Here is a 54,449-nt window from a genome sequence, read left to right as displayed (position 1 = left end):
GCTGACCGGGTTGAAGATGCGGAAATAGGGCTGGGCATCGCAGCCGCTGGAGGCCGCCCATTGCCAGCCACCGTTGTTGGCGGCGAGGTCGAAGTCAAGCAGCAGCTGCGCGAAATAGCGCTCGCCCCAGCGCCAGTCCAGCCCCAAGTCCTTGATCAGAAAGCTCGCCGCCACCATGCGCAGGCGGTTGTGCATATAGCCGGTCTGCCTGAGCTGCAGCATCGCCGCATCGACGATGGGATAGCCGGTGCGGCCCTCGCACCAGGCGGTGAACAGGGCCTCGGCGGCCGCGCCCCGCTCCCATTCGATCAGTTCGTACTCGGGCCGGAAGGCGCGCTCCACCACCTGCGGGTGGTGGTGCATCAGCTGGTGGTAGAAGTCGCGCCAGATCAGCTCGGAGAGCCAGACCTCGGCGCCATGGTCGCCGCCCTGCATGCGCGCATGGGCCGTGCGCGCCAGCCGGCGTATCGAGATGGTGCCGAAGCGCAGATGGGCGCTGAGGTAGCTGGGGCCCTTGAGGGCGGGAAAGTCGCGCGTGCGGTCGTACCGGTCCATGCGCGCCAGGAATTCATCGAACAGCCGCGCCGCGCCACGGCTGCCGCCGCGCAGCTGCTCCGGCAGGCCGGCCGGCACAAAACCGATCTCGTGCAGGCCGGGCACCCCGCGCGTGCAAGGCGCCAATGCGCCGGCGTGAGGCGCCACCGGGTGGCTGCGCAGCTGGGCATCGTCCAGGCGGCGCAGCCAGGCGTTTTTGTAGGGTGTGAACACAGCGTAGGGCTTGCCCGCGCCGGTGAGGATCTCGCTGCGCTCGAAGATCACATGGTCCTTGTGGCTGAAGAAGGCCACGCCCTGGGCCAGCAGGGCCTGCTTGACGGCGGCGTCGCGGGCCAGGGCCTGGGGTTCGTCGTCGTGGTTGCAGAACACCGCGTCCACGCCCAGCTCGGCCGCCAGCCTGGGCAGCTCCGCGCGCGCCACGGCGTGGCGCACGATCAGGCCCGCGCCCGGCCGCAGCGCGGCCAGCTGCTCGTCCAGCGCCGTCAGCGCGTCGAGGATGAACTCGACGCGGCGGTCGGCGCGCGGCAGGGCGTCGAGGATTTCGCGGTCCAGCACGAAGGCGCACAGCACCTCCTGGCTGCTGCGCAGGGCGTGGCAGAGCGCGGCATGGTCGTCGGCGCGCAGATCGCGGCGGAACCAGACCAGCGCACGTCGATGGATCTTTTCCATGGGCGCGAGTGTCGATGAAATAAAATGCCCCCATGTCCAAGGCCCGCATCGACCTCACCAACCAATTCCTGATCGCCATGCCGGGCATGCTGGACGACAGCTTTGCCGGTTCGGTGGTCTATATGTGCGAGCACAACGAGAAGGGCGCGCTGGGTCTGGTGATCAACAAGCCGATCTCGCTGACCCTGGGCAATCTGTTCGAAAAGGTCGAGCTGAGCCTGGATGACGAGGATCTGGCGGCCCGCCCGGTGTTCTATGGCGGCCCGGTGCAGACCGAGCGCGGCTTCGTGCTGCACGAGCCGCTGGATGCGCAGGGCGGCCACTACAACGCCACCCTGGCGGTGCCCGGCGGCCTGGAGATGACCACCAGCCGCGACGTGCTGGAGGCGCTCTCCAACGGCGCCGGCCCCAAGCGCCTGCTCATCACGCTGGGCTATAGCGGCTGGGCCGCCGGCCAGCTGGAAGAGGAAATCGGCCGCAACGGCTGGCTCAATGTGGACGCCGCGCCCGAGATCATCTTCGACACGCCGGTGGAGCAGCGCTACGAGAAGGCGCTCGGATTGCTGGGCATAGACCCGCGCATGCTGAGCCAAGAGGCCGGCCACGCATGAGCCCGGCCGTGCTGCGAACCCCGGCCCGAACTCCTCCTCAGTCCCTGTTGGCATTCGATTTCGGCACCCGCCGCATCGGCGTGGCCACCGGCAATGCCTTTCTCAAGTCCGCCGAGGCGCTGCGCCATATCGCCGCCGACGGCGATGCCCAGCGCTTCGCGGCGATCGAGAAGCTCATCAAGGAATGGCAGCCCGACGCGCTGGTGATCGGCGTGCCCTTCCACCCCGATGGCGCCGAGCATGAGATGACCCTGGCGGCGCGCCGCTTCGGCCGCCAGCTCAAGGGGCGCTTCCGCCTGCCCATCTACGAGGTGGACGAGCGCTACACCAGCGTCGAGGCCGAGGCCCAGGGCGCGCGCGATGTGGACTCGGCCGCCGCCGCGCTGATCCTGGAACAATTCTTTCGCGAGCATTCATCATCATGAGCACTCTCTTACTTGACGCCGAGGCGCTGTACGCCGACCTCTTGAAGGGCGTCAGCAGGCTGTTGCAGGCGGACACCGTGCTGGTGGGCATCTGGTCGGGCGGCGCCTGGCTGGCCGAACGCCTGGGCGCCGATCTGGGGCTGGGGGGGCGCGTCGGCGTGATCTCCAGCTCCCTGCACCGCGACGACTTCGGCTCCAAGGGCATGTCGGCCAGCGCCGACCATACCAAGCTGCCCTTCGAGGTGGAGGGCCGCCATATCCTCTTGATCGACGATGTGCTCTACACCGGCCGCACCACGCGCGCGGTCATCAACGAGCTGTTCGACTTCGGCCGCCCGGCCAGCGTGACGCTGGCGGTGCTGGTGGACCGTGGCGGCCGCGAACTGCCGATCGAGCCGGCCTTTTCGGCCGCGCGCGTGAACCTGGCCGCGGCGCAGCGCCTGCGCCTGGCGCGTGACGAGTCCGGCCGCTTCAGCTTTGACGTGAAGGCAGACTGATGCTTAGCAAACGCAATCCCCAACTCAACAAGCATGGCGAGCTGGTGCACCTGCTCTCCATCGAGGGCCTGCCGCAGGCCACCATCCACCAGATCCTCGACACCGCCGGCACCTTCCTCTCGGTGAACGACCGCGACGTGAAGAAGGTGCCGCTGCTGCGCGGCAAGTCGGTCTTCAACCTGTTCTTCGAGAACAGCACGCGCACCCGCACCACCTTCGAGATCGCCGCCAAGCGGCTCTCGGCCGACGTCATCAACCTGGACATCGCGCGCTCCAGCACCGCCAAGGGCGAGACCCTCTTGGACACTGTGGCGAATCTTTCCGCCATGCATGCCGACATGTTCGTGGTGCGCCACAGCGAATCGGGCGCGCCCTATCTGATTGCCCAGCATTGCGCCCCGCATGTGCATGTGGTGAACGCCGGTGACGGACGCCATGCGCATCCGACCCAGGGCCTGCTGGACATGTACACGATCCGCCACTACAAGAAGGACTTCCGCAATCTGACGGTGGCCATCGTGGGCGACATCGTGCACTCGCGCGTGGCCCGTTCCGACATCCATGCCCTCAACATCCTGGGCGTGCCGGAGATCCGCGCGGTCGGCCCCAAGACCCTGGTGCCGGGCGATCTGCGCGAGATGGGCGTGCGCGTCTGCCACGACATGGCCGAGGGTGTGCGCGACGCCGACGTGATCATCATGCTGCGTCTGCAGAACGAGCGCATGAGCGGCGCCATGCTGCCCAGCGCCGGCGAGTTCTTCAAGAACTTCGGCCTCACGCCCGAGAAGCTGGCGCTCGCCAAGCCCGATGCCATCGTGATGCACCCGGGCCCGATCAACCGCGGCGTCGAGATCGCCTCCAGCGTGGCCGATGGCGGCCAGAGCGTGATCCTGCCCCAAGTGACCTTCGGTATCGCGGTGCGCATGGCCGTGATGTCCATACTCGCCGGAAACGAAGCATGAAGATCCTCATCAAGAACGGCCGCCTGGTCGACCCGGCCTCGGGCCTGGACCGCATCGGCGATGTGGCGATCGCAGCCGGCCGCATCGTCGGGCTGGGCGATGTGGCGGGTGACTTCGAGGCCCGGCGCGTCATCGACGCCAGCGGCCTGATCGTGGCACCCGGCCTGGTGGACCTGGCGGCGCGCCTGCGCGAACCCGGTCTGGAGCAAAAAGGTATGTTGGAGAGCGAGCTCAACGCCGCCGCCGCCGGTGGCGTCACCAGCCTGGTCTGTCCGCCCGACACCGACCCCGCGCTGGACGAGCCCGGCCTGGTGGAGATGCTCAAGTTCCGCGCCCGCAAGCTCAGCCTGTGCCGGCTGTTCCCGCTCGGCGCGCTGACGCGCGGCCTGGCCGGCGAGACCCTCACCGAGATGGCCGAGCTCACCGAGGCCGGCTGCGTGGGCTTCTCGCAGGCCGAGCAGCCGATCAAGAACAACCAATTCATGACGCGCGCGCTGCAATACGCCGCCACCTTCGACTACACGGTCTGGTTGCATCCCATGGACCCCTGGCTGGGCGGTGGTGTGGCGGCCAGCGGCGCCGTGGCCACGCGCCTGGGTCTGGCCGGCGTGCCGGTGACGGCCGAGACCGTGGCCCTGCACACCATTTTCGAGCTGATGCGCGCCACCGGCGCGCGCGTGCACCTGTGCCGGCTCTCGAGCGCTGCAGGTGTGGAGTTGGTACGGGCCGCGAAGCGGGAAGGGCTGCCCGTCACGGCGGATGTGTCGATCAACTCCTTGCACCTCACCGACGTGGACATCGGCTACTTCAACCCGGCGATGCGCCTGAACCCGCCGCTGCGCCAGGGCCGCGACCGCGCCGCACTGCGCGCCGGGCTGGCCGACGGCACCCTGGACGCGCTGGTGAGCGACCACATGCCGGTGGAGAGCGACGAGAAGACCTTGCCCTTCGCCGAGGCCATGCCCGGCGCCACCGGCCTGGAGCTGCTCCTGAGCCTGGCGCTGAAATGGGCTCATGACGAGGGCCAGCCGCTGGCACGGGCGCTCGCGGTGGTGAGCTGCGAGCCGGTGCGCGTGCTGGGCTCGGCGCTGGGTTCGCTGGCGGCCAGCGCCGGCCGCCTGGTGGACGGCGGCGTGGCCGATCTGTGCATCTTCGATCCGGGCGAGCATTGGGCGGTGACGCCCGAGCGCCTGGTGAGCCAGGGCAAGCACACGCCGTTCGCCTTCGAGATCACCGGCTTCGAGCTGCCGGCGCGGGTGCGCTACACGGTGGTGGCCGGCCATATCGCGCACGAAGCCGCCCACCCAGCCACGCAAGCTAGCGCTTGAGATGCGCAGCCTGATTGCCGCCTGGCGGCTGCTGCGCATGGTCCTGCATGTGCTGTGGGGGTTGCTGCTCATCAAGCTGCTGTTCGGCAGCCTGGACCAGGCCGCGCGCCATGCCCATGTGAAGCGCTGGTCGGGCCAGTTGTTGAAGCTGCTGGGCGTACGCCTGGCATGCACCGGATCGCCGCGGCCCGGCGCCAAGCTGCTGCTCGCCAACCATGTGTCCTGGCTGGACATCGCCGCCGTGCATGCGGTGCTGCCCGAGGCGCGCTTCGTCTCCAAGGCGGATGTGAAGCATTGGCCCGTGGTGGGTGCGCTCACTGCCGGCGTTGGCACGCTCTTCATCGAGCGCGCCAGCAAGCGCGATGCGCTGCGCGTGGTGCACCAGACCGCCGAGGCGCTCAAGGCCGGCGACACCGTGGCGGTGTTCCCCGAGGGCACCACCGGCGCCGGCCCCGAGTTGCTGCCCTTCCATGGCAATCTGCTGCAGGCGGCCATCGCTACCGAGATCCCCGTCCAGCCCCTGGTGCTGCGCTGGCACGAGCCGGGCGAACGCTTCAGTAGCGCGGCACGCTATATCGGCGACATGACGCTGCTGCAGAGCCTGTGGGCGATTGCCAGCGCCCGCGGCCTGGGCATTGCGGTGCAGATCCTGCCGGCGATGGAGACCGCGCATGCCGATCGGCGCGCGCTGGCCGAGCATGTGCGTGAGACGATCGCGGCGCGACTGGTCTAAAGTCGGCGCATGAACCTGCAAATCCGGCGCGTCGGCATCGACACCTGGCGCGAGAACGTGGCCTATCTGCACCGCGACTGCCCGGTGGTGCGGGCGGCGGGCTTCCAGGCCCTGGCCAAGGTGGAGATCCACGCCCACAACGGCCATGAAGGCCAGACCATTCTGGCGGTGCTCAATGTGGTGGACGACGAGCGCATCGTCAGCGCCTGCGAGCTGGGCGTGAGCGAGGATGCGTTCGCGCGCCTGGCGGTGGACGAGGGCCACCTGGCCAGCATCTCGCATGCCGAGCCGCCCGGCTCGATCGCCGCCCTGCATCGCAAGATCAATGGCGAGCGCCTCTCCAAGGACGAGCTTTTTGCCATCATCCGCGACGTCGCCCAGGCGCGCTATTCCAAGATCGAGCTGGCCGCCTTCGTGGTGGCTACCAACCAGTACGAGCTGGACCGCGAGGAGGTGCTGCACCTCACCGAGGCCATGATCGCGGTGGGCCGCAAGCTCGACTGGCAGCGCGAGGTCGGTCATGGCCTGGTGGTGGACAAGCATTGCATCGGCGGCATTCCCGGCAACCGTACCTCCATGTTGGTGGTGCCGATCGCCGCGGCTCATGGCATGTTGTGCCCCAAGACCAGCTCGCGCGCCATCACCTCGCCGGCCGGCACGGCCGACACCATGGAGGTGCTGGCCGAGGTCGAGCTGGGCTTCGAGCGCATGGTGAGCATCGTGCGCGACACCCATGCCTGCCTGGCCTGGGGTGGCACCGCCGAACTCTCGCCCGCCGACGACATCCTGATCTCGGTGGAGCGGCCGCTGTCGATCGATTCGCCCGGCCAGATGGTGGCCTCGATCCTGTCCAAGAAGATCGCCGCCGGCTCCACCCATCTGGTGCTGGACATTCCGGTGGGCCCGAGTGCCAAGGTGCGCTCGATGGCCGAGGCGCAGCGCCTGAAGAAGCTGTTTGAATATGTGGCCGGCCATCTGCGCCTGCAGCTGGACGTGGTGCTGTCCGATGGCCGCCAGCCGATCGGCCGCGGCATCGGCCCGGTGCTGGAGGCGCGCGACGTGATGCAGGTGCTGCAGGGCGACCCCGCCGCGCCGCAGGATCTGCGCCAGAAGGCCTTGCGCCTGGCCGGGCGCATGATCGAGTTCGACCCCGATGTGCGCGGCGGCCAGGGCTACCAGATCGCGCGCGACATCCTCGACTCTGGCCGGGCGCTGGCGCAGATGAACGCCATCGTCGACGCGCAGGGGCGTCGCGCGGCGCCGCCCCAGGTGGGCAGCCTGCAGGCCGAGGTGCTGGCCGAGGCCGACGGCGTGCTGGTGGCGCTGGACAATCTGCGCATCGCCCGCATTGCGCGCCTGGCCGGTGCGCCCCAGGTGCCCGGCGCGGGCCTGGATCTCTTGAAGAAGCTGGGCGATCCGGTCGCCAAGGGCGAGCCGCTCTACCGCATCTACGCCCAGTTCGACGCCGATCTCCGGTTCGCCCTCAGCCATGCGCAGAAGGACCCGGGCTGCCGCATCGGCGCCGCCGAACAATTGCCGCACGAGTTCGCGAGCGGCTCCCTGTATTCCATCTAGGTGCTGCATGTCCGTTGACACCCTGCTGCTGGCCTTCGACGACGAGGCCGCCCTGGCGCAAGACCTGGCCCCGGCGCTGGACGCGCCGCTGGCCTTCATCCGCCGCCACCGCTTTCCCGACGGCGAGCTGCGCCTCGTGCTGCCCAAGCCGCTGCCGGCGCGCGTGCTGCTGCTGCGCGGCCTGCAGCAGCCCAATGAGAAGCTGGTGGAGCTGCTGATTGCCGCGCCCACCGCGCGCGAGCTCGGCGCGCGGCGGCTCGTGCTGGTCTCGCCCTACCTGGCCTATATGCGCCAGGACATGGAGTTCACGCCCGGCGAGGCGGTCAGCCAGCGCCATATTGCGCGCCTGCTGGCGCAGCAGTTCGACCATGTCATCACCATCGATCCGCATCTGCACCGCATTGCCAGCCTCGACGAGGTGATGCCCAAGGGGGCCGGCGTGGCGCTTTCGGCCGCGCCGGTGCTGGGGCGCTGGATCGCCGCGCAGGTGCCCGGCGCGCTGCTGATCGGACCCGACGAGGAGTCGGGCCAGTGGGTGCGCGAGGCCGCCCAGGCCGGTGGACTGGAATGCGCGGTGGGCCACAAGGTGCGCCATGGCGACCACCAGGTCTCGCTGGCGCTGCCCGAGCTGGCGGTGCAGGGCAGGGCGGTGGTGCTGCTGGATGACATGGCCTCCACCGGCCGCACCCTGATCGGTGCGGCCCAGGCCCTGCTGGCGCGCGGTGCGAGCTCGGTCGACGTGGCGGTGACGCATGCGCTCTTCAACGGTGATGCGCTGCCGGACCTGCGGGCCGCGGGTGTGCGTCATGTCTGGAGCAGCAACAGCGTGCCGCACGCCAGCAACGCGGTTTCGGTGGTGTCGCTATTGGCCGAGGCCTGGCGTAGACTGGGCTGACACAAACAACATTGGGCGCGCTGGCTGGCAAGGTCGGCGCGGGGCCTGACTCGATGCAACTGCTCAAGCTGGTGGCCAAGCAGGTGACGGTGGGCGCGCCATTGCCCTTCAATGTGCGCGACGAGCATGGCGGGCTGCTGCTGGCCTGCGGCCAGCTGATCTACAGCGACACGCAATTGCAAGCCTTGTTGGCGCGCGGCATGTCTGCCGACATCGAGGAAATCAAGGCGCTGGCGGCTGGACGCCAGGTGGTGGCGCAGCCGCCCACGCTGTTTGCACGCTGGAACCATATCTACTGGAGCCTCGATCGCCTGGCCCATGCCAGCCAGGAGCCCGCCGGCCTGCAGCGGGGCTGCCATGAGTTGGCCGATGAGCTGATGGCGATGGTGCGCATGGATCCCGATGTGGCCGTCTACCAGATGGTGCGCCAGGAGGGTCACCATTACCGCATGTACGGCCTCACGCACACCGTGTTCGTGGCGGCGCTGTGCCAGCTGGTCGCCGCGCGGCTGGAGTGGCCGGCCGAGCGCCAGCGCTCGGCAGTGCTGGCGGCGCTGACCATGAATCTCAGCATCCTGGATCTGCAGGCACGCTATGCGGTGTTCGGCCGCTTCACGCAGGAGCAGCGCGACGAGCTGCGCGGCCATCCCGAAGCAGCAGTGGCGCGCCTGCGCGCCGCCGGCGTGGCCGATGAGGAATGGCTGCAGGCGGTGCTGGAGCACCACGAGCATGTCGATGGCCAGGGCTATCCGCGCGGGCTCACCGCGGTGTCGGAGCTGGCCCACCTGCTGCGTCTGGCCGATGTGTTCCTGGCCAAGATCAGCCGGCGCGAGGGGCGCGCGCCGCTGGACATCAAGGAGGCCGAGCGCCAGGCCTATGCGCAATGGCCCGGCAGCCCGATGGTGGCGGCGTTGATCAAGGAGATCGGCATCTACCCGCCGGGCGAACTGCTGGCCCTGGCCAGCGGCGAAAAGGCGGTGGTGATACGGCGCGGCGCCGGCATGCAGACGCCGCTGGTGGCAGCGCTCACCGACAAGCGCGGTCTGCCCATCACGCAGACGCCGCGCCGCGACACCGCCCAGGCCGACTACGCCGTCAAGGCGGTGGAGGCCGACAAGACCCTGGTGACCCGGGTGCCGCTGGAGCGGCTCTACGGCCTGATCAACTGAGGCCGGGGTAGCGGTACTTTTGCGCCCCGCGCCACAGTCCGGCTACAAAGTTGCCTAAAGACAAGCCTGCCGCGGTCGAAATGCCTAGCATGGTGCCAGGCAGGCGCGTGGTCGCGCTTGCCGGGTCTGTCCTTGCTAGTTTTTCGGAAGGAGACAACATGACATGTTCGAAGCCATGGCGTTTGGCGCCGCTTGCCGCGTCCCTTTTCCTTGCAATGGGTGCGCAGGCGCAGACAGGCGGAGAGTCCGCCTTTTCTTTTTCTGGCTTCGCAACCCTGGGCGTGGTGGGCACCAACACCGATTCCGCGCAGTACGTGATCTTCAGCCAGCCGCGTGGGGCCGACAAGTCCTGGAGCGGCGAGGTCGACAGCAAGGTCGGGGTGCAGGGCACGTTCAAGGCCAACGCCATGTTCTCAGGCACGGTGCAGCTGCTGTCCAAGCAGAATGGCGATGGCAATTTCACTCCCGGTGTGGAGTGGGCCTTTGCGAAGGCACAGTTGATGCCCGCGCTGGCCCTGCGCGTGGGCCGCATGGGGGGGCCCTTCTTCGCGGTCTCCGACTTTCGCGATGTCGGTTATGCAAATACCTGGTTGCGCCCGCCGCAGGATGTCTATGGCCAGGTGCCGGTGAGCCATTTCGACGGTGCCGATGTGATCCTGCAGACCAGCATCGGCTCGGCCACACTCAGCACCCAGCTGTTCGGCGGCCAGTCCAAGGCGGTGGTGCAAAGCACCGACGTCGATCTGAAGAAACTGGTGGGCTTCAACGCCACGCTCGATATGGATGGCGGCATCAGCCTGCGCGTCGGCCACTTGCAGGGCAAGCTGACGGTGCACAACGCGGCGCTGAATGGACTGGTGGCGACCATGCGCAGCGTGCCGGTGCCGGGCTGGTCGGCGGTGGCCGATCAACTGGACCCCAACAACAAAAAGGCGACCTTTTCCGGCATTGGCGCCTCTGTTGACGAAGGCAACTGGATCGCCAACTTCGAGTACACGATGCGCCGCACCGACACCTATGTGCCGGATACCGACGGCTGGTATGTCACGCTGGGGCATCGCTTTGGCAAGTTCACGCCCTACGCCACGGTCTCGCAACTCAAGCAGAAGAGCGGCAATGTCGACAACAACGCCCCCGCACCGACACCGCAGCTGGCCGGTCTGAAGGGCGCGGTGGCGGCGACGCTGTCCGGGCAGACACGCAACCAAAAGACCATGGCCGTGGGCCTGCGTTGGGATGCGTATCGCAACCTGGCGGTGAAGGGCCAGTTCGAGCGCATCAAGCCGAATGGCAATGGCCTCTTCGTGCAAACCCAGCCCGGCTTCGGCACGGGCGCCTCGGTCAACGTCTACAGCCTGGCTGTGGACATGGTGTTCTGAGGCAGGAGGCCCATGATGAGCAACAAGACCCCCTCCAATCTCCTCGCCCTGGCGCTGCTGAGCCTTGCCGCTGCCGCGCAGGCCCAGGTGGCGGTGATCGTCAACCCCAAGAGCCCGACTGCCAGCATGACGGCCGACCAGGTGGCCAGCATCTTTCTCGGCAAGAGCAATACGCTGCCCAGCGGGGCTGCCGCGGCCGCGGTGGACCAGCCCGAAAGCGCCGCGGTACGCGAGCAGTTCTACACCAAGGTCACCGGCAAGCAGGCGGCGCAGGTGAAGGCGGCCTGGTCGCGCCTGGTGTTCTCGGGCAAGGCCACGCCACCCAAGGAACTGGCCAGCTCGGCCGAGGTGAAGAAGTTCGTGGCCGGCAATGCGGACGCGATCGGCTATATCGAGAAGTCGGCCGTGGATGGCAGCGTGAAGTCCGTGTTGACCGTCGACTGACGGTTTGAATCACTGCCCCCCGTGGGCGCGCTGCCAGGGCGCGCCCCAATAGGAGAAGCGCATGAATGTCAAGACCCGAATCTGGCTGCTGCCCGTGCTGGCCGCGGCCGTGTTTGCCATCGGGATCGCGGTGGTGTTGGCCTATTCCACGCGCAGTTCCACGGCGATCCAGGACGTGGGTGAGGTGCACTCGCCGTATCTGGACGCCACCAACCAGTTCGCCTCGCAGCTGGAGGCGCTCGGCGCCACCATTCAGAGCGCGGTGGCCGAGGGCGAGAAGAAGCGCCTTGACGAGGCCAATGAACGCGCCGCGGCGATGCGCAAGACGCTTGCCACCATCAAGGCCATCGATGGCAAGGGCGAGGTAGCCGGCAAGCTCGCGAGCAGCTTCGAGGGCTATTACGCCGCGTCCTCCGAGACCGCCCAGCTCTTCCTGGGCATCAAGCAGGGTGACCAGGCGGGCGCCATTCCGAAGATGCAGGCGGCGCTGAAGGAGCTCGAGGCGGTGCTGGCGGACGCCAGGCGCCAGGCCCGCGAGGGCTTTGACGAGGGGCTGGAGCATGCCAAGCGCGGCGTCACCGCCAGTGTCTGGGCGGTGGTGATCAGCGGCCTGGTGGTGGTGCTGTGCCTGGGCGTGGGCAGCTGGCTGGTGATAGGCAGCGTGTGGCGTCAGCTGGGCGGCGAACCCGAGTACGCACGCGACGTGATGCGCCAGATGGCCGAGGGCGACCTGTCGCAGCAGATCCGCGTCAGCGCCGGTGCCGAGGGCAGCCTGCTGGCGGCGGTGCGCGACATGTCGCAGGGCCTGGCGGCCATCGTCAGCAATGTGCGCAGCGGCACCGACTCGATGACCGTGGCTTCGCGCGAGATCGCGGTGGGCAACCACGACCTCTCGGTGCGCACCGAGAAGCAGGCCAGTTCGCTGGAGCACACCTCCAGCAATATGCACAACCTCACCGCGACGGTGCGCCAGAGCGCCGACGCGGCGGCGCAGGCCAATCAACTGGCCGGTTCTGCCGCGGCGGTGGCGCAGCGCGGCGGTGAGGTGGTCTCCCAGGTGGTCACCACCATGGAGGAGATCAACACCAGCTCGAAGAAGATCAACGACATCATCGGCGTGATCGACGGCATCGCCTTCCAGACCAACATCCTTGCCTTGAACGCCGCGGTGGAAGCCGCGCGCGCCGGCGAGCAGGGGCGTGGCTTTGCGGTCGTGGCAGGCGAGGTGCGCAGCCTGGCGCAACGCAGCGCCGAGGCCGCCAAGGAGATCAAGGCGCTGATCGGCGCCAGCGTCGACAAGGTCGAGTCGGGCAGCCGTCTGGTGCAGAACGCTGGCGCCACCATGGGCGAGATCGTCGCCAGCGTGCAGCGCGTGTCCGACATCATCGGCGAGATCACCGCCGCCTCCAGCGAGCAGAGCCAGGGCATCGGCGAGGTCAACCAGTCCATCACCCAGCTCGACCAGATGACGCAGCAAAACGCCGCGCTGGTGGAACAGGCGGCCGCCGCCGCCAGCAGCCTGGAGCAGCAGGCGCAGGCGCTGCAGACCGCGGTTTCCACCTTCAAGCTGGGCTGATAGGCCCACCCCCTACGCGCTTCGCGCGCCCCCTGCGATGGGGCGAGCCCATCGGTCCGGCAAAGCCGGAGCCCCGGGCTCCGCTGGGTCATGGCTGCCGAGCAAGGGAGGGATTGCTGCCTTTCCTATAATCCGCCTCCTTTCCCCTGAATCGGACCCTGCCTTGAAATTCCTGCTCGACAACTGGTATCTCGTCCTCGCGGCCCTGGTGTCCGGAGGCATGCTGCTGTGGACCACGTTCGCGCGCAGCACCGGCGCCGGCGCGGTCTCCACCGCCGAGGCGGTGCGCCTGGTGAATCGCGAGAAGGCGGTGCTGATCGATGTCTGCAGCGCCGCCGAATACGCCACCGGCCATGTGGCGGGGGCTCGCAACGTGCCGCTTGACAGCATCGAGGGCCACAAGCAACTGCCCAGCAACAAGACCCTGCCCGTGGTACTGCTGTGCCAGAGCGGCGCACGCGCCGGCAAGGCCGCTGGCATTCTTCGCAAGGCCGGCTATGCCAATGTGCAGGTGCTGGCGGGTGGCCTGAAGGCATGGCGCGAAGCCAACCTGCCGGTCGAGAAGAGTTGAGAGACGTTGATGAAGAAGGTTAGCGCGATGCGTGCCGTGAAGATGTACACCACCCAGGTCTGCCCCTACTGCGTGCGCGCCAAGGCGCTGCTCAAGCAACGCGGTGTGGAAGCGATCGACGAAGTGCGCGTCGATCTGGACCCGGGCCAGCGCGACGCCATGATCGCGCTCACCGGGCGCCGCACGGTGCCGCAGATCTTCATCGGCGACACCCATGTGGGCGGCTGCGATGAGCTGGTCGCGCTGGATCACCGTGGCGGCCTGCAGCCGCTGCTGCAAGGCGCCTGACACCGGGTCGCAGGCCGGCTGGGTCATAATGCTCGGCCGCTGCCCGCAGCAAGAGAAAACGCTGGCGGGCTTCACTTATTGGAAAGACACCATGGCCGACGAGACCAACACCCCCGTGTTTCAGATCCAGCGCATGTACCTGAAGGACTTGTCGCTGGAGCAACCGAATTCGCCGCAGATCCTGCTGGAGCAGACCCAGCCTCAGGTCGACATCAACCTGGCCCTGGCTGCCGAGGGCGTGGCCGATGGCATTTTTGAGGTCTCGGTGACCGCCACCGTGACCACCAAGGTCGGCGACAAGACCCTGTTCCTGATCGAGGCCAAGCAGGCCGGCATCTTCGAGATCCGCAACCTGCCGCAGGAGCAGGTCGAAGGCATCCTGGGCATCGTCTGCCCGCAGATGATCTACCCATACCTGCGCGCCGTGGTCTCGGACGTCTGCACCCGCGCCGGCTTCCCGCCCGTGCTGCTGTCGGAAGTCAACTTCCAGGCCATGTTCGAAGCGCAGCAGGCCCAGCGCGAGGCCGCGGCCGCCGCACCGACGATCAACTGATCGCCAAGGTTCAGCGCCGCAAGGCACGAGGCGCCCCATGCTGACGAGCATCGGGGCGTTTTTTCATTTCGACCCGCCATGCCGGGCATAGGCAAGACATGAAGATCAGCGTATTGGGTGCCGGTGCCTGGGGCACGGCCCTGGCGATACAGGCCGCCGAGCGGCACGAGGTGCTGCTGTGGGCGCGCGATGCGGACGCGGTGGCCGCGATGCGTGTGGCGCGTCGCAACGAGCGCTATCTGCCCGAGGCGGCCCTGCCCGCGGCGCTGCAGCTGAGCGCCGACCTGGCAGAGGCGATCGCGCATGCGCGCGAGGGGCTCATCATCGTCGCCACACCGATGGCGGCGCTGCGCGGCATGCTGGCGGCCCTGCCGGCGGGCACACGCTGCCTCTGGCTGTGCAAGGGCTTCGAGGCCGGCACCGGTCTGCTGGGCCACGAGATTGCGCGCGAGGTGGCGCCCGCGCTGACGGTAGGCATTCTTTCCGGCCCAAGTTTTGCGCAGGAGGTGGCGCTGGGCCAGCCCACCGCCCTGGTGGCCGCCAGTTTCGATGCCGCGCTGGCGCAGGCGGCGGTGGACGCCTTCCACAGTGAGCGGCTGCGCGTCTACACCTCGGCCGATCCGGTCGGCGTGGAGGTGGGCGGTGCGGTGAAGAACGTGATGGCGATCGCGGTGGGCATTGCCGACGGCCTGCGCCTGGCGGCCGAGGCGAGCGGCGATAGATCCAATGTGCCCGGCTTGAACGCACGTGCCGCGCTCATCACCCGCGGCCTGGCCGAGATGCTGCGCCTGGGCCTGGCCCTGGGTGCGCGTACCGAGACCTTTATGGGGCTCTCGGGCATGGGCGACCTGGTGCTGACGGCGACCGGCGATCTCTCGCGCAACCGCCGCGTTGGCCTGCTGCTCGCGCAAGACCTGGCCCTGGCCGACATCCTGCGCCAGCTGGGCCATGTGGCCGAGGGCGTCTACAGCGCGCCCACGGTGCTCCAGCGCGCGCAGGACCGTGGCGTCGACATGCCCATCACCGCGGCCGTGGTTGAGGTGCTGGAGGGACGGCTGAGCCCCGCCGCCGCGGTGGACCTGTTGATGGGCCGCCAGGCCCGCTCTGAGCATTGATGGCCACGATGGCGGGCCGCCGCCGACTGCTGCAGGCCGCCGTCGGCATGCTGGCCGCGAGTGCGGCCCGGGCCGAGGCCTGGCCGAGCCGTGCGATCAAGCTGGTTGTGCCCTTTCCCGGCGGCAGCTCGCCCGACATCGTGGCGCGCGCGCTCGCCGAGGGCCTGGGCGCGGCCCTGGGCCAGCCGGTGCTGGTGCTGAACCAGCCGGGCGCCGGCGGCAATATCGGCACGGCCCTGGTGGCCAAGGCCCAGCCCGATGGCTACACGCTCTTGTTCACCATCCAGGGGCCGCTGGTCACTGCGCCTGTGCTGGCGCGCCAGCTGCCTTATGACCCGGTGCGTGACCTGCAGCCCATCAGCCTGGTGGCCAGCTCGCCCAATGTGCTGGTGGTCTCGCCCGCGCTGGGCGTGCACAGCGTGGCCGAGTTCGTCGCGGTGGCGCGGGCGCGCAAGGGCGCGCTCAACTACGGCAGCGTGGGCAACGGCAGTGCCGCGCATCTGGCGATGGAGTCCTTCAAGGCGCGCGCCGGCATGGAGCTCGCGCATGTGCCCTACCAGGGCTTCCCGCAGGTGGTGAGCGCGCTGCTGGCGGGCGAGGTGCAGGCCGCGTTCATGGTGCCAGGTCTTGCCATGGGAGCGGTGAAGGCCGGCAGGCTGAGGGCGCTGGCCATCACCAGCCTGGGGCGCGCGGCGGCCCTGCCCGAGCTGCCGACCCTGGTGGAAGAGGGTTACGCCGGCTTCGAGGCAATCTCCTGGCAAGCGGTGCTGGCGCCGGCGCGCACGCCCGCGCCCATCGTGGCGCGGCTCTCGCAGGAGCTGGTGCGCATCATCAGGAGCGATGCCTTGCGCCAGCGCCTGCTGAGTCAGTACTTCAGCGCCAGCGCCAGCTCGCCCGAGGGCCTGGCCCAGCTGATGCGTAGCGAACGTCTCAAATGGGCGGCCGTGATCCAGGCCGCCGGCGTGCAGCCGGAGTAGCTCAGCCTGCTGCCCCGGCGTAGCCGTTCTGGCGCCAGGCCTCGAACACCGCCACCGCCACGCTGTTGCTGAGGTTGAGGCTGCGCTGCTGCGGCAGCATCGGCAGGCGCACACGTTGGCTGGCCGGAAAGCCGTCGCGCAGCGCCGGCGGCAGGCCGGCGGTCTCGCAGCCGAACACCAGGTAGTCGCCCGGCTGCCAGCTCGTCTCGGTGAGCAGATGGCTGCCGCGCGTGGTGAAGGCGAACATGCGCTCGTCCGCGGGGGACTCCGCATCGAGAAATGCCTGCCAGCTGGCATGGCGCTGCACCGCGGCGTACTCGTGATAGTCGAGCCCGGCGCGCTGCAGCAGGCGGTCTTCCATCAGGAAGCCCAGCGGCTCGATCAGGTGCAGGCGGCAGCCGGTGTTGGCGGCCAGCCTGATCACATTGCCGGTATTGGGCGGGATCTCGGGGTGCACGAGCACGATGTTGAACATGGCTTCTGGTATTCCTGATTTCGTCAATCGGCCGGCGTGCGCGCCAGCACCCAGGCCTGCACGGAGGCGGCGCCGGCGCGACGCAAGGTGCCGGCCGCCTCGAACAAGGTGGCGCCGCTGGTCATCACATCGTCGATCAGCGCCACCTTGGCGCCGCGCAGGCCGGCCAGCGCGGCGGGCTCGACGGCAAAGGCATGCCGCATATTGGCGCGGCGTGCGTCGAGCTGCAGGCTGGCCTGCTGCGCGGTTTCGCGCACGCGCAGCAGCAGGTCGGTGGCGCAGCGCCATTGTCGCCGCTGTGCCAGGCCGCGCGCGATCTCCAGGCTCTGGTTGTAGCCGCGCTCGCGCAGGCGCTGTGCGGTGAGCGGGATGGGCAGCAGCAGGTCGGGCGACTCGGCGTCCTGCAGCGCGCGGTCAAGCAACTCGACCAGCAGCGCGCGCCAATGCAGCGCGTCGTTGAACTTGAAGCTCTGCAGCAGTCGGTCCCAGGGAAAGCCGTAGTCCAGCGCCGCGATGCAGTGGCTCAGCGGCGGTGGCGCGCGCAGGCAGTTGCCGCATGCCGGGCCGGCGCCGGGCGGCAGCCGCAGCGCGCAAAAGTGGCAGCGCGGCACGGCGCTGGCGTAACGCGCCGTGCAGCAGCTGCACAGGCGCTGCGGCGACCAGCGCCGGCACACCGCGCACAGGCCGGCCGCGCGCGGCAGCCGGGCTGCCAGACGCGCGATGCGGGCATCGGGCGGGGCAGGCGCGGGCATGGCTCAATATACTGCCGCGATGACGAGTGACGTGATCGATGAGCAGCAGCGGGCCGGTGCCCAGCTGGATGCCGGGGCCTTGCGGCATCAGCGGCGCCGCCTGGCGGCCGCGGCCGAGGCGCCCTGGTTGCACCGCGAGGTGGCGCAGCGCATGGCCGAACGCCTGCCCTTCATCAAGCGCCAGCCCCGCACGGTGCTGCTGTGGGATGCCTGGCTGGGCGCCGGGGTGCAGGCGCTGCGTGCGCAATACGCCCAGGCGGAACAGCTGCTGGTGGAAGACGAGCCGGCCTTGCTGGCGCGCAGCCAGGGCCTGCTCAAGCGCGGACTGTGGTCGCGCCTGCGTGGTCTGGGGCATGGCGCCTCGCCGGGGCAAGCCCTGACCCCCGCGCAGGTGCCGGCGGGCGCGGCCGAGTTGGTGTGGGCGAATATGAGCTTGCATGCGCAGGCCGAGCCCGAAGGCGTGCTGCGCGCCTGGCACCGGGCGCTGGCGGTGGACGGCTTCCTGATGTTTTCCTGTCTCGGGCCCGACAGCCTGGTGGAGCTGCGGCCACTCTATGCCGAACTGGGTTGGGGCTTGCCGGCGCCGCCCTGGCTGGACATGCACGATATCGGCGACATGCTGGTGCATGGCGGCTTTGCCGATCCGGTGATGGATCAGGAGCGCCTGAGTCTGACCTGGGCCGACGGCGAGGCCTTGCTGAAGGATGTGCGTGCGCTGGGCGGCAATGTCGCGCGGGCGCGCTTCGAGGGCTTGCGGGGGCGCCAGTGGCGCAGCGCCTTGCTGCGCGCGCTCGAGCGCCTGAAGGGGCCGGATGGCCGCCTGCGCCTGACGGTGGAACTGGTCTACGGCCACGCCTTCAAGGCCGCGCCCAAGTTGCAGGTTCAGGCCGAGACGGCGGTGTCGCTGGAGCAGATGCGGGCGCTGGTGAAACGCCCACGCTGAGCGGGATCGGCATGTGCGCGGCGCTCGGCGACGCACAAAGACCACAGCCCCATCATGGGGCTACGCTAGAATCCGCCGCGATTTGAATTTCAGCAGCGCCAGGGTAATCGATCCCGATCTGGCGCTCGTTGAGCGAGGTCAACCCCGGTTCAGAAAGTCTCGCATGCCGCCGCGGCAGGTGACGCAGGACAGGGGGTGGGCATCGGTCCAGCGTTGGTGTTGACCATGTGGCGCGCAGCGTGCGCGGTCTGTACCCTCGATCAATCTGGGATGTTGCGGCAGCGGGCCCCAGGCTCTCTGCCGCAAAGTCCGTGGCGAAGTTTTTGAACAGAAGTGACGACCATGAAGATGATGAACACACGAGTGCATCAGCTGGGGCGCCGAATGAGCCAGCTGGCGGTGACCCTGGGCGCCGCCCTTGCCAGCCATGCGGCCTTGGCGGTGAACGACCTGCCGGGCGGTCCGGCGGTCAACCAGCTCAACCTGCATCCCCCGGTCACCAAGATCGCCTCGGAGCAGATGTGGCTGCACAACATGATGTTGTTCGTCTGCCTGGCGATCTTCATCGCCGTGTTCGGTGTGATGTTCTATTCCATCTTCAAGCACCGCAAGTCCAAGGGCGCGGTGTCGGCCAACTTCCACGAGAGCGTCAAGGTCGAGATCGCCTGGACCATCGTGCCCTTCATCATCGTGATCGGCATGGCGCTGCCGGCCACCAAGGTGGTGGTGGCGATGAAGGACACCACCAATGCCGACCTCACCATCAAGGCCACCGGCTATCAGTGGAAATGGGGCTATGACTACCTGAAGGGCGAGGGCGAGGGCATCGCTTTCCTCTCCACCCTCGATGTGGCGCAGCGTGAGATGTCCAACTCGGGCAAGCCTGAGGCGGTGGACAACTACCTGCTGAAGGTGGACAACCCCCTGGTCGTGCCGGTCGGCAAGAAGGTACGCATCATCACCACCGCCAACGACGTGATCCATGCCTGGATGGTGCCGGCCTTCGGCGTCAAGCAGGATGCCATCCCCGGTTTCGTGCGCGACACCTGGTTCCGCGCCGAGAAGGAAGGCGACTTCTACGGCCAGTGCGCCGAGCTGTGCGGCAAGGAGCACGCCTACATGCCCATCCACGTGAAGGTGTTGTCGGCCGCGGCCTACAGCGCCTGGGTGGACGGCGAGAAGAAGAAGCTGGCCGCCAAGGCCGATGACCCGAGCAAGGTCTGGGAACTGCCCGCCCTGCTGGCGCGCGGCGAGAAGGTCTACAACGCCAATTGCGCGGCCTGCCACAAGGCCGACGGCAAGGGCGCCGGTCCGATCAAGGCACTCGACGGCTCGCCCGTGGTGCTGAACGACGACAAGCTCAAGCAGGTCGCGGTGGTGCTGAATGGCCAGAACAACGGCGCCATGCCCGCGTGGAAGCAGCTGGGCGATACCGACCTCGCCGCGGTGATCACCTACACCAAGAACAACTGGTCCAATAAGACCGGCCAAGTGGTGCAGCCCGCCGAAGTCGTGGCCGCGCGCAAGTGACAAATCATCGGACGTCAAAGAAGGAATCAACATGAGTGCTGTGCTTGACCATCACGGTCATGACGTTCATGACCACCACGATCACCATGCCCCGACGGGCTGGCGTCGTTGGGTGTTTGCGACCAACCACAAGGACATCGGTACCCTGTACCTGCTGTTCGCCTTCACGATGCTGATGATCGGCGGCATCCTGGCGCTGTGCATCCGCGCCGAGCTGTTCCAGCCGGGGCTGCAGTTCTTCAACCCCGAACTGTTCAACCAGTTCACCACCATGCACGGCCTGATCATGGTGTTCGGCGCCATCATGCCGGCCTTCGTGGGCTTCGCGAACTGGATGATCCCGCTGCAGATCGGCGCCTCGGACATGGCCTTCGCGCGCATGAACAACTTCAGCTTCTGGCTGATGATCCCCGCCGCCATCATGCTGGTGGCCTCGTTCTTCATGCCCGGCGGCGCGCCCGCCGCGGGCTGGACGCTGTATGCGCCGCTGACCCTGCAGATGGGCCCCTCCATGGACGCAGGCATCTTCGCGATGCACATCCTCGGCGCCTCGTCCATCATGGGTTCGATCAACATCATCGTCACCATCCTCAATATGCGCGCCCCTGGCATGACGCTGATGAAGATGCCGATGTTCGCCTGGACCTGGCTGATCACCGCCTACCTGCTGATCGCCGTGATGCCGGTGCTGGCCGGCGCCATCACGATGACGCTGACCGATCGCCACTTCGGCACCTCGTTCTTCAGCCCCGCCGGCGGCGGTGACCCGGTGATGTACCAGCACATCTTCTGGTTCTTCGGTCACCCCGAGGTCTACATCATGATCTTGCCGGCATTCGGCATCGTGAGCCAGATCGTGCCGGCGTTCGCGCGCAAGAAGCTGTTCGGCTACGCCTCGATGGTGTACGCGACCGCCTCGATCGCCATCCTGTCCTTCATCGTCTGGGCCCACCACATGTTCGCCACCGGCATGCCGGTGACGGGTCAGCTGTTCTTCATGTACGCGACCATGCTGATCGCCGTGCCCACGGGCGTGAAGATCTTCAACTGGCTGGCCACCATGTGGCGCGGTTCGATGACCTTCGAAGTGCCGATGCTGTGGGCCGTGGGCTTCATCTTCGTGTTCACGATGGGCGGCTTCACCGGCCTGGTGTGCGCGATGGCGCCGATCGACATTCAGATCCAGGACACCTACTACGTGGTGGCGCATTTCCACTATGTGCTGGTGGCCGGCTCGCTGTTTGCGCTGTTCGCCGGCGTCTACTACTGGGGCCCGAAGTGGTCCGGTGTGATGTTCAGCGAAACGCGCGGCAAGATCCACTTCTGGGGCTCGCTGATCAGCTTCAACGTGACCTTCTTCCCGATGCACTTCCTGGGCCTGGCCGGCATGCCGCGTCGCTATGCCGACTACCCGCTGCAGTTCGCCGACTTCAACGCCCTGGCCTCGGTGGGTGCGTTCTGGTTCGGTCTGATGCAGGTGTACTTCTTCTTCTTCGTGGTGCTGCCGATGCTGCGCGGCAAGGGCGAGAAGGCGCCGATGAAGCCCTGGGAAGCTGCCGAAGGTCTGGAATGGCAAGTGCCGTCGCCGGCGCCCTTCCACACCTTTGAAGAGCCGCCCAAGCTGGACGCCAGCGCCACCAAGATCATTGGCTGAGCAACATGGCCCTGACACCCGAGCAACGCAAGAGCAACCGGCGCCTGGCCCTGATCCTGGCCTCGGTGGCGGCCGTGTTTGCGGTCGGCTTCATGGCCAAGATCGCCTACCTGGGTTTCTGAGCGCATGAACAATCTACCGCGTTGGCATGTCAGCCAGATCCTGCGCCGGGACAACCGGCTCATGGTCGGCAAGCTGCTGGTCGTGGTGGGCCTGATGTTCGGCTTCGGCTATGCGCTGGTGCCGCTCTACCGGGCCGTGTGCACGGCGCTGGGCATCAATGTGCTGTCGCTCTCCGAGCGCCAGCACGCGGTGCGCGCCGAGGATGTGAAGAACACGCAGATCGACTACAGCCGCAGCATCAGCATCGAGTTCGACGCGAATGCGCGCGGCCCCTGGGACTTCAAGCCCGCGGTGTCGCATCTGCAGGTGCACCCCGGCGAGCTGACCACGGTGATGTACGAGTTCCGCAATATCCAGGACCGCACCATGTCGGCCCAGGCCATTCCCAGTTATGCACCCAAGCAGGCGACGGCGCATTTCAACAAGCTGGAATGTTTCTGCTTCAACGAGTACACGCTCGCGCCGGGTGAAAGCAAGCAGTGGCCGGTGGTGTTCGTGATCGATCCCAAGCTGCCCAAGGATGTCAAGACCATCACCTTGTCCTACACCTTCTTCGAGGTGGCCGGCAAGAAGAAGCAGGCGGCGCTGCAAGTGGAGCCGCGCACATGAAGGCGGGCGAGGAATTCAAGCAGGCGGTGGCTCGCAAGGGCAGCTTCCTGCAGACCATGAAGGCGGTGGCCTGGTCGTTTTTCGGCATCCGCAAGGGCGCCGGCTATGAGAAAGACGTGGCGCAACTCAATCCCGTGCATGTGATCATTGCCGGGGTGATTGGAGCGGCGCTGTTCGTGCTGGTGCTGGTGCTGCTGGTCAATTGGGTGATAGGCAGCGGCGTCGCCGGCAACTGAAGCATTTGGTTTGAACTGCAGAGTTTGAAGTTCGAGGAGAAAAACATCATGTCGGCTGCGACGACTCAAGGGAAAACTCCCTACTACTTCGTGCCCGGGCCCTCGCGGCATCCGGTGATGGCCGCCATCGGCCTGTTCTTCGTGATCCTGGGCGCAGGCCAGTGGATCAACGATCACCAATGGGGCGCCTATTCGCTGGCCTTTGGTCTGCTGTGGTGGGCCTTCGTGCTCAAGCAGTGGTTCGGCGACGCCATCCGCGAAAGCGAAGGTGGACTCTACAGCGAGCGCATCGATGTCTCGTTCCGCTGGAGCATGGGCTGGTTCATCTTCTCGGAAGTGATGTTCTTCGCGGCCTTCTTTGGCGCGCTGTACTGGGCCCGCGTGCACTCGGTGCCGATGCTGGGCAGCCTGGAGAACGCGCTGCTGTGGCCCGACTTCAAGGGCCTGTGGCCCAGCGTCGCGGCCGGCCTGACGGCATCGCCCGCCGGCACCGTGGAAGCCTTCAGCACCGTGGGCCCCTGGCCCCTGCCGACGGTCAACACCGCGCTGCTGCTGAGCTCGGGCGTGACGCTCACGATTGCCCACCATGCCCTGCTGGACGGCAATCGCAGCAAGACCATCGCCTTCATGTGGATCACCGTGCTGCTGGGCATCACCTTCCTGGTGGTGCAGGGCTACGAGTATTCGCATGCCTACCATGAGCTCAACCTCAAGCTGAGCTCGGGCGTGTTCGGCTCCACCTTCTTCATGCTGACCGGCTTCCACGGCTTCCACGTCTTCGTGGGCATGCTGATGCTGCTGTTCATCACCCTGCGCCTGCAGAAGGGTCACTTCACCAAGGACCGCCACTTCGGCTTCGAAGGCGCGGCCTGGTACTGGCACTTCGTTGACGTGGTGTGGCTGGGCCTGTACGTGGTGGTCTACTGGATGTAAGGCAGGCGGGCCGCAAGGCCCGGTGTCGAATGAAAAGCGCCGCATGCAGCGGCGCTTTTTCGTTGCTGCTGAAAGCAGGTTTCAGCGCCCCAGCGGGATCCCCGTAGGCTGTATCCAACCGAGCGAGTAGCCGAGCCAGATGAACAGGAACAAGGCCACCGACACGCCCACGCGCACCGCCAGCGCGCGCGCCATGTTTGCGCCGCGCTGCTCCTTGCTGCCGTTCTTCAGCATGAACAGGCCGGCGGCCGCGAGTGCGCCGAGGATGCCGATGAAGGCGATCGCGAAGATGAATTTCATGGCCGCCATTATTCCCCATCATGACTGAGGCAAGCCCGCTGCAACGCCGCCTGATCGTGCTGCTGGCCACGCTGCTGGGCATGGCCGTCACCGCCGCGCTGGGCTTCTGGCAGCTCGACCGGGCGGCACAAAAGCGCGCGCTCGGACAGGCCATCGCGCAGCGCGGCGAGCAGCCGCCGCTCACCAATGCCGAGTTGCGCGGCGATGCCGAGCAGTTGCACCGCCGCGCGCGCTTGCGCGGCCATTGGCTGGCCGACAAGACGGTGTTTCTGGACAACCGTCCGATGGACGGCCGGGTTGGTTTTTTCGTCGTCACGCCGCTGCGCCTGGCGGGCCGCACGGAGTCGCTGCTGGTGCAACGCGGCTGGGTGCCGCGCGACCAGGCCGACCGCACGCGCCTGCCCGCGCTGCTCACGCCGGCCGGCGAGGTAGAGGTCGAGGGGCGCTTGGCCGCGTCGCCCTCCAGGCTGTACGAGCTGGGCCAGGGCAGCATGGGCGCGATCCGGCAGAATCTGGCACCCGATGCCTATGCGGCCGAGCTCGGCATGCCGCTGCTGCCGGCGGCGCTGCTGCAAACCCAGGCCGCGGCCGCCGACGATGGCTTGCTGCGCGACTGGCCGGCCCCGGCCGTCGACATTCACAAGCATTACGGTTACGCCTTTCAATGGTTCGCGCTGTGCGCGCTGCTTCTAGGTCTTTATGTCTGGTTCCAAGTCATCCGTCCCCGCCGCCGCCCCGTCGCCTGAGCCGGCCGACGCGCCGCTGTCCTTCACGGTGCACAGCCAGCCCCAGCCGGGCGCGATGGCCGGTGCCGCCAACGCGCAGCAGCGCGCCGGCCGCCTGCGCATGCTGCTGGTGGTGGCGGTGTGCGCCGCGCCGGTGATCGCGTCCTACTTCACCTTCTACGTGCTGCAGCCGCGCGGCAAGGCCTATGGCGAGCTGATCACGCCCACCGTGGACCTGCCGCCCAGCCTGGACCTGCAGGATCTGAAGGGTCAGCCGGTGGCGGCCGAGTCGCTCAAGGGCCAGTGGCTGCTGACCCTGGTGCAGGACGCGCAGTGCGACAGCGCCTGCGAGCGCCTGCTCTTCATGCAACGCCAGCTGCGCGAGATGATGGGCAAGGAGCGCGACAAGATCGACAAGCTCTGGCTGGTGCCCGATGAGCAGCCGCTGCGCCCCGAGGTGCTTGCCGCCGTCAGTGCCGGCGTGCCGGTGACGGTGTTGCGCGCGCCGCGCGCCCAGATCCAGGCCTGGCTGAAGCCGGCCGAGGGCCATGGCCTGAACGAGCATCTGTTCCTGATCGACCCGCTGGGCCGCTGGATGATGCGCTCGCCCAGCCAGCCCGATCCCTCCAAGGTCAAGAAGGACCTGGACCGCCTGATCAAGGCCAATGCCGGCTGGGACAAGCCCGGCCGCTGAGCCCGCCGTTGATGAGCGCCTACGACCTCACCCCTTGGCTGCGCCTGTTGCTGCTGGGCACCCTGATCGCTGCCGGGCCGCTGCTGTGGTGGCGGCTGCGCCATCGCGGCGCTGGCTTGGATGCGCGCCTGCGCGCGCTGACCCTGCTGACCCTGTTCCTCACCTTTGACCTGGTGTTGTTCGGCGCCTTCACGCGCCTGACCGACTCGGGCCTGGGCTGCCCGGACTGGCCCGGCTGCTATGGCAGTGCCTCGCCGCTGGGAGCCAGCGCCGCCATCCACGCCGCGCAGACCGCCATGCCCAGCGGGCCGGTGACGCATGGCAAGGCCTGGGTGGAGATGGTCCATCGCTACCTGGCCAGCGGGGTCGGCTTTCTGATCCTGGTGCTGTGCGTGCTGAGCTGGTGGCAGGCGCGGCGCGGCGCGGCGCGGCCGCGGTCGTCCTTGCCTTCGCCCTGGTGGCCCACCGTCACCCTGCTATGGGTTTGCATGCAGGGGGCTTTTGGTGCGCTCACCGTGACGATGAAGCTATTCCCCGCCATCGTCACCCTGCACCTGCTGGGCGCCATGGGCCTCTTGATGCTGCTGGCCTGGCAGGCCGAGGCCTATGCGCCGCGGCCGCTGGCCTGGCCGGCCGGCGAGCGCCTGGCAGCCTGGGTGCTGATGGCGCTGGTGCTGGCACAGGTCGGCCTGGGCGGCTGGGTCAGCACCAATTACGCCGTGCTGGCCTGCAGCGAGTTCCCGCAATGCCAGGGTCAATGGTGGCCGGCGATGGATTTCGAGCATGGCTTCACGCTGTGGCGCGCGCTGGGCGTGGGCCACGACGGTGGCTGGCTGCCGTTTGCGGCCCTCACAGCCATCCACATGAGCCACCGCCTCGGTGCCCTGCTGGTGTTCGCGGCGTTGCTGGGGCTGGCCTGGCGCTGGCACCGCCGGCCGCTGCCCGAGGGCGCGCTGTGGGCGCGCCGCCTGCTGCTGGTGGCCGGCTGGCAGCTGCTCTCCGGCCTCTCCAACGTGGTGCTGGACTGGCCGCTGCTGGCCGCCCTGGCCCATACCGGCGGGGCCGCGGCCCTGCTGCTGATCCTGAGTTTCATGTTGGCGCGCCTGCACGCAGCGCAGCGCGCCGCTGCCCTACGATAGACGCTTCCCATGTCCACCACTCCCACCACCCTCGCTGCCCCCGGCGCGCCCTCGCGCTGGCAGCAGTTCTACCAGCTCACCAAGCCGCGCGTGGTGCAGCTGATCGTGTTCTGCGCGGTCATCGGCATGGCGCTGGCGGTGCCGGGCTGGCCCAGCGGCCCCGAGTGGGGCGTGATCCTGGCCGCCACCGTGGGCATCTGGCTGGTGGCCGGCGCGGCCGCTGCCTTCAACTGCCTGATCGAGCAGCAGATCGACTCGAAGATGAAGCGCACCGCCTGGCGCGCCACCGCCAAGGGCGAACTCAGCCGTGTCCAGACCCTGAGTTTCTCGGCCCTGCTGTGCGGCATCGGCTCGTCCATCCTGTGGCTGTGGGTGAATCCGCTCACGATGTGGCTGACCTTCGCCACCTTCGTCGGCTACGCGGTCATCTACACCGTGATCCTCAAGCCGATGACGCCGCAGAACATCGTCATCGGCGGCGCCTCGGGCGCGATGCCGCCGGTGCTGGGCTGGGCGGCGCTGCGCGGCGAGGTGGGCCCCGAGGCGCTCATGCTGTGCCTCATCATCTTCCTCTGGACACCGCCGCATTTCTGGGCGCTGGCGCTCTACCGCACCGAGGATTACCGCAAGGCCGGCCTGCCCATGCTGCCGGTCACGCATGGCTCCGAATTCACGCGGCTGCAGGTCTTGCTCTACACCTGGATCCTGCTGGTGGCCACGCTGCTGCCCTTCCTCACCGGCATGAGCGGCTGGATCTACCTGGCCAGCGCGCTGGCCCTGGGTCTGGGCTTCTGTGCCTATGCCTTCAAGCTCTGGCGCCAGTATTCGGACGCGCTCGCGCGCGCCACCTTCCGCTTTTCCATCCTGCACCTGTCGCTGCTGTTCGCGGCGCTCTTGCTGGACCATTACCTGATGCCCTGGATCGCCTGAGATGCTACGCAACACCAAGAGAAGACTGTTCCTGGCGGCCCTCAGCGCGCTGACGCTGGCGGCCTGCGACCAGCTGGGCGGCGCTGCCAAGCCCGCCTTCCGCGGCGTGGACCTGAGCGGCGCCAGCTACGCGCGCCAGCTGAGCCTGCCCGACCAGGAAGGCAAGCCGCGTAGCCTGGCGGACTTCAAGGGCAAGGTGGTGGTGGTGTTCTTTGGCTACACCCAATGCCCCGATGTCTGCCCCACCACACTGGCCGAGCTGGCCCAGGTGAAGAAGTCGCTGGGCGCGGATGGGGACAAGGTGCAGGGCGTGTTCATCACCGTCGACCCCGAGCGCGACACGCCGGAACTGCTCAAGCCCTATATGACGAGCTTTGACCCCAGCTTCGTGGCCCTGCGCGGCAATGCCGAGCAGCTCAAGGAGACGGCACGCGAATTCAAGGTCTATTACGCCAAGGTGCCGGGCAAGACGCCCGAGAGCTACACCATGGACCACACGGCGGCCAGCTTCATCTTCGACACCCAGGGCAGGGTGCGCGTGTTCGCCCGCTACGGTGCCGGCGCCCAGGCCTTGGCCGACGACATCAAGCTGCTCTTGAACGAGCGCTCGTAAAGACAAAGGCCCCTCGCAAGGGGCCTTTTGCATGCTGCAGCAGTGGATCAGGCCGTCTCGGCCAGGGCCTTCTTCATCTTCTTCATCGCCGCCACCTCGATCTGGCGGATGCGCTCGGCGCTGACACCGTATTCGGCCGCCAGCTCATGCAGGGTCATGCCGCCGCTGCTGTCATCATTGACCTTGAGCCAGCGCTCTTCGACGATGCGGCGGCTGCGCTCGTCCAGCACCGCCAGGGCGCGCGAGATGCCGTCACCGGCCAGCGCGTCGCGCGAGCGGCCCTCCAGCACGCGCGTCGGCTCCTGGCTGTCGTCGGCCAGGTAGGCGATGGGGGCGAAGCTCTCGCCGTCGTCATCGGTCTGGGGCTCCAGGGCCACGTCGCCGCCCGCCATGCGGGTCTCCATCTCCAGCACTTCCTCGCGCTTGACCTTGAGCTCGCGGGCCACATGGTCCACCTGGGCCTCGGTGAGGGTGTTGCGATGGGCCTGGCCCTCGGCGGCGTTTTCCTCCTTCAGGCTGTGCTTCATCGAGCGCAGATTGAAGAACAGCTTGCGCTGCGCCTTGGTGGTGGCCACCTTGACCATGCGCCAGTTGCGCAGGATGTACTCGTGGATCTCGGCCTTGATCCAATGCATCGCGTACGACACCAGGCGCACGCCCTGCTCGGGGTCGTAGCGCTTGACGGCCTTCATCAGACCCACATTGCCCTCCTGGATCAGGTCGCCCTGGGGCAGGCCATAACCCATGTACTGGCGCGAGATCGACACCACCAGGCGCAGGTGCGAGAGCACCAGCCGTCCGGCGGCTTCCAGATCGCCATGCTCGCGCAGGCGGCGCGAGAAGGATTGCTCCTCCTCGGGGGTCAGCAGGGGCAGGCGGTTGACGGCGCTGATATAGGCATCCAGATTGCCCAGCGAGGGCAGCAGCGCCCAGGGGTCGCGTACCTGCAGTGCAGTGGCGTTGGACATCATGCTCATGGCGTTTTCACTTCTCCCAGCCGTTATGGCTCGATATTGGACATATTAGCACTCATGGCAAATGAGTGCTAATGGCTGAGAAAAAGTGAACTCACTAAGGTATTGCAGGACTTATGGCGAGGGTGTGCACTAACTTTCAGCGCCGCGACCGGTCGCCGATCAGTCAATCAGGCCGAAATCCGGGCTGCCCACCATGCTCTCGATGTCCAGCAGGATGAGCATGCGCTCGCCGACCTTGCCCAGGCCCGTGACGAAGCGGGTGTCGATGGCGGCGCTCACCTCCGGTGCCGGCTTGATGGCGTCGGCATCGAGTTCCAGCACGTCCGACACCGAGTCCACCACCACCCCGACCACGCGCGAGCAGACGTTCAAAACGATGGAGACGGTGAAGGCGTTGTACTCGGCCGGGCTGCCCAGGCGCAGGCGCAGGTCAACGATGGGCACGATCACGCCGCGCAGATTCACCACGCCCTTGACGAAAGCGGGCGCATTGGCAATGCGGGTGGGCGCCTCGTAGGAACGGATCTCCTGCACCTTCAGGATGTCGATGCCGTATTCCTCGGTGCCGATGCGGAAAGTCAGGAACTGCCGGCTGGCAAAGGACTTGCGATCGTCGGCGAGCGTCAGCGCTTGATTGGGGCGGGTGGCCAGTTCGGTTGTGCTCATGGGGCGAAGGCTTGGGATGGTTCGATGGTTGGACGCGCTGCCCGCTATTGTGCCAAGCCGGGCCGGCGGCGATGCGGCAAAAAGCCGCGCCGCTCCGGCCCTTGTGCTCAGGGCGCTGCGCCAGGCAGCTCGACCACAAAGCTGGCGCCCTGGCCCGCCGCGCTGCGCACCGTCAGGCTGCCCTGCATCGCTTCCACCAGGCGCTTGCAGATCACCAGGCCGATGCCGGTGCCCTCGGCCTGGCCGAGCTCACGCCCGAGCCGGTTGAAGGGCTGGAACAGCTGGGCCTGTTGCGCCTCGCTGAGACCCAGGCCGGTGTCGGTCACAGTAATCTCGACACGGCCATTGCCCAAGGCCTGGCTGCTTACCCGCACCTGACCCTGAGGGTGGTTGTACTTGATCGCGTTGCTGAGCAGATTGGTGAACACCTGCTTGAGGCGCGTGGCATCCGCATAAACCTGTTGCGCGTCGGCCGCCAGTGCCACGCTGTAGGCAATGCCGCGCCCGGCAGCGTCGGCCTCCAGCATGGACCAGCTCGATGCCAGCAAGGGTTGCAGCGCCTGCGGGGCCAGTTCGAGCTTGAGTGCACCGGTCTCGATGCGCGACCAGTCCAGGGTCTCGTTGATCAGCTCCAGCAGATGCCAGCCGGCCGCGCGACTCTGTGCCAGCCAGCCGCGCTGCTGCTCGCCCAGCTGCGTCTCGCCGCCAAGCTCCAGCAACTGGGTGTAGCCCAGGATGGCGTTGAGCGGAGTGCGCAACTCATGGCTGATGCGCGAGAGAAACTCGTTCTTGGCCTGGTTGGCCGCCTCGGCCGTGCCGCGGGCACGCTCCAGTTCGCGCAGCCTGAGCTGGTCGGTGACGTCTTCCACCACGCCCACCAGCCGGAACGGCTCGCCGCGCGCATCGCGCTGCATGCTCACCAGGGCGCGCACCTGCACGATCTGTCCGGACTTGGTGATGTAGCGCTTGTCGCGGCGATAGCTGTCGATCTCGCCGCGCAACAGGCTGCGACCCAGGCGCAGGTCCTCGGCGCGGTCGTCCGGATGGGTGATGGCGATGCTGGAGCGCTGCATCAGCTCCGCACTGCTGTAGCCCACCAGGCGGCAGAAATAGGGATTCACCTGCTGCGGCACGCCGCGCAGATCGGTGAACACCAGGCCCACCGCCGCGTGTTCGAAGATGTTGCGGAAGCGTTCCTCGCTGGCATGCAGGGCCTCGGCCGCGCGTTCGCGTTCCTGCACCTCGCGGCGCAACTCGGCGGTGCGCTCGGTCACCAGGTCGGCGATGCGCCTGGCGCGACCGGTCACGGTCAGCAACAGAGCGCCCAGCAGGGCCGTGCTGATCAGACCGACCACGGCGAACAGCAGGCTGCCCATGCCGTCGTGGCTGGGCATGGGGCCGGCGGCCCAGGCACGCAGTTCCCAGGCCCGGCCGGAGAACTGCAGCTTGTGCACGCGGCTCAGGCGCGGCAGCGTCTGCGCCGCGCAGCCGGGCTTGCCGGCCAGCAGGGGCCGGGCGGTATGTGGATCGGTATCCACCAGGCAGAAGGCCAGGTAGGGTGCGCTGGCACGCATCACGGTGTCGAGCAACTGGTCGGGACGGAGCGTCGCGAAAACCATGCCGCGCAAGGCTTGCTGGCGCAGCGCCTCATCTGCCGGTTCGCCCGCGTAGACCGCCTGGTACAGCACCACGCCGGTGCTGTCCCCGCTGTCCTGCGAAAGCCCGAAGCCAGCGGTGGCCGCGGGCAGGCCGGTGCGCGCGGCGTGCTCGAGCGCGGGGCGCGCCTGCGGCACAGCGCGGATGTTGACGCCCGGTGCGCCGGCATTGCGCTGCAGGGGCTCGATTAGGCGTATTGCCAGCCTGTCTTCATCGATGGGGGGGCTCAGGTCGCCGGGGCGCTGGCGCTCATGCACGCGGAAATCGCCCAGACCCTCGCGCCGCGCCGCCTGCTCAAAGGCGGCCAGCTCGCTAGTGCCCACCCGCGCGGCCCAACCCAGCGCCAGCAGGCGGCTGCCGGCCGCCATGCGCGCCACCGTGCCGCGCTCGAAATCGCGCCGCGTGAGGTTCGGATGCAGGCTGAACAGCAGCTGGTTGGCGGCGAGCGCCTGTAGCGGCTCCTGCAGCGCCACCTCGAGTGCATTGGAGGCTGCCAGTGCATCGCGTTCGAAGGCCTGACGCTGGCCCTGCGTTTCCCAATCGATCACCTGCGAGGTGGCCAACACTATCAGCAAGGTGGCGGCCAGCATGGGCAGGGCCACGCTGACGCGCCGCGGCGCCCAGGTGGCGCGCGGCTGGCCTATCAGGGTGAGGGTGATGGGCGCGCCGATCAGCACGCCCAGGGTGTCGCCAACCCACCAATGGCCCCAGGTGGAGGGCAGCTGCGCCAGCGTGGCTGCGCCGCTGAACCACAGTGCCGCCGCGCCGATGCTGGGGCTGATCAGGCAGGACAGACCGGCCCCGAGGGCATAGAAGAGTGCCAGGTCGCGCGGCTCGGTCAGGCTCAGGTCCTGACGCGGCGCGCCACACAGGCGCTGCACGGCCCAGGCGCCGGCCCAGGCCTGCAGCCCGGCACCCAGGCCGATCAACGCCGGCCCCAGCAGCGAGGGCTGGCCGCGCTCCATGGCCAGCAGCACATTGGCGGCAAAAGAGCCCAGCACCACCGCCGGCAGCATGCGCCAGCCCCAGCACAGCAGCGCCGCCAAGGCCAGGCCCGACGAGGGGTAGAGCGGGGTGGCGTAACTGGGCGGCAGGGCCAGGCGCAGCGCCAGCACGCCGATGAGCGCATAGCCCAGGCTCACCAGGAGGCCGCGCAGCACCCAGGTGGCTGGCGATGGCGGCATGGGCGGGGGAGGGCTCGGTGGCGCCATGCCGCTCAACAGCGTCGCCTTAGACGTTGAACAGGAAGTTCAGCACATCGCCGTCCTTGACGACATAGTCCTTGCCCTCGGCACGCATCTTGCCCGCGTCCTTGGCGCCCTGCTCACCCTTGTAGGCGATGAAGTCCTCGTAGGCGATGGTCTGGGCGCGGATGAAACCACGCTCGAAGTCGGTATGGATCACGCCGGCCGCCTGCGGTGCGGTATCGCCCTTGTGGATGGTCCAGGCGCGCACTTCCTTCACACCGGCGGTGAAATAGGTCTGCAGGCCCAGCAGGCTGAAGCCGGCACGGATCAGGCGGTTTAGACCGGGTTCGTCCTGGCCCATCTCGGCCAGGAACATGGCCTTGTCCTCGTCCTCCATCTCGGAGAGCTCGGCCTCGGTCTTGGCGCAGATCGCCACCACCGGGCCGTTCTGGGCCGCGGCGTATTCCTGCAGGCGCTCCAGGAAGGGGTTGTTCTCGAAACCGTCCTCGGCCACATTGCCCACGAACATCGCCGGCTTGGCGGTGATCAGGCACAGCGGCTTGAGGATGGCCAGCTCCTCCTTGCTGAAGTCGATGCCGCGCACCGGTTTGGCCTGGTCCAGCGCGGCCTGGCATTTCTCCAGTACCTTGACCAGCGCGATCGCTTCCTTGTCGCCGGCGCGCGCCACCTTGTTGTAGCGGTGCAGGCTCTTCTCCACCGTGCCCAGGTCGGCCAGGCAGAGTTCGGTCTGGATCACCTCGATGTCGGAGATCGGGTCGACCTTGCCGTTGACGTGGATGACGTTGGGGTCCTCGAAGCAGCGCACCACGTTGACGATGGCGTCGGTCTCGCGGATGTGCGAGAGGAATTGGTTGCCCAGGCCTTCACCCTTGGAGGCACCCGCTACCAGGCCGGCGATGTCCACGAACTCCACGATGGCGGGCAGGATGCGCTCAGGCTGCACGATCTCGGCCAGCTTCTGCAGGCGCGGGTCGGGCAGTTCCACCACGCCCACATTGGGCTCGATGGTGCAGAAGGGGTAGTTTTCGGCGGCGATGCCGGCCTTGGTCAGCGCATTGAAAAGAGTGGACTTGCCCACATTGGGCAGGCCCACGATGCCGCATTTGAGGCTCATGAGGGACGCTTTCGAAAGGGGCCAAGCAGGAAGGAGCAGGCTGGCCGGGACGCAAAACCGGCATTTTAGTCGGCCTGCCTACAATGAGCGCCATGGAACGATTTGACATCCTGGTGCGCGGCAGTGCTTGCGTCGGGCGGGCGCTGGCGCTGGCCTTGGCGGCGCGTGGTCTGCGCGTGGCCCTGCTGGGCCAGCACGAGCCCAGCGGCGCGTCAGCGGCGCCACGCGAGGACGTGCGTACCTATGCGCTGAACGCCGCCTCGGTGGCCCTGCTGCGCGAGCTGCGCGTCTGGGATGCGCTGCCGGCGGATGCGGTGTCCCCGGTCTATGACATGAAGGTGCGCGGCGATGCCGCAGGCGCGCTGCTGGAGTTCAGCGCCTGGCAGCAGGGCGTGCGCGAGCTGGCCTATATCGTCGATGCCGCCGCGTTGGAGGCCGAGCTGGCCACCGCGCTGCGCTTCTCGCCCCATGTGCGCCTGGTCGATGCGCCGGTGCCGGCCGATTTGCAGGCGCTGTGCGAAGGGCGCGACTCGGCCACGCGCGCGGCCCTGGGCGTGCGCTTCGACCTGCATGCCTATGGCCACAGCGCGATTGCCGCGCGCCTGCGCGCCAGCGAGCCGCACCAGGGCGTGGCCCATCAATGGTTCCGTTCGCCCGACGTGCTGGCCCTGCTGCCCTTCGAGCGGCCCGCACCCGGCTGCAGCTATGGCCTGGTCTGGTCGCTGCCCAAGCAGCGCGCGGACGAGTTGATGGCGGCCGGCACGGCGGAATTCGAAGCAGCGCTGCTGGAAGCCAGCGGCGGTGCGGCCGGCACGCTCACGCTGGCCAGCCAGCGCAGCGCCTGGCCGCTGAGCCTGGCGCGCGCCGAGCCGGTCTGCGGCCCCGGCTGGGTGCTGCTGGGCGATGCCGCCCATCTGGTGCATCCGCTGGCCGGCCAGGGCCTGAACCTGGGCCTGGCCGATGTGGCGGCGCTGGCCAAGGTGATCGCCGAGCGCGAACCTTGGCGTCCGCTGGGCGACGAAAAGCTGCTGCGCCGCTATGTGCGCCGGCGCCAGTTCGACACCTGGGCCATGGGCGAGCTGACCGATGCCTTGTTGAAGGGCTTTGCCAGCGAGGCGCCGGCACTGCGCGGCCTGCGCAACCAGGGCATGAGCCTGCTCAATCAAATCGGCCCGCTGAAGCGCTGGCTGACCTCCAGGGCGCTGGGCGCCTGAATCAAATCTCCGACCGAGCCAATACCTACTATGAAGCCATCGATTGTTTGCATCGCCGCGCTGGCGCTCGCGCCCCTGCTGGCTCAGGCCAACGAGGCGGTGATACGCAAGAGCCTGGGCGAACGCCTGGCGGGCGCGCTCAAGATCGACGAGGTCAAGCCCACGCCCATGCCCGGGCTCTGGGAGATCCGCATCGGCAACGAGATCCGCTACACCGACTCCACCGGCCAGTATCTGATCGAGGGCGAGTTGCTGGACCTGAAGGCCCGCCGCAACCTCACCGAGGAACGCGTGGCCAAGCTGACCGCGATCGATTTCGCCAACCTGCCGCTGAAGGATGCCATTGTCTGGAAGACCGGCAGTGGCAAGCGCCGCATCGCCGTGTTTGCCGATCCGAACTGCGGCTATTGCAAGCGTTTCGAGCGCAGCCTGCAGGACGTCAAGGACCTTACCGTCTACACCTTTGTGATCCCCATCCTGGGTGGCGACTCGCCGGAGAAGTCGCGCGCCGTCTGGTGCGCCAAGGACCAGACCGCGGCCTGGCGCAGCTGGATGCTGGAGGGTACGCCGCTGCCCAAGACGGGCGCCGAGGCTTGCGATGCCAGCGCCATCGATCGCAACCTCGCCTTCAGCCGCAAGCACCATGTGACCGGCACACCGGCGGTGATCTTCGAAGACGGCACGCGTGCCCCCGGCGCGTTGAGCGCCGAGCAGGTCGAACGCCGCCTGCAATCCATCAAGTCCTGAGCCACGAGCGAATCCCATCCCATGCCCGCTGTATCCGGCAACCTGCCCTTGAATCCCGTCGCATTGCGGCTTGGCTACCTGGGCCTTGCGCCCTTTGTGCTCGGTGCCCTGCTGGTCTGGCTGGTGCGCGAGGACGCTCACCCCTATGTGACGGCGGCGCTCTCCGCCTATGCCGCGGTGGTGATTTCCTTGCTCGGCGGCATCCACTGGGGCCTGGGCTTCCGTCAAAGCATTCCATCGCCGCAGCCCTTTGTCTGGGGCGTGGTGCCGGCGCTGGTCGCCTGGATCGCGGTGGTGATGCCGCCCTACGCCGGCCTGGTGGTGCATGGGGTGATGCTGATCGCCTGCTATGCGGTGGACCGCCGCAGCTATCCCGCGCTGGGCGCCAGCGCCTGGTTGACCCTGCGCTTTCGGCTCAGCGGCGTGGCGGCACTGAGCTGCTTCCTTGGTGCGGCCGGTAGCTGACGTGGTTCACTACCAGATCGAGATCGCCGACGCGCAAGCGCATTTGTTTCGCGTCACCTTGACGCTGGCCGCGCCGGCTGCCGAGCAGGCCTTCAGCCTGCCGGTGTGGATACCGGGCAGCTATATGGTGCGCGAGTTCTCGCGCCACCTGAGCGGGTTGCGAGCACGCCAGGGGCAGCGCGAACTGGCGGTGCAGCAGACCAGCAAATGCGCCTGGCAGGTGCGCTGCAGCGGCCGCGCGGCCTTGGTGCTGAGCTACCAGGTCTATGCCTTCGACACCTCGGTGCGCGCCGCCTTTCTCGATACCGAGCGCGGCTTCTTCAACGGCACCAGCCTATGCCTGCGCGTGCATGGGCGCGAGCACGAGGCGCATGGCATCGAACTGGCCGGCCTGCTGCCCGGCTGGCAGGTGGCCACCGGCATGCGCGCGGGCCGCGGCAAGGCCAGCTACGAGGCGGCCGACTACGACGAGCTGGTGGACCATCCCTTCGAGCTCGGCAAGTTCTGGCGCGGCCAATTCAGCGCTGCCGGCGTGCCGCATGAATTCGTGGTGGCGGGCGCCTATCCCATCCTCGACGGCGAGCGCCTGCTGCGCGACGCCCAGCGTATCTGCGAGGCCCAGATCAACTTCTGGCACGGTGATCACAAGCCCGGCAAGCGCGTCGGCAAGCCAGCTGGGAAGCCACCATTTGAGCGCTATGTCTTCCTGCTCAACGCGGTGGACGACAGCTACGGCGGCCTCGAGCACCGCGCCAGCACGGCCCTGATCGCCGCGCGCCGCGACCTGCCGCGCCTGGGACAGGCCGAGCTGAGCGAGGGCTATGTGCGTCTGCTGGGCCTGATCAGCCACGAGTATTTCCACACCTGGAACGTCAAGCGCCTGCGGCCCGATGTGTTCGCCAGCTTCGACTACGGCCAGGAGAACTACACCCAGCTGCTGTGGTTCTTCGAGGGCTTCACCTCCTATTACGACGAGCTGTTCCTGGTGCGCAGCGGCCTGATCGACGAGGCCCGCTACCTGAAGCTGCTGGCCAGCACTTTCAGCGGCGTGCTGGCTGCGCCCGGGCGCAAGCACCAGAGCGTGGCGCAGTCCAGCTTCGACGCCTGGGTCAAGTACTACCGCCAGGACGAGAACACCCCCAACGCGGTGGTGAGCTACTACACCAAGGGATCCATGGTGGCGATGGCGCTGGACCTGGCGCTGCGCAGCGCCGACCAGCCGTCCGGCTGCAGCGTCCACCTCGACGCGCTGATGCGCCTGCTGTGGCAGCGCAGCGGCGGCGGTGGCCCGATCGGCGAGGCCGACATCATGGCCGCGGTGACCGAGCTGGGCGGTGCGGCGCTGGCGCAAGACCTGACCCTGTGGGTGCATGGCACCGACGATCTGCCGCTGCCGGCGCTGCTGGAGCGCTTCGGCCTGCGCTGGGCGGCCGACAAGGCCAGCCTGGCGCAGCGCATCGGCCTGCGCGTGAGCGAAGAGAACGGCAGCATTGTCGTCAAGCAGGTGCTGCAAGGCTCGGCCGCGCTGGCCGCCGGCTTCTGCGCCGGCGACGAGATCCTGGCCTGCAACGGCTGGCGCCTGCGCAAGCTCGAGGACGCGCTGCTGTGCCTGCAGCCCGAACGGCTGGCGCAAATGGAATGGCTGGTGGTGCGCGACCAGCGCGTGCTGACACTGCTGCTGCATTTGCCCACCGGCGAGGCCGCCGCCACACCGGTGGCGCTGAGCCCTGAGGCCAAGGCGCCGGCGCGCGCATTGAGCCTGCGCCGGGCATGGCTGGGCGGCTGAGGCGCCCCTACAGGCGTCTGGCCTGGACGGGCCTGCTGGCGGCTGTGCTGCTGGCCCATGTCTTGATGAGTGGGCAGTTGCTCCGGCTGCAGCAGGATTGGCGTGAGGCGGCGGCCATGCCGGCGCGCCTGCAACTCATGTTGGTGCGCGAGTTGCGGCCTTCGGCACCTACCCGAGCTGTGACGCCTGCGCGCATGCTGGCCGCGCCAACGACGCGTTTTGTTGCGGTCGCGCCGCCGGCCTTGGCGCCGCTCCCGGCCCCCGACCCGACGCCCGAGCCCCTGGCCGACCTGGCGCCTGTGGTGGCCGCCGCGCCCGAGCCGGCGGCATCCGCATCGTTATCAGCGGCTGTGTTTGAGCCCGGCCCCGAATGGCCCGCCTCCACCCAGCTGGACTACCGCCTGCTGGGCAACTACCGCGGCGAGGTGCATGGCAGTGCCCAGGTGCAATGGTTGCGCCAGGGCAGCCGCTACCAGGTGCATCTAGACGTGGCGATAGGCCCCAGCTTTGCGCCGCTGATCTCACGCCGCATGAGCAGCGAGGGCGAGCTCACGCCGCAAGGCATCGCGCCGCGCCGCTACGACGAGGACACCCGCATCCTGTTCAGCGAGCGCCGCCGCATCACGCTGCGGTTCGAGGGCGAGACGCTGCAGTTTCCGAATGGCCGGCGCGAGGCCGCGCCCGTTGGCGTGCAGGACACGGCCAGCCAGTTCGTGCAACTCACCTGGCTGTTCCTGACCGGCCGCGAGGCGCTGCAGCCCGGGCGGGTGGTGGAGCTGCCGCTGGCCCTGCCGCGCCGGCTCTACCGCTGGCGCTACGAGTTGCTGGGCGAGGAAGAGCTGGAAACCCCGCTGGGCCCCCTCAAGACCTGGCACCTGCGCCCGTTGGTGCAGGACACGAGCGGTGACCTGAAGGCCGAGGTATGGCTGGCGCCCACCCTGCAATACCTGCCGGTGCGCCTGCGCATCGTGCAGGACAGCGCGACCTATGTGGACCTGATGCTCAAGCAGGCGCCGCTGCAGGAAGCCTCCACGCCTATAGTTCAGCCCCAAGCAGATCCCCAATCCAAGGAGTCCCCATGAGCAACTACGAATGCATACTGACCGAAACGCGCGGCGATGGCGCCCGCAAGACCGGCCTGATCACCCTGAACCGCCCCAAGCAGCTGAATGCGCTGAATGACCAGCTGATGGACGAGCTGGGCCAGGCCCTGCTGGCCTTCGATGCCGACGACAGCATCGGTTGCATCCTGCTGACCGGTTCCGAGCGCGCCTTTGCCGCCGGCGCCGACATTCCGACGATGGCGCCGCACACCTTCATGAGCGCCTTCAAGAGTGGCCTGATCTCGAAGAACTGGGAAACCATTCTGCAGGTGCGCAAGCCCGTGATCGCCGCGGTGGCCGGCTTCGCGTTGGGCGGCGGCTGCGAGCTGGCGATGATGTGCGACTTCATCATCGCCGCCGACAGCGCCAAGTTCGGCCAGCCCGAGATCAAGCTGGGCATCATCCCCGGCGCCGGCGGCACCCAGCGCCTGCCGCGCGCCGTCGGCAAGAGCAAGGCCATGGACATGCTGCTCACCGCGCGCATGATGGATGCGGCCGAGGCCGAGCGTGGCGGCCTGGTGTCGCGCGTGGTGCCGGCGGATCAGCTGCTGAGCGAAGCCCTGGCCGCGGCCGAGACCATCAATGGCTTCAGCGGCCCGTCGGTGATGCTGATCAAGGAGCTGGTGAACCTGGCCTACCAGGGCCCGCTGAAGGACGGCGTGGCGGTGGAACGGCGCTATTTCCACGCCCTGTTCGGCACCGAGGACCAGCGCGAAGGCATGGAAGCCTTCCTGGCCAAGCGCCAGCCGGGCTTTACGCATCGTTGACGGCACATGGGTGTCATTCGTCATCCTCCAAAGGATTATTTGCTATGCAGGAATAGTCCTTTGCGATTTGACTGGTGTTTTCCCTAGGGCGGAGTCCCTACAGTTCGTTCCATGGACCCGGCGATAGGCGCCACGGTTCAAGTCAACGAACCCCAAGGACCCCGTCATGAACAAGCTCTCTACGATCTCCGTCGCTCTCGTGCTGGCCGGTCTGGCCGTCGCCTCCGGTGCCAATGCCCAAAGCAAGACGCGCGAACAAGTGCTGGCCGAACTGCAGCAAGCCCGCGCCAGCGGTGAGTTGGTGCAGCGCGCCGCTGAAATGGAAGGCGTGGGCGCCCTGGCCGCGCCGGCGAACGCGCCCAAGGCGCGCAGTGTCAGCAGCAGCAACAACAACGAAACCGCTCAGCCCGCGGCTGCTGCCCCGGCCAAGGGCAAGACCCGCGCCGAGGTGGTGGCCGAGCTGCAGCGCGCCCGTGAAACCGGCGAGCTGGAAGAGCAGTTCTCCGAAGGCGGCCCCGGCTACTTCGCGGTGACGCGTGGCATCAGCGGCACCCCGGTGCTGGCTGGCAAGTAAGCCACCGTCGATCCGCAGCAATAAGAAAGGGAGGCCGATGGCCTCCCTTTTTCGTGGCGTGCAGACCGTGTGGATCAGGCTTCGCGACGCAAGGCGGGAAAGAGGATCACATCGCGGATGCTGGGCGAATCGGTGATCAGCATCATCAGTCGGTCGATGCCGATGCCGCAGCCGCCGGTGGGGGGCATGCCGTATTCCAGCGCGCGGATGAAGTCGGCGTCATAGAACATCGCTTCTTCGTCGCCCGCATCCTTGTTGGCCACCTGGGCCTGGAAGCGCGCGGCCTGGTCTTCGGCGTCGTTGAGCTCGGAGAAACCGTTGGCGTATTCGCGCCCGGTGATGAAAAGCTCGAAGCGCTCGGTGATCTTCGGGTTGCTGTCGGAGGCGCGCGCCAGCGGCGAGACCTCGACGGGATAGTCGATGATGAAGGTGGGCTGCCAGAGCTTTTCTTCCACCACCGCCTCGAACATGCCGAACTGCAGCTCGGCCAGGGTCCAGTGCTTGGGCGGCTCCTCGCCCAGGGTCTTCAGCTTGGCGTGCAGCACGGCCGCATCGTCGGCCTCGGCGGCGCTCAGGCCGGCATGGGCGATCAGCGAGTCGCGCACCGAGAGGCGGGCGAAGGGTTCGTCCAGATGCACTTCCTTGCCGGCGTAGGTCACGCGCGCATTGCCGGTGGCGGCGCGTGCGGCGTGGCGCAGCACCTCCTCGGTGAAGTCCATCAGATCATGGTGCGTCCAGTAGGCCGCATAGAACTCCATCATCGTGAACTCGGGGTTGTGGCGCACCGAGATGCCTTCGTTGCGGAAGTTGCGGTTGATCTCGAACACGCGCTCGAAGCCGCCCACGATCAGGCGCTTGAGGTAGAGCTCGGGCGCGATGCGCAGAAACATCTGCTGATCCAGCGCGTTATGGTGGGTGATGAAGGGCTTGGCGTTCGCGCCGCCCGGGATCGGGTGCAGCATCGGCGTTTCGACTTCCAGGAAGCCATGCTCCACCATATGGCTGCGGATCGAGGACACCGCCTTGGAGCGCGCCACGAAGCGCGCGCGCGCATGCTCGTCGGTGATCAGGTCCACATAGCGCTGGCGGTACTTCTGCTCCTGGTCGCTCATGCCGTGGAACTTGTCGGGCAGCGGGCGCAGGCTCTTGGTCAAGAGGCGCAGCTTGCTCACGCGCACCGACAGCTCACCGGTCTTGGTGCGGAAGAGCGTGCCCTCGGCACCCACGATGTCGCCCAGGTCCAGGTGCTTGAAGGCCTCGTAGCTTTCCTCGCCCACCCCGTCCTTGGTGACGAAGAGCTGGATGCGGCCGGTGGCGTCCTGCAGGGTGCCGAAGCTGGCCTTGCCCATCACGCGCTTGAGCATCAGGCGGCCCGCCACGCTCACTGCCACTGCCTGCGGTTCCAGCTCTTCATTGGCCAGCGCGCCATAGCGCTGTGCCAGCGGCAGGGCGCGGTGCTGGGGCTTGAAATCGTTGGGGAAGGGGACGGCGGTCTTGGCGCGCAGGGCGGCCAGTTTCTCGCGGCGTTCGGTGATCAGCTGGTTTTCATCCTGCGCGGCAGGGGCGTGGTGGGGGGCGGCGGGAAGGTGCTGGGTCATCGCGTCAACTCATTGAATTGGCGGTGATTTTAGTTCCGACATCACATCGCTCCGCGATATGAGTCTTCTCTGAAGCGCAAAGCGCTTTATGTGCCCCCCGTAGAATCTGTTGCTTCGCCCGAATTTGGCCCTCATGACGCTCGCGCTGCCCATCCTCGAACGACCGATACGCTTCGCCCTGGTGGGCTGCGGCCGCATTGCCAAGAACCACATCGAGGCGCTGGCCAGCCACGCTGGCCGTGCCCAGCTGGTGGCGGTGTGCGACCACCAGCCGGCCGCGTTGCAGGCGGCGGCAGCCAGCACGGGTGTGCCGGGCTTTGCCTCGCTGGAGGCCTTGCTGGCGACCAGCGACGCCGACGTGGTGGTGCTCGCAACCCCCAGCGGCCTGCATTCGCAGCAGGCCATGGCCGTGGCCCGCAGCGGCCGCCATGTGCTGAGCGAGAAGCCCATGGCCACCAAGTTCGAGGAAGGCATGGCGATGGTGCGCGCCTGCCGCGACGCCGGCGTCAAGCTCTTCGTGGTGAAGCAGAACCGCCTCAACAGCACCGTGCAGCTGGTCAAGCGCGCCATCGACCAGGGGCGCTTCGGCCGCATCTATATGAGCACGGTGAACGTGTTCTGGACCCGCCCGCAAAGCTATTACGACGCCGCGCCCTGGCGCGGTCGCTGGGATCTGGACGGCGGCGCCTTCATGAACCAGGCCAGCCACTATGTGGACCTGCTGGACTGGCTCGTGGGCCCGGTGGACAGCGTGCATGCCTACACCGCCACACTGGCGCGTGACATCGAGGCCGAGGACACCGGCGTGCTCTCGGCACGCCTGCGCCATGGCGGCCTGGCCTCGATCAACGTCACCATGCTCACCTATCCGCAGAACCTGGAAGGCTCGATCACCATCCTGGGCGAGAAGGGCACGGTCAAGATCGGCGGCACCGCGGTCAACAAGATCGAGCATTGGCAGTTTGCCGAGCCACATGCCGATGACGAGGCGGTGCGCAGCGCCAGCTACGAGACTGGCAGCGTGTATGGCCACGGCCATCCGCTCTATTACGACAACGTCATCCAGACCCTGCGCGGCGAGGCCAGCGCCGAGGTCGATGGCTACGAGGGCCTGCGCTCGCTGGAGATCCTGATCGCGGCCTACCGCAGCGCGCGCGATGGCCAGCGCGTCGGTCTGCCGCTCGTCTTCTGAATCTCACCATGAGCTACTGGAAACACGACAGCGCCATCGTCGATGAAGGCGCGCAATTAGGGGACGGCAGCAAGGTCTGGCACTTTGCCCATGTGAGCCCGGGCGCGCGCATCGGCGCGGGCTGTTCGCTGGGGCAGGGCGTCTATGTGGGCAACGATGTGTCCATAGGCAACAACGTGCGCATCCAGAACAACGTCTCGGTCTACGACGCGGTGACGCTGGAGGACGATGTGTTCTGCGGCCCCTCGATGGTGTTTACCAACGTCTACAACCCGCGCGCCGCGGTGGCGCGCAAGGCCGAGTACCGCCGCACCCTGGTGAAGCGCGGCGCCACCCTGGGCGCCAATTGCACCATCGTCTGCGGCAGCACCATCGGCGCCCATGCCTTCATCGGCGCCGGTGCGGTGGTGCAGAAGGACGTGGCCGATTTCGCGCTGATGGTGGGCGTGCCGGCGCGCCGCATCGGCTGGATGAGCCGCTATGGCGAACGGCTGGTCTTCGACGCCCAGGGCCGCGCGCAGTGCCCGCACACCGGCGATGTCTACCAACTCCAGGACGACGAGCGCCTGTGCGTACTCGTGCAACAAGGAACCCTCGCGTGAGCCTGCTGCCCTTCATCGACCTCAAGGCCCAATACGCCGCCCTCAAGACCAGCGTCGACGCGCGCATCCAGCGCGTGCTGGATCATGGCCAGTACATCATGGGCCCTGAGGTCAAGGAGATGGAGGACAAGCTCGCTGCCTACGTGGGCGTGAAGCATTGCATCAGCGTGGCCAGCGGCACCGAGGCGCTCTTGATCGCGCTGATGGCGCTGGAGCTGCAGCCGGGCGACGAAGTCATCACCACGCCCTTTACCTTCGCTGCAACGGCCGAGACCATCGTGCTGCTGGGTGGCGTGCCGGTGTTCGTGGACATCGAGCCCGACACCTGCAATATCGACACGCGGCTGATCGAGGCCGCCATCACGCCGCGCACCCGCGCCATCATGCCGGTGAGCCTGTACGGTCAGGTCTGCGATATGGACGAGATCAACGCCATCGCCGCGCGCCATGGCGGGTTGCCGGTGATCGAGGACGCCGCGCAGAGCTTCGGCGCCAGCTACCGCGGCCGCAAGAGCTGCGCGCTCTCCACCTTTGGCGCCACCAGTTTCTTCCCGAGCAAGCCCTTGGGTTGCTATGGCGATGGCGGCGCGCTCTTCACCGACGACGACGCGCTGGCGCGGGCCGCGCGCGAGATCCGCGTGCATGGCCAAAGCCAGCGCTACACCCACACCCGCCTGGGCGTGGGCGGGCGCATGGACACGCTGCAATGCGCGGTGGTGCTGGCCAAGCTGGAACGCTTTGATTGGGAAATCGAGCGCCGGCTGGCGATCGGCGAGCGCTACCAGGAATTGCTGGCCGATCTTCCGGTGCAGCGCTTGTCGGTGCGCGGCAACCGCGACTGCGTGTGGGCGCAGTTCACGCTGCAGCTGGACCAGCGCGAGGCGATCATCAAGCTGCTCAATGGTGCCGGCATCCCCACCGCGATCCATTACCCGCGCCCCTTGCACCGGCAACCCGCTTACGAACGCTTCGGCCAGGGTCAGGTCTTGCCGCACGCCGAGGCGGCCGCTCAGCGGGTCATGAGCCTGCCCATGAGTGCCGATCTCAGCGAGGCGCAGCAGGACGTCGTGGTGGCGGCGCTGCGCCTGGCGCTGAGCAGCAGGGTGTGAGCCGGTGAGGCATGGGCTGTTCAGGGCCACCCTGACCCTGCTGGCCGGCGGGGCCCTGGCCCAGCTCTTGCCGCTGCTGCTGGGGCCGTGGATCACGCGCCTGTTTTCGCCCAATGAATTCGGCCATTTCAGCCTGGTCTGGTCTGTCGCCACCAATCTGGCGGTGGTGGGCTGCGCGCGCTACGAGTTCGCCCTGCCGCTTGAAAAGGACGAGTCCGACGCGGCCCTGCTGATGGGGCTGTGCCTGCGCCTGCTGCTGGTAGTGACGGCGGTGGCCGTGGTGGTGGGCGGCCTGCTGGCCTGGCGCCAGCAGCTCGATCTGGCCTGGTGGTTGCCGCTGGCGGTGCTGGCAGGCGCGGCCACGCAATGGCTCACGCTCTGGGCCAGCCGGGCGCAGCGCTTCCAGCTGCTGGCCGTGGCCCGCGTGCTGCAGTACGGCGGTGGCGCGCTGGCCCAGGTGGGCCTGGGCCTGCTGCAGCTGGGCGCCTGGGGCCTGCTGATGGGGCCGGTGCTGGCAGGCCTGGCCACGGCCGTGCTGCTGGCGCGGCCCACCCCCGCGGGTGGCTGGGGCGGCCTGTTGCGCCAGCCCCGCGAGGGCCTGCAGCGCCTGGCCCGCCGCCACCGCGACTTCCCCCTGCTCAACACCCCGCATGCCTTCGCCACGGCCCTGCAGGACAGCCTGGCCATGTTGCTGATCGCCGCCTGGGCCGGCGACGCTGCCGCCGGCTACTGGGCGCTGGCGCTGCGCTATCTGAAGGCGCCCGCCGGTCTCGTCGGTGGCGCGCTCTCGCAGACCCTGTATCCGCGCCTGGTGGCGGCCGCCAGTGCCGCCGAGGCGCTTGGCCTGGTGCGCAAATCCATGGCCCTGTTGGTCGCCCTGGCGCTGCCGCTGATGGCGGTGCTGATGCTGTGGGGGCCCTGGCTGTTTGCGCGCGTGTTCGGCGAGCGCTGGCATGATGCCGGCGAACTGGCGCGCGCGCTGGCGCCCTATATCGCGCTGCACTTCGTGGCCTCGCCGCTGTCGGTGGCCACCATGGCCTGGGGCGCGCAGGCCTGGGCGTTGCGCCTGGCGCTGGTGGGGCAGTGCGCCTTCGTGCTCGGCCTGGTGCTGGGGCTGCGCGCTGGTGGACTGATCGGTGCGGCCTGGGGCGTGTCGGCCGCGATGCTGCTGTACTTCGGCTATTTCTTCTGGGCCCTGGCCAACTGGAAAGGCTTTGCTGATGAGCATGAGCGCCTGGCTTAGAAGCGTCATCAACCGCTGCCGCCGCGCGCTGTGGCGGGCGCTGTTCTTCCGCATCGTGTTCGGCGAGCGCTCGGCCCAGGGTCAGGTCTTGCCGCATACGCGCATTGCGCCCAGCACCTGCATCGAGGGCGAGCGTCAGCTGCGGCTGGCCGACCATGTCTTCATCGGCCAGTTCAACTTTCTCGACGCCCATGGCGGGCTGACGATCGGCGAGGGTGTGCAGATCACCAACTTCGTCAGCATCGTCACGCACAGCTCGCATCGCAGCCTGCGCCTATTGGGGCGTGCCTATGCGGCGCAGCAGGGGCCGGCGCCCGGTTATGTGTTGGGGCCGGTGGAGATCGGCCCCTACAGCTTCATCGGCCCGCACAGCCTGATCGAGGCGAATACCCGCATCGGCCGCGGCGTGGTGGTGTGCGCCTACGCGCAGGTGCGCGGCGAGGTGCCGGACTTCGCCATCGTGGCCGGCCAGCCCGCCCGGGTGATCGGCGACGTGCGCCATGGAGACGCCAGGCTGTTGGCCCAGCACCCCTGGCTGGCCGCGCATTACCAGGCCTGGGCCAAGGAACTGCCCGAGGTTCACAAGCCATGAGGCTGGTGCTGATCGGCGATGGCGAGAGCCCGCATCTGCTCAAGTGGGCGCGCGCGCTGGCGCCCGAAGTGGAGCTTTGGGCGGCGTCCTCGCGCGGCTTCACGCCCGCCTTCGAGGCCCTGGTCCCGGCCGAGCGTCGCCATGCGATGAACACCGACCCCGCCCATGGCGGTGGCAATTTCGCGGTGCTGAAGAGGCTGCCGGCATTGGCGCAATGGCTGAGGCGCGTGGACGCCGACTGGCTGCATGCGCATTACCTGACCTCGCATGGCACGCTGGCCTGGCTGGCCAGGCGCGGCTGGGGTTTGCGCGCGCGCATTGCCGGCTCGGCCTGGGGCAGCGACATCCTCGTCACGCCCGAGCAGGGCTGGCCCTACCGCTGGCTGACGCGGCGCGTGCTGCAGGCCTGCGACATCGCCACCTCCGACTCCGCACACATGGCCGCGCGCATGCGCGAGCTGGGCGCCGCCGAGGTCATGACCTTCCCTTTCGGCCTGGAAGAGCTGCCCAAGCAGGGCGCGCGCAAGCAGCCCTGGCTGTTCTTTGCGAATCGGGGGCTGGAGCCCATCTACCGGCCCGAGCGCGTGATTGACGCCTTCGCCGCGGTGGCGGCGCAGCGACCCGAGGCGTGTCTGGTGGTGGCGAACGACGGTTCGCTGCGCGCCGCCCTGCAGGCCCAGGTGGCCGCGCTGGGGCTGGCCGACAGGGTCGAGTTCGTCGGCCGCCTGGATGCCAAGACCCAGGCCGGCCATTACGCCCGGGCGTGTTGGACTCTGAGCCTGCCGCAGAGCGATTCGGTGTCGGTTTCGGTGCTGGAGGCGATGGCGCATGCATGTCTACCCATACTCTCCGACCTGCCGGCCAACCATGAGCTGCTGCAGCCCGGCGGCGGCTTGATCCTGGGCGATGACGAGGATCTGGCCGCGCTGCCCCAGCGCCTGCAAGACCTGACCCCAGATCCGCAGGCGGCGGAGCGCGCCGGCGCCGCCAACCGCGCCTGGGTCGCCCAACACGGCCTGTTCGCGCCTGCGGTGCAGCGCTTTCTGGCGCGCCTGCGCCAATTTCCCACGACACGATGAAGATCCTGCTCATCAACCATTACGCCGGCTCGCCCCAGCATGGCATGGAATACCGGCCCTACTACCTGGCGCGCGAATGGGTGCGTGCTGGGCATCAGGTGCTGATACTGGCGGCCTCGCATTCGCATGTGCGAAGCACCCAGCCCGACAAGCTGGGTGAAACCATCGATGGCGTTGCCTATTGCTGGTATCCGACCCCGGCCTACCAGGGCAATGGCCTGGGCCGGCTGCGCAATATCTGGGCCTTCTGCCGCCAGGTCTGGAACGATGCCGAGCTGCTGGCGCGCGAGTTCGCGCCCGACGCGGTGATTGCCTCCAGCACCTATCCGATGGACATCTGGGTGGCGCGCAAGGTGGCGCGCAAAGCCGGGGCCAAGCTGGTCTACGAGGTGCACGACCTCTGGCCGCTCTCGCCCATCGAGCTCTCGGGCATGTCGCCGCGCCATCCCTTTGCACTGCTATGCCAGAAGGCCGAGAACGAGGCCTACCGCGATGCCGATGTGGTGGTGTCGATGCTGCCCAAGGTGCAGGATCACATGGCCGCGCATGGGCTGGATCTGCGCAAGCTGCACGTCGTGCCCAATGGCATCACGCTGGACGAATGGGAGGGGCAGGGCGAGCAGCTGCAGGCCGACATCGCCGCCCACATCGCTGCCCAGCGTGCTGCTGGCCGCCTGGTGCTGGGCTATGCCGGCTCGCATGGCCTGCCGAATGCGCTGGATGTGCTGCTCGACGCCGCCAAGCTGCTGGCCGATGCGCCCATTGCCATCGTGTTGGTGGGCGGCGGCCACGAGAAGGAGCGCCTTGAAGCGCGCGTGCGCGCCGAGGGGCTGGCGAATGTGGCCATGTTCGCGCCCATCCCCAAGCGCCAGATCCCGGCCCTGCTGGCCGCATTCGACATCGCCTACATCGGCTGGCAGCGCAGCCCCATCTACCGCTTCGGCATCGCGCCCAACAAGCTGATGGACTACATGATGGCCGAGCGGCCGGTGCTGCATTCGGTCGAGGCGGGCAACGACCCGGTGGCCGAGGCCGGCGCGGGCCTGACCGTGCCGCCCGAGGATGCTGCCGCGGTGGCCGAGGGCGTGCGCCGCCTGGCGGCGCTGCCGGCCGCGGAGCGTGCCGCCATGGGCGCGCGCGGCCGTGCCTTTGTGCTGGCCCGGCATACCTATCCGGTGCTGGCGGCGCGCTTCATCCAGGCCCTGCAATGAGCGAAATGGAGCGCCAGCAGGAGCTGGACGCGATCGCGGCGCGCTATGCCAGGCGCACGCCGTCGGACCGCTACAGCCTGCTGCGTCCCGAGGTCTGGCAGATGCTGCAGGAGCGCCAGCGCGCGCTCTGGCGCCGGCTGGCCGAGCGGCCCGGCGCGCCACAGGACTGGCGCCTCACCGAGGTGGGCTGCGGCGCGGGCGGCAATCTGCTGGAGATGCTGCGCCTGGGCCTGGCACCTGAGCATCTGAGCGGCATCGAGCTGCTGCCCGAGCGCTGGCAGGCCGCGCGCCAGGTCCTGCCCGCGGCCGTGCGGCTGCACCTGGGCGATGCCTCGCAAGCGCCGCTGCAGGACGCCAGCCAGGACCTGCTGCTGCAATCCACCGTGTTCTCCTCCATCCTCAGCGACGCCGTGCAGCAGCAGCTGGCCGAGGCCATGTGGCGCTGGTTGAAGCCGGGCGGGGCGGTGCTCTGGTACGACTTCATCGTCGACAATCCGCGCAACCCGGATGTGCGCGGCGTACCGCTGCCAAGGGTACGCGAGCTGTTCCCCCATGGGCGTCTGCAGGCGCAGCGCCTGACGCTGGCGCCACCGCTGGCCCGGCTCGTGTGCCGCCTGCATCCGATGGCCTATGGCGTCTTCAACTCCCTACCCTGGCTGCGCACCCATGTGCTGGCCGTGATCAGCAAACCATGAGTCAACAGCCCTTTCTGCCCTTTGCCCTGCCCGAAATCGGCGAGGACGAAATCGCCGAGGTGGTGGACACCCTGCGCTCCGGCTGGGTCACCACCGGGCCCAAGGCCAGGCGCTTCGAGCAGGCCTTTACCGACTATCTGGGTGAGCCGCAGACCGAGTGCATCGCCGTCAACTCCGCCACCGCCGGCCTGCACCTGGCGCTGGAGGCGCTGGGGCTGGGCCCGGGCGACGAGGTCATCACCACCACCCACACCTTCACCGCCACCGCCGAGGTGGTGCGCTATCTGGGTGCCGACGTGGTGCTGGTGGACATCGACCCGCTCACGCTCAACATCGACCCCAAGCTGGTGGAGGCCGCGATCACGCCGCGTACCAAGGCCATCATTCCGGTGCATTACGCCGGTCTGGCGGTGGACATGCTGGCCATCCTCGACATCGCCCGCAAGCATGGCCTGCGCGTGGTGGAGGACGCGGCGCATGCCCTACCTACCACGCTGGAGCGCGAGCTGATCGGCACCATGGGCAGCGATGCCACGGTGTTCAGCTTCTATGCCAACAAGACCATGACCACCGGCGAGGGCGGCATGCTGGTGACGCGTAACCCGGAGCTGGCCAAGCGCGCCCGTGTGATGCGCCTGCACGGCATGAACCGCGACGCTTTTGACCGCTTCACCGCCAAGGTGCCCAGCTGGTACTACGAGATCGTCGCGCCCGGCTTCAAGTACAACCTCACCGACATCGCCGCCGCGCTGGGCCTGCATCAGCTCAAGCGCATCCCCGCCTTCCAGGCGCGCCGCGAGCAGATCGCCCAGGCCTACAACCAGGCCTTCGCCGATCTGCCGCTGATGCTGCCGCCGCAGCCGCCCGAGGGCGACACGCATTCCTGGCACCTCTATGTGCTGCGCCTGGCCGATGAACTCGAGATCGAGCGCGATGTCTTCATCGAGCGCATGTTCGCCAAGGGCATAGGCTGCAGCGTGCACTACATCCCGCTGCACCTGCACCCCTACTGGCGCGAGCGCTACGACTTGCGCCCCGAGCAGTTCCCGCATTCGCAAAAAGCCTACGAGCGCATGCTGAGCATTCCGCTCTACACCGCGATGAGCGATGCCGATGTGCAGCGCGTCATAGCCGCGGTACGCGATATTGCGCTGAGCTGATCAATGGCCAAGCGGCTGTTCGACATCCTTTGCGCCGCGCTGGGCCTGGCACTGCTGGCGCCGCTGCTGCTGCTGCTGGCGCTGTGGGTGAAGCTGGACACGCCCGGCCCGGTGTTCTACCGGCAGGAGCGGGTGGGGCGCCATGGCAGGCCCTTTCTGATCCACAAATTCCGCAGCATGCGTGTGGATGATGTACCGGGCCTGCAGATCACCGTGGGTGCCGACCCGCGCATCACGCGCAGCGGCCGCTTCCTGCGTGCCAGCAAGCTCGACGAGCTGCCCCAGCTCTGGGATGTGCTGCGCGGCGCCATGAGTCTGGTGGGGCCGCGCCCGGAAGTGCCGCGCTATGTGGCGCTGTACCCCGAGGAGTTGCGCCGCATCGTGTTGTCGGTGCGTCCCGGCATCACCGATCCGGCCTCGCTGCAGTTCCGCCACGAGAGCGAGTTGCTGGCCCGCGCCGCCGACCCGGAGCGCGAGTATGTGGAGGTGCTGATGCCGCAGAAGCTGAGGCTGGCCTGCGCCTATGTGAAGACGGCCTCGCTGGCGCAGGATCTGCGCGTCATCGCGCGCACCCTGGGGGCCCTGCTGGGCTAGCGGGTGTAGCGCCGCACGATCTCGTCGATGCTGCCGGCCTTGCGCAACTGCTCCAATGCGGCACTCAGCTTGTCGGCCAGGGCCGGGTCCGACTTGGGGTTGAGCGCAAAGTAGTAGGCGCCCTCATCGCTGAGCTTGGCGAGCCGGATCAGTTCGAGGCCACCGGCATTGCGCTGGCTCCAGGCCATGCCGATCTCGGTGTCCACCATGGCGTCGACCCAGCCGCCTTGCAGCAGCTTCAGTACCGCGGCATTGGAGCTGTCGCTCAAGATGGCCGTGGCGGGCACGCCGGCGGCGGCCAGGTCTTGTGCCGCCGCCTCGCCACGCACCACGCCGTAGCGGTAGGCCTTGAGATCGCGGCCGTTGCCATGCTGTTTCAGGGCGTCGGCGCGCACGAACACCCAGGTGCTGCGCGGCAGCAGCGGGCCTATCCAGATGAATTGCTGTTCGCGCTCGGGCTTGCGCACCGTGGTGTAGACCAGCGTGTTGGGCTTGCTCTGCGCCGAGGCGTAGGCGCGCGCCCAGGGCACGCTCTCGAACTTGCAGCGCAGGCCGGCCTCGTGGCAGGCGGCGCGCAGCGCCTCGGTGGCAATGCCCTTGAGCTCGCCATTGCCACGCTCACTGAAGTTGTAGGGCGGCCATTCCTCCGTGTAGGCATGCAACTCGGGCAGCGCCTGGGCATGCAGGCTCTTGGCGAGCAACAGGGTGGCCAGCAGCAGGGCAGCAGGCAACAGCATACGGAGCGAAGGATGGCTGGGGGCGGTGGACACGTCGGAAGAAAGCTGTTGGCAGCGGGCACAATTGCAGGCTGGCACTATCGGGCCGGCCCGAGGCATGGGGATGACACCTGCGCGACACGGTAGCACCCGCATGTGCGCCTTCACGGGCCGGATTTACCCTGAAGACCAAGTTCAACGCCTTCTTTCTTAGCGATCGACCGACACCCGTGCTGTGGCAAACGCTTGACACCTTTCTGACGCGCTTGCGCCGGCACCGCGAACCCGTTTCCCTGTTGCTGGACGCGCTGGTGGTGGCGCTTGCCTGGCAGGCCACCTATCTGTTCCGCCTGGGTTTCGAGCGCTGGATCTCGGCGCGCCCCGGCTACGACACGGCCGTCATTGCCGGCCTGACCCTGCTCTATGTGCTGGTGCTGTGGGGTCTCAAGGTGCCCAAGGGCATGTGGCGCTTCAGTGGCTTTGGCGAGGCCAAGCGCCTCGCGGCGGCCTGCCTGATCGCCGGTGCGCTGGGCGCCAGCATCGTCTTGATGGCCGAACTCAAGGCGGTGCCGCGCGCCGTGCTGGCTCTGCACCCGGTGTTCAGCCTGATCGGCCTGGCGATGATGCGCCTGGGCTACCGCATGCTCTACGAGCATATGCGCGGCCGCCTCAGCGGCAGCGCCAAGGAAAGCCACCGCGCGCTGGTGATGGGCGCCGGCGATGCCGCGCGCCTGCTGCTGGCCGGCATCCAGCACCAGGGCTGGGTGGTGGTGGGCCTGCTGGACGACGACCCCGCCAAGCGCGGCCTGCGCGTGGGCGGCGTGCCGGTGCTGGGCACGCTGGACGATGCGCAGGCCTTGGCCGAGCTGCACGGCATCACCGATGTGATCGTGGCCATGCCCTCGGCCGAGGCCTCGCGCCGCCGCCGCGCGCTCGACCTGGCCGGCCATACCGGCCGCCATGTGCTGACCGTGCCCACCATTGCCGAGCTGCATTCGGGCAGCAAGCTCGACCAGCTGCGCGATATCGAGCCCGAGGACCTGCTGGGCCGCGAGCCGGTGCAGCTCGACGAGGCGGGCATCAGCGAAGCCTTGAGCGGCAAGGTGGTGCTGATCACCGGCGCCGGCGGCAGCATAGGCAGCGAGCTGTGCCGCCAGGTGGCGCGCTTCGGCCCGCAGCGCCTGGTGCTCTACGAGCTGAGCGAGTACGCGCTCTACGCCATCGAGCAGGAGCTCACCGAGCGCTTTCCGCACCTGCCCCTGGTACGCCTGGTGGGCGATGTGAAGGATGCCGCGCATCTGCGGCTGACCTTTGCCCGCTTTCGGCCGCAGATCGTCTTCCACGCCGCCGCCTACAAGCATGTGCCGCTGATGGAGGTGGACAATGCCTGGGCTGCGCTGCGCAACAACACCCTGGGCACCTGGCATACCGCCCAGGCCGCCGCCGAGGCCGGCGCCGAGCGCTTTGTGCTCATCAGCACCGACAAGGCGGTGAACCCCACCAATGTGATGGGCGCCACCAAGCGCGCCGCCGAGCTGGTCGTCAGCCATATGGCGTCAATCGCGGCGAGCCAGGGCCACGCCACCCGCTTCATGGCGGTGCGCTTCGGCAATGTCTTGGGCTCCAGCGGCAGCGTGATTCCCAAATTCAAGGAACAGATCGCCAGGGGCGGGCCGGTCACCGTCACCCACCCCGACATCACGCGCTACTTCATGACCATCCCCGAGGCCGCGCGCCTGGTGGTGCAGGCCGCCGCCATCGGCGAGACCGGCCAGGTCTATGTGCTGGACATGGGTGAGCCGGTGCGCATCGTCGACCTGGCCCGCGACATGATCCGGCTCTCGGGCCGCAGCCTGGACGAGGTGCGCATTGAGTTCTCGGGCCTGCGGCCGGGGGAGAAACTGTATGAAGAACTGCTCAGCGGTTCGGATACCGTGATCCCTACGCAGATCAAGGGGCTCAGCATCGCCAGGCTGGATGATGCTGAATCGGCTGGCTCCGTGCCTGGGTGGCTGAACGGGCTGCCCTTGATGGAGGCTCACCCTGGCGACGCGCAAGTGCGTTCATTGCTGAGACGATTGGTGAGTGAATTCGTTCCCGCTCGCCACTGAGTGTTTGAAGTTATTCCTAGCATTGCATTGAATCTGAATGATCAGCGAATCCCATCTGAACTGGCTCGAAGAGGAAGCCATCTTCATCCTGCGCGAGGTGGCCGCGGCCTTCGAGCGCCCGGCCCTGCTGTTCTCGGGCGGCAAGGATTCCTGCGTGGTGCTGCGCCTGGCCGAGAAGGCCTTCAAGCAGCGCGTGGCGGGTAACGAGTTCAAGGGCAAGTTGCCCTTCCCGCTGGTGCATGTGGACACCGGCCACAACTTCCCTGAGGTGATAGCGTTCCGCGACCAGCGT

General features: G+C 67.9%; 58 protein-coding genes (1 of these 58 running past the window's edge). 48 read left to right on the top strand and 10 right to left on the bottom strand.

Annotated features, from left to right (window positions below):
* On the bottom strand, positions 1-1,224 hold the 5' portion of the coding sequence (locus tag WG898_RS00290; RefSeq protein ID WP_339600786.1) for a cryptochrome/photolyase family protein. The gene continues 225 nt to the left of window position 1, outside the view; the window shows 1,224 of its 1,449 coding nt (coding positions 1-1,224); its start codon is at positions 1,222-1,224; its stop codon lies off the left edge, out of view.
* A 32-nt stretch (positions 1,225-1,256) separates the two neighbouring features.
* On the opposite strand from WG898_RS00290, the gene WG898_RS00285 reads away from it, so the two are divergent.
* The 17 genes from WG898_RS00285 (at position 1,257) to WG898_RS00205 (ending at position 16,322) form a co-directional block, all read left to right on the top strand.
* Positions 1,257-1,835 carry a YqgE/AlgH family protein gene (locus WG898_RS00285; protein ID WP_339600785.1) on the top strand — a complete coding sequence of 193 codons (579 nt, stop codon included), beginning with the start codon at positions 1,257-1,259 and terminating at the stop codon, positions 1,833-1,835.
* Positions 1,832-2,260 (top strand): Holliday junction resolvase RuvX, encoded by a 429-nt coding sequence (gene ruvX, locus WG898_RS00280; RefSeq protein ID WP_339600784.1) that lies wholly within the window; start codon positions 1,832-1,834, stop codon positions 2,258-2,260. The genes WG898_RS00285 and ruvX overlap by 4 nt, the downstream gene beginning before the upstream one ends.
* A complete protein-coding gene (pyrR, locus tag WG898_RS00275; RefSeq protein WP_339600783.1) occupies positions 2,257-2,757 on the top strand; it encodes a bifunctional pyr operon transcriptional regulator/uracil phosphoribosyltransferase PyrR in 501 nt (166 codons plus the stop codon). Before ruvX ends, pyrR begins: the two co-directional genes overlap by 4 nt.
* A complete protein-coding gene (locus WG898_RS00270) occupies positions 2,757-3,719 on the top strand; it encodes an aspartate carbamoyltransferase catalytic subunit (RefSeq protein ID WP_285230977.1) in 963 nt (320 codons plus the stop codon). Before pyrR ends, WG898_RS00270 begins: the two co-directional genes overlap by 1 nt.
* Positions 3,716-5,047 carry a dihydroorotase gene (locus WG898_RS00265; RefSeq protein ID WP_339600782.1) on the top strand — a complete coding sequence of 444 codons (1,332 nt, stop codon included), beginning with the start codon at positions 3,716-3,718 and terminating at the stop codon, positions 5,045-5,047. The genes WG898_RS00270 and WG898_RS00265 overlap by 4 nt, the downstream gene beginning before the upstream one ends.
* 1 nt (position 5,048) lies before the next feature.
* Positions 5,049-5,780, top strand: a complete 732-nt coding sequence (locus WG898_RS00260; protein ID WP_339600781.1) for a lysophospholipid acyltransferase family protein — start codon at positions 5,049-5,051, stop codon at positions 5,778-5,780.
* 9 nt (positions 5,781-5,789) lie between these two features.
* Positions 5,790-7,355, top strand: coding sequence for a thymidine phosphorylase family protein (locus WG898_RS00255; protein ID WP_339600780.1), 1,566 nt, complete (start codon positions 5,790-5,792; stop codon positions 7,353-7,355).
* Positions 7,356-7,362: 7 nt separating this feature from the next.
* Positions 7,363-8,250 (top strand): ribose-phosphate diphosphokinase, encoded by an 888-nt coding sequence (locus WG898_RS00250; RefSeq protein WP_339600779.1) that lies wholly within the window; start codon positions 7,363-7,365, stop codon positions 8,248-8,250.
* 53 nt (positions 8,251-8,303) lie between these two features.
* On the top strand, positions 8,304-9,419 hold the full coding sequence (locus WG898_RS00245) for an HD-GYP domain-containing protein (RefSeq protein WP_339600778.1): 1,116 nt from the start codon (positions 8,304-8,306) through the stop codon (positions 9,417-9,419).
* A 284-nt stretch (positions 9,420-9,703) separates the two neighbouring features.
* The gene (locus WG898_RS00240) at positions 9,704-10,798 is read left to right on the top strand and encodes a hypothetical protein (protein ID WP_339600777.1); all 1,095 of its coding nucleotides are present in this window, start codon (positions 9,704-9,706) and stop codon (positions 10,796-10,798) included.
* 15 nt (positions 10,799-10,813) lie between these two features.
* Positions 10,814-11,242, top strand: a complete 429-nt coding sequence (locus WG898_RS00235) for a type 2 periplasmic-binding domain-containing protein (RefSeq protein ID WP_339600776.1) — start codon at positions 10,814-10,816, stop codon at positions 11,240-11,242.
* Between the two features lie 61 nt (positions 11,243-11,303).
* Positions 11,304-12,818 (top strand): methyl-accepting chemotaxis protein, encoded by a 1,515-nt coding sequence (locus WG898_RS00230; protein ID WP_339600775.1) that lies wholly within the window; start codon positions 11,304-11,306, stop codon positions 12,816-12,818.
* A 163-nt stretch (positions 12,819-12,981) separates the two neighbouring features.
* The gene (locus tag WG898_RS00225; protein ID WP_339600774.1) at positions 12,982-13,389 is read left to right on the top strand and encodes a rhodanese-like domain-containing protein; all 408 of its coding nucleotides are present in this window, start codon (positions 12,982-12,984) and stop codon (positions 13,387-13,389) included.
* A 27-nt stretch (positions 13,390-13,416) separates the two neighbouring features.
* A complete protein-coding gene (gene grxC / locus WG898_RS00220) occupies positions 13,417-13,677 on the top strand; it encodes a glutaredoxin 3 (RefSeq protein ID WP_339601594.1) in 261 nt (86 codons plus the stop codon).
* A 91-nt stretch (positions 13,678-13,768) separates the two neighbouring features.
* The gene (gene secB / locus WG898_RS00215; protein WP_285230993.1) at positions 13,769-14,230 is read left to right on the top strand and encodes a protein-export chaperone SecB; all 462 of its coding nucleotides are present in this window, start codon (positions 13,769-13,771) and stop codon (positions 14,228-14,230) included.
* A 98-nt stretch (positions 14,231-14,328) separates the two neighbouring features.
* Positions 14,329-15,345 (top strand): NAD(P)H-dependent glycerol-3-phosphate dehydrogenase, encoded by a 1,017-nt coding sequence (locus WG898_RS00210; protein ID WP_339600773.1) that lies wholly within the window; start codon positions 14,329-14,331, stop codon positions 15,343-15,345.
* Between the two features lie 8 nt (positions 15,346-15,353).
* Complete coding sequence (locus WG898_RS00205; RefSeq protein WP_339601593.1) at positions 15,354-16,322, top strand: Bug family tripartite tricarboxylate transporter substrate binding protein; 969 nt, start codon at positions 15,354-15,356, stop codon at positions 16,320-16,322.
* A 1-nt stretch (position 16,323) separates the two neighbouring features.
* On the opposite strand, the gene trmL is transcribed toward WG898_RS00205, so the two are convergent.
* Together trmL and WG898_RS00195 are read right to left on the bottom strand one after the other, a co-directional pair.
* The gene (trmL, locus tag WG898_RS00200; RefSeq protein WP_339600772.1) at positions 16,324-16,797 is read right to left on the bottom strand and encodes a tRNA (uridine(34)/cytosine(34)/5-carboxymethylaminomethyluridine(34)-2'-O)-methyltransferase TrmL; all 474 of its coding nucleotides are present in this window, start codon (positions 16,795-16,797) and stop codon (positions 16,324-16,326) included.
* Positions 16,798-16,820: 23 nt separating this feature from the next.
* Complete coding sequence (locus WG898_RS00195; RefSeq protein WP_339600771.1) at positions 16,821-17,549, bottom strand: ComF family protein; 729 nt, start codon at positions 17,547-17,549, stop codon at positions 16,821-16,823.
* 19 nt (positions 17,550-17,568) lie between these two features.
* Between WG898_RS00195 and WG898_RS00190 the strand changes: the two genes are divergently transcribed.
* From WG898_RS00190 to WG898_RS00160, 7 genes are all read left to right on the top strand, one after another.
* Complete coding sequence (locus WG898_RS00190; RefSeq protein ID WP_339600770.1) at positions 17,569-18,492, top strand: class I SAM-dependent methyltransferase; 924 nt, start codon at positions 17,569-17,571, stop codon at positions 18,490-18,492.
* A gap of 342 nt (positions 18,493-18,834) precedes the next feature.
* Entirely contained in the window at positions 18,835-20,022 is a 1,188-nt protein-coding gene (coxB, locus tag WG898_RS00185; RefSeq protein ID WP_339600769.1) for a cytochrome c oxidase subunit II, read from the top strand.
* Positions 20,023-20,053: 31 nt separating this feature from the next.
* Positions 20,054-21,676 (top strand): cytochrome c oxidase subunit I, encoded by a 1,623-nt coding sequence (gene ctaD / locus WG898_RS00180; RefSeq protein ID WP_339600768.1) that lies wholly within the window; start codon positions 20,054-20,056, stop codon positions 21,674-21,676.
* 5 nt (positions 21,677-21,681) lie between these two features.
* Positions 21,682-21,798 carry a cytochrome oxidase small assembly protein gene (locus WG898_RS00175; RefSeq protein ID WP_339600767.1) on the top strand — a complete coding sequence of 39 codons (117 nt, stop codon included), beginning with the start codon at positions 21,682-21,684 and terminating at the stop codon, positions 21,796-21,798.
* Positions 21,799-21,802: 4 nt separating this feature from the next.
* Positions 21,803-22,408 (top strand): cytochrome c oxidase assembly protein, encoded by a 606-nt coding sequence (locus WG898_RS00170; RefSeq protein WP_339600766.1) that lies wholly within the window; start codon positions 21,803-21,805, stop codon positions 22,406-22,408.
* On the top strand, positions 22,405-22,644 hold the full coding sequence (locus WG898_RS00165) for a DUF2970 domain-containing protein (protein ID WP_339600765.1): 240 nt from the start codon (positions 22,405-22,407) through the stop codon (positions 22,642-22,644). Before WG898_RS00170 ends, WG898_RS00165 begins: the two co-directional genes overlap by 4 nt.
* Before the next feature lie 48 nt (positions 22,645-22,692).
* Positions 22,693-23,577 (top strand): cytochrome c oxidase subunit 3, encoded by an 885-nt coding sequence (locus WG898_RS00160; protein WP_339600764.1) that lies wholly within the window; start codon positions 22,693-22,695, stop codon positions 23,575-23,577.
* 81 nt (positions 23,578-23,658) lie between these two features.
* Here WG898_RS00160 and WG898_RS00155 read toward each other — a convergent pair whose 3' ends face one another.
* A complete protein-coding gene (locus WG898_RS00155; RefSeq protein ID WP_339600763.1) occupies positions 23,659-23,877 on the bottom strand; it encodes a DUF2909 domain-containing protein in 219 nt (72 codons plus the stop codon).
* Positions 23,878-23,897: 20 nt separating this feature from the next.
* Here WG898_RS00155 and WG898_RS00150 point away from each other — a divergent pair, with 20 nt between their 5' ends.
* Genes WG898_RS00150 through WG898_RS00130 form a run of 5 tightly spaced genes read left to right on the top strand, consistent with a single transcriptional unit; the run spans position 23,898 to position 27,978 of the window.
* Complete coding sequence (locus WG898_RS00150; RefSeq protein ID WP_339600762.1) at positions 23,898-24,623, top strand: SURF1 family protein; 726 nt, start codon at positions 23,898-23,900, stop codon at positions 24,621-24,623.
* On the top strand, positions 24,577-25,296 hold the full coding sequence (locus WG898_RS00145) for an SCO family protein (RefSeq protein ID WP_339600761.1): 720 nt from the start codon (positions 24,577-24,579) through the stop codon (positions 25,294-25,296). The genes WG898_RS00150 and WG898_RS00145 overlap by 47 nt, the downstream gene beginning before the upstream one ends.
* 11 nt (positions 25,297-25,307) lie before the next feature.
* Positions 25,308-26,435: a COX15/CtaA family protein gene (locus WG898_RS00140; protein WP_339600760.1), complete on the top strand. Its 1,128-nt coding sequence runs from the start codon at positions 25,308-25,310 to the stop codon at positions 26,433-26,435.
* Positions 26,436-26,444: 9 nt separating this feature from the next.
* Entirely contained in the window at positions 26,445-27,365 is a 921-nt protein-coding gene (cyoE, locus tag WG898_RS00135) for a heme o synthase (RefSeq protein ID WP_339600759.1), read from the top strand.
* 1 nt (position 27,366) lies between these two features.
* The gene (locus WG898_RS00130; protein WP_339600758.1) at positions 27,367-27,978 is read left to right on the top strand and encodes an SCO family protein; all 612 of its coding nucleotides are present in this window, start codon (positions 27,367-27,369) and stop codon (positions 27,976-27,978) included.
* Between the two features lie 47 nt (positions 27,979-28,025).
* On the opposite strand, the gene rpoH is transcribed toward WG898_RS00130, so the two are convergent.
* From rpoH to ychF, 4 genes are all read right to left on the bottom strand, one after another.
* Entirely contained in the window at positions 28,026-28,949 is a 924-nt protein-coding gene (gene rpoH, locus WG898_RS00125) for an RNA polymerase sigma factor RpoH (protein ID WP_444718904.1), read from the bottom strand.
* A gap of 165 nt (positions 28,950-29,114) precedes the next feature.
* Positions 29,115-29,621 carry a chemotaxis protein CheW gene (locus WG898_RS00120; protein WP_339600756.1) on the bottom strand — a complete coding sequence of 169 codons (507 nt, stop codon included), beginning with the start codon at positions 29,619-29,621 and terminating at the stop codon, positions 29,115-29,117.
* Positions 29,622-29,728: 107 nt separating this feature from the next.
* Positions 29,729-32,461: a CHASE domain-containing protein gene (locus WG898_RS00115; protein WP_339600755.1), complete on the bottom strand. Its 2,733-nt coding sequence runs from the start codon at positions 32,459-32,461 to the stop codon at positions 29,729-29,731.
* A 46-nt stretch (positions 32,462-32,507) separates the two neighbouring features.
* Positions 32,508-33,599, bottom strand: a complete 1,092-nt coding sequence (ychF, locus tag WG898_RS00110) for a redox-regulated ATPase YchF (RefSeq protein WP_339600754.1) — start codon at positions 33,597-33,599, stop codon at positions 32,508-32,510.
* A 92-nt stretch (positions 33,600-33,691) separates the two neighbouring features.
* On the opposite strand from ychF, the gene WG898_RS00105 reads away from it, so the two are divergent.
* From WG898_RS00105 to WG898_RS00075, 7 genes are all read left to right on the top strand, one after another.
* On the top strand, positions 33,692-34,813 hold the full coding sequence (locus WG898_RS00105; protein WP_339600753.1) for an FAD-dependent monooxygenase: 1,122 nt from the start codon (positions 33,692-33,694) through the stop codon (positions 34,811-34,813).
* Positions 34,814-34,843: 30 nt separating this feature from the next.
* Positions 34,844-35,560 (top strand): DsbC family protein, encoded by a 717-nt coding sequence (locus WG898_RS00100; protein WP_339600752.1) that lies wholly within the window; start codon positions 34,844-34,846, stop codon positions 35,558-35,560.
* Positions 35,561-35,581: 21 nt separating this feature from the next.
* Positions 35,582-36,025 carry a DUF3429 domain-containing protein gene (locus WG898_RS00095; RefSeq protein WP_339600751.1) on the top strand — a complete coding sequence of 148 codons (444 nt, stop codon included), beginning with the start codon at positions 35,582-35,584 and terminating at the stop codon, positions 36,023-36,025.
* Entirely contained in the window at positions 36,009-37,811 is a 1,803-nt protein-coding gene (locus tag WG898_RS00090) for a M61 family metallopeptidase (protein ID WP_444718889.1), read from the top strand. The genes WG898_RS00095 and WG898_RS00090 overlap by 17 nt, the downstream gene beginning before the upstream one ends.
* Positions 37,796-38,893, top strand: a complete 1,098-nt coding sequence (locus WG898_RS00085) for a DUF3108 domain-containing protein (RefSeq protein WP_339600750.1) — start codon at positions 37,796-37,798, stop codon at positions 38,891-38,893. The genes WG898_RS00090 and WG898_RS00085 overlap by 16 nt, the downstream gene beginning before the upstream one ends.
* A complete protein-coding gene (locus WG898_RS00080) occupies positions 38,890-39,681 on the top strand; it encodes an enoyl-CoA hydratase (RefSeq protein WP_339600749.1) in 792 nt (263 codons plus the stop codon). The genes WG898_RS00085 and WG898_RS00080 overlap by 4 nt, the downstream gene beginning before the upstream one ends.
* A gap of 166 nt (positions 39,682-39,847) precedes the next feature.
* On the top strand, positions 39,848-40,255 hold the full coding sequence (locus WG898_RS00075) for a DUF4148 domain-containing protein (RefSeq protein WP_339600748.1): 408 nt from the start codon (positions 39,848-39,850) through the stop codon (positions 40,253-40,255).
* A 74-nt stretch (positions 40,256-40,329) separates the two neighbouring features.
* On the opposite strand, the gene lysS is transcribed toward WG898_RS00075, so the two are convergent.
* A complete protein-coding gene (lysS, locus tag WG898_RS00070) occupies positions 40,330-41,853 on the bottom strand; it encodes a lysine--tRNA ligase (protein WP_339600747.1) in 1,524 nt (507 codons plus the stop codon).
* A 133-nt stretch (positions 41,854-41,986) separates the two neighbouring features.
* Here lysS and WG898_RS00065 point away from each other — a divergent pair, with 133 nt between their 5' ends.
* The 10 genes from WG898_RS00065 to WG898_RS00020 are packed head-to-tail and all read left to right on the top strand — an operon-like array spanning position 41,987 to position 51,330.
* Positions 41,987-43,045 (top strand): Gfo/Idh/MocA family protein, encoded by a 1,059-nt coding sequence (locus WG898_RS00065; protein ID WP_339600746.1) that lies wholly within the window; start codon positions 41,987-41,989, stop codon positions 43,043-43,045.
* 8 nt (positions 43,046-43,053) lie between these two features.
* Positions 43,054-43,647 (top strand): acyltransferase, encoded by a 594-nt coding sequence (locus tag WG898_RS00060; RefSeq protein WP_339600745.1) that lies wholly within the window; start codon positions 43,054-43,056, stop codon positions 43,645-43,647.
* 5 nt (positions 43,648-43,652) lie between these two features.
* A complete protein-coding gene (locus WG898_RS00055; protein WP_339601591.1) occupies positions 43,653-44,756 on the top strand; it encodes a DegT/DnrJ/EryC1/StrS family aminotransferase in 1,104 nt (367 codons plus the stop codon).
* 4 nt (positions 44,757-44,760) lie between these two features.
* The gene (locus tag WG898_RS00050) at positions 44,761-45,999 is read left to right on the top strand and encodes a lipopolysaccharide biosynthesis protein (protein ID WP_339600744.1); all 1,239 of its coding nucleotides are present in this window, start codon (positions 44,761-44,763) and stop codon (positions 45,997-45,999) included.
* Complete coding sequence (locus WG898_RS00045) at positions 45,983-46,591, top strand: acyltransferase (protein ID WP_339601590.1); 609 nt, start codon at positions 45,983-45,985, stop codon at positions 46,589-46,591. The genes WG898_RS00050 and WG898_RS00045 overlap by 17 nt, the downstream gene beginning before the upstream one ends.
* A complete protein-coding gene (locus WG898_RS00040; protein ID WP_339600743.1) occupies positions 46,588-47,670 on the top strand; it encodes a glycosyltransferase family 4 protein in 1,083 nt (360 codons plus the stop codon). The genes WG898_RS00045 and WG898_RS00040 overlap by 4 nt, the downstream gene beginning before the upstream one ends.
* Positions 47,667-48,881, top strand: a complete 1,215-nt coding sequence (locus WG898_RS00035; protein WP_339600742.1) for a glycosyltransferase family 4 protein — start codon at positions 47,667-47,669, stop codon at positions 48,879-48,881. Before WG898_RS00040 ends, WG898_RS00035 begins: the two co-directional genes overlap by 4 nt.
* A 5-nt stretch (positions 48,882-48,886) precedes the next feature.
* Positions 48,887-49,576 carry a class I SAM-dependent methyltransferase gene (locus tag WG898_RS00030; RefSeq protein WP_444718903.1) on the top strand — a complete coding sequence of 230 codons (690 nt, stop codon included), beginning with the start codon at positions 48,887-48,889 and terminating at the stop codon, positions 49,574-49,576.
* Positions 49,573-50,736: a DegT/DnrJ/EryC1/StrS family aminotransferase gene (locus tag WG898_RS00025; protein WP_339600740.1), complete on the top strand. Its 1,164-nt coding sequence runs from the start codon at positions 49,573-49,575 to the stop codon at positions 50,734-50,736. The genes WG898_RS00030 and WG898_RS00025 overlap by 4 nt, the downstream gene beginning before the upstream one ends.
* A 3-nt stretch (positions 50,737-50,739) precedes the next feature.
* Positions 50,740-51,330: a sugar transferase gene (locus tag WG898_RS00020; protein WP_339600739.1), complete on the top strand. Its 591-nt coding sequence runs from the start codon at positions 50,740-50,742 to the stop codon at positions 51,328-51,330.
* Here WG898_RS00020 and WG898_RS00015 read toward each other — a convergent pair.
* Positions 51,327-52,067, bottom strand: a complete 741-nt coding sequence (locus WG898_RS00015) for a substrate-binding periplasmic protein (RefSeq protein ID WP_339600738.1) — start codon at positions 52,065-52,067, stop codon at positions 51,327-51,329. The genes WG898_RS00020 and WG898_RS00015 overlap by 4 nt on opposite strands.
* Positions 52,068-52,276: 209 nt before the next feature.
* Here WG898_RS00015 and WG898_RS00010 point away from each other — a divergent pair, with 209 nt between their 5' ends.
* Complete coding sequence (locus tag WG898_RS00010; RefSeq protein WP_339600737.1) at positions 52,277-54,157, top strand: polysaccharide biosynthesis protein; 1,881 nt, start codon at positions 52,277-52,279, stop codon at positions 54,155-54,157.
* 37 nt (positions 54,158-54,194) lie between these two features.
* Positions 54,195-54,449, top strand: a 255-nt coding sequence (locus WG898_RS00005; RefSeq protein WP_339600736.1) for a phosphoadenosine phosphosulfate reductase domain-containing protein, incomplete at its 3' end; no start/stop codon positions are given.

The organism is Paucibacter soli, assembly GCF_037482845.1.
GTDB lineage: Bacteria > Pseudomonadota > Gammaproteobacteria > Burkholderiales > Burkholderiaceae_C > Paucibacter_B > Paucibacter_B soli.
The sequence above is the reverse complement of the archived record's forward strand: the minus strand, read 5'-3'. Positions and strand labels throughout refer to the sequence as shown.

Excerpts from the sequence above, each read along its gene's own strand:
- WG898_RS00285 (WP_339600785.1), top strand. The coding sequence starts at position 1,257 with ATGTCCAAGGCCCGCATCGACCTCACCAACCAATTCCTGATCGCCATG.
- ruvX (WP_339600784.1), top strand. The coding sequence starts at position 1,832 with ATGAGCCCGGCCGTGCTGCGAACCCCGGCCCGAACTCCTCCTCAGTCC.
- pyrR (WP_339600783.1), top strand. The coding sequence starts at position 2,257 with ATGAGCACTCTCTTACTTGACGCCGAGGCGCTGTACGCCGACCTCTTG.
- WG898_RS00270 (WP_285230977.1), top strand. The coding sequence starts at position 2,757 with ATGCTTAGCAAACGCAATCCCCAACTCAACAAGCATGGCGAGCTGGTG.
- WG898_RS00265 (WP_339600782.1), top strand. The coding sequence starts at position 3,716 with ATGAAGATCCTCATCAAGAACGGCCGCCTGGTCGACCCGGCCTCGGGC.
- WG898_RS00260 (WP_339600781.1), top strand. The coding sequence starts at position 5,049 with ATGCGCAGCCTGATTGCCGCCTGGCGGCTGCTGCGCATGGTCCTGCAT.
- WG898_RS00255 (WP_339600780.1), top strand. The coding sequence starts at position 5,790 with ATGAACCTGCAAATCCGGCGCGTCGGCATCGACACCTGGCGCGAGAAC.
- WG898_RS00250 (WP_339600779.1), top strand. The coding sequence starts at position 7,363 with ATGTCCGTTGACACCCTGCTGCTGGCCTTCGACGACGAGGCCGCCCTG.
- WG898_RS00245 (WP_339600778.1), top strand. The coding sequence starts at position 8,304 with ATGCAACTGCTCAAGCTGGTGGCCAAGCAGGTGACGGTGGGCGCGCCA.
- WG898_RS00235 (WP_339600776.1), top strand. The coding sequence starts at position 10,814 with ATGAGCAACAAGACCCCCTCCAATCTCCTCGCCCTGGCGCTGCTGAGC.
- WG898_RS00230 (WP_339600775.1), top strand. The coding sequence starts at position 11,304 with ATGAATGTCAAGACCCGAATCTGGCTGCTGCCCGTGCTGGCCGCGGCC.
- grxC (WP_339601594.1), top strand. The coding sequence starts at position 13,417 with ATGCGTGCCGTGAAGATGTACACCACCCAGGTCTGCCCCTACTGCGTG.
- secB (WP_285230993.1), top strand. The coding sequence starts at position 13,769 with ATGGCCGACGAGACCAACACCCCCGTGTTTCAGATCCAGCGCATGTAC.
- WG898_RS00210 (WP_339600773.1), top strand. The coding sequence starts at position 14,329 with ATGAAGATCAGCGTATTGGGTGCCGGTGCCTGGGGCACGGCCCTGGCG.
- WG898_RS00205 (WP_339601593.1), top strand. The coding sequence starts at position 15,354 with ATGGCGGGCCGCCGCCGACTGCTGCAGGCCGCCGTCGGCATGCTGGCC.
- trmL (WP_339600772.1), bottom strand. The coding sequence starts at position 16,797 with ATGTTCAACATCGTGCTCGTGCACCCCGAGATCCCGCCCAATACCGGC.
- WG898_RS00195 (WP_339600771.1), bottom strand. The coding sequence starts at position 17,549 with ATGCCCGCGCCTGCCCCGCCCGATGCCCGCATCGCGCGTCTGGCAGCC.
- WG898_RS00190 (WP_339600770.1), top strand. The coding sequence starts at position 17,569 with ATGACGAGTGACGTGATCGATGAGCAGCAGCGGGCCGGTGCCCAGCTG.
- coxB (WP_339600769.1), top strand. The coding sequence starts at position 18,835 with ATGAAGATGATGAACACACGAGTGCATCAGCTGGGGCGCCGAATGAGC.
- ctaD (WP_339600768.1), top strand. The coding sequence starts at position 20,054 with ATGAGTGCTGTGCTTGACCATCACGGTCATGACGTTCATGACCACCAC.
- WG898_RS00175 (WP_339600767.1), top strand. The coding sequence starts at position 21,682 with ATGGCCCTGACACCCGAGCAACGCAAGAGCAACCGGCGCCTGGCCCTG.
- WG898_RS00170 (WP_339600766.1), top strand. The coding sequence starts at position 21,803 with ATGAACAATCTACCGCGTTGGCATGTCAGCCAGATCCTGCGCCGGGAC.
- WG898_RS00165 (WP_339600765.1), top strand. The coding sequence starts at position 22,405 with ATGAAGGCGGGCGAGGAATTCAAGCAGGCGGTGGCTCGCAAGGGCAGC.
- WG898_RS00160 (WP_339600764.1), top strand. The coding sequence starts at position 22,693 with ATGTCGGCTGCGACGACTCAAGGGAAAACTCCCTACTACTTCGTGCCC.
- WG898_RS00155 (WP_339600763.1), bottom strand. The coding sequence starts at position 23,877 with ATGAAATTCATCTTCGCGATCGCCTTCATCGGCATCCTCGGCGCACTC.
- WG898_RS00150 (WP_339600762.1), top strand. The coding sequence starts at position 23,898 with ATGACTGAGGCAAGCCCGCTGCAACGCCGCCTGATCGTGCTGCTGGCC.
- WG898_RS00145 (WP_339600761.1), top strand. The coding sequence starts at position 24,577 with ATGTCTGGTTCCAAGTCATCCGTCCCCGCCGCCGCCCCGTCGCCTGAG.
- WG898_RS00140 (WP_339600760.1), top strand. The coding sequence starts at position 25,308 with ATGAGCGCCTACGACCTCACCCCTTGGCTGCGCCTGTTGCTGCTGGGC.
- cyoE (WP_339600759.1), top strand. The coding sequence starts at position 26,445 with ATGTCCACCACTCCCACCACCCTCGCTGCCCCCGGCGCGCCCTCGCGC.
- WG898_RS00130 (WP_339600758.1), top strand. The coding sequence starts at position 27,367 with ATGCTACGCAACACCAAGAGAAGACTGTTCCTGGCGGCCCTCAGCGCG.
- rpoH (WP_444718904.1), bottom strand. The coding sequence starts at position 28,949 with ATGATGTCCAACGCCACTGCACTGCAGGTACGCGACCCCTGGGCGCTG.
- WG898_RS00120 (WP_339600756.1), bottom strand. The coding sequence starts at position 29,621 with ATGAGCACAACCGAACTGGCCACCCGCCCCAATCAAGCGCTGACGCTC.
- WG898_RS00115 (WP_339600755.1), bottom strand. The coding sequence starts at position 32,461 with ATGCCGCCATCGCCAGCCACCTGGGTGCTGCGCGGCCTCCTGGTGAGC.
- ychF (WP_339600754.1), bottom strand. The coding sequence starts at position 33,599 with ATGAGCCTCAAATGCGGCATCGTGGGCCTGCCCAATGTGGGCAAGTCC.
- WG898_RS00105 (WP_339600753.1), top strand. The coding sequence starts at position 33,692 with ATGGAACGATTTGACATCCTGGTGCGCGGCAGTGCTTGCGTCGGGCGG.
- WG898_RS00100 (WP_339600752.1), top strand. The coding sequence starts at position 34,844 with ATGAAGCCATCGATTGTTTGCATCGCCGCGCTGGCGCTCGCGCCCCTG.
- WG898_RS00095 (WP_339600751.1), top strand. The coding sequence starts at position 35,582 with ATGCCCGCTGTATCCGGCAACCTGCCCTTGAATCCCGTCGCATTGCGG.
- WG898_RS00085 (WP_339600750.1), top strand. The coding sequence starts at position 37,796 with ATGGCTGGGCGGCTGAGGCGCCCCTACAGGCGTCTGGCCTGGACGGGC.
- WG898_RS00080 (WP_339600749.1), top strand. The coding sequence starts at position 38,890 with ATGAGCAACTACGAATGCATACTGACCGAAACGCGCGGCGATGGCGCC.
- WG898_RS00075 (WP_339600748.1), top strand. The coding sequence starts at position 39,848 with ATGAACAAGCTCTCTACGATCTCCGTCGCTCTCGTGCTGGCCGGTCTG.
- lysS (WP_339600747.1), bottom strand. The coding sequence starts at position 41,853 with ATGACCCAGCACCTTCCCGCCGCCCCCCACCACGCCCCTGCCGCGCAG.
- WG898_RS00065 (WP_339600746.1), top strand. The coding sequence starts at position 41,987 with ATGACGCTCGCGCTGCCCATCCTCGAACGACCGATACGCTTCGCCCTG.
- WG898_RS00060 (WP_339600745.1), top strand. The coding sequence starts at position 43,054 with ATGAGCTACTGGAAACACGACAGCGCCATCGTCGATGAAGGCGCGCAA.
- WG898_RS00045 (WP_339601590.1), top strand. The coding sequence starts at position 45,983 with ATGAGCGCCTGGCTTAGAAGCGTCATCAACCGCTGCCGCCGCGCGCTG.
- WG898_RS00040 (WP_339600743.1), top strand. The coding sequence starts at position 46,588 with ATGAGGCTGGTGCTGATCGGCGATGGCGAGAGCCCGCATCTGCTCAAG.
- WG898_RS00035 (WP_339600742.1), top strand. The coding sequence starts at position 47,667 with ATGAAGATCCTGCTCATCAACCATTACGCCGGCTCGCCCCAGCATGGC.
- WG898_RS00030 (WP_444718903.1), top strand. The coding sequence starts at position 48,887 with ATGGAGCGCCAGCAGGAGCTGGACGCGATCGCGGCGCGCTATGCCAGG.
- WG898_RS00025 (WP_339600740.1), top strand. The coding sequence starts at position 49,573 with ATGAGTCAACAGCCCTTTCTGCCCTTTGCCCTGCCCGAAATCGGCGAG.
- WG898_RS00020 (WP_339600739.1), top strand. The coding sequence starts at position 50,740 with ATGGCCAAGCGGCTGTTCGACATCCTTTGCGCCGCGCTGGGCCTGGCA.
- WG898_RS00015 (WP_339600738.1), bottom strand. The coding sequence starts at position 52,067 with ATGCTGTTGCCTGCTGCCCTGCTGCTGGCCACCCTGTTGCTCGCCAAG.